General features: G+C 38.5%; 49 protein-coding genes, 3 tRNA genes and 1 pseudogene (1 of these 53 running past the window's edge). 22 read left to right on the forward strand and 31 right to left on the reverse strand.

Annotated features, from left to right (window positions below; translation table 11 throughout):
* Positions 1-18 precede the first annotated feature (18 nt).
* Positions 19-1,212 carry a pyridoxal phosphate-dependent aminotransferase gene (locus GO621_RS12715; protein WP_198170235.1) on the reverse strand — a complete coding sequence of 398 codons (1,194 nt, stop codon included), beginning with the start codon at positions 1,210-1,212 and terminating at the stop codon, positions 19-21.
* A 13-nt stretch (positions 1,213-1,225) separates the two neighbouring features.
* Here GO621_RS12715 and GO621_RS12720 point away from each other — a divergent pair, with 13 nt between their 5' ends.
* From GO621_RS12720 to GO621_RS12735, 4 genes are read left to right on the forward strand one after another with little or no spacing between them, the layout of a single operon-like run.
* On the forward strand, positions 1,226-2,314 hold the full coding sequence (locus GO621_RS12720; protein ID WP_232335652.1) for a cation diffusion facilitator family transporter: 1,089 nt from the start codon (positions 1,226-1,228) through the stop codon (positions 2,312-2,314).
* A 37-nt stretch (positions 2,315-2,351) separates the two neighbouring features.
* Positions 2,352-2,810 (forward strand): NUDIX domain-containing protein, encoded by a 459-nt coding sequence (locus GO621_RS12725; RefSeq protein WP_157567601.1) that lies wholly within the window; start codon positions 2,352-2,354, stop codon positions 2,808-2,810.
* On the forward strand, positions 2,807-4,072 hold the full coding sequence (gene bioA, locus GO621_RS12730) for an adenosylmethionine--8-amino-7-oxononanoate transaminase (protein WP_157567603.1): 1,266 nt from the start codon (positions 2,807-2,809) through the stop codon (positions 4,070-4,072). The genes GO621_RS12725 and bioA overlap by 4 nt, the downstream gene beginning before the upstream one ends.
* A 2-nt stretch (positions 4,073-4,074) precedes the next feature.
* On the forward strand, positions 4,075-4,695 hold the full coding sequence (locus tag GO621_RS12735) for a hypothetical protein (protein WP_157567605.1): 621 nt from the start codon (positions 4,075-4,077) through the stop codon (positions 4,693-4,695).
* Positions 4,696-4,913: 218 nt separating this feature from the next.
* Here the strand turns inward: GO621_RS12735 and bioD are convergent, their stop codons facing one another.
* From bioD to GO621_RS12755, 4 genes are all read right to left on the reverse strand, one after another.
* Positions 4,914-5,489: a dethiobiotin synthase gene (gene bioD, locus GO621_RS12740; RefSeq protein ID WP_157567607.1), complete on the reverse strand. Its 576-nt coding sequence runs from the start codon at positions 5,487-5,489 to the stop codon at positions 4,914-4,916.
* 38 nt (positions 5,490-5,527) lie between these two features.
* Positions 5,528-6,652, reverse strand: coding sequence for an aminotransferase class I/II-fold pyridoxal phosphate-dependent enzyme (locus GO621_RS12745; protein WP_157567609.1), 1,125 nt, complete (start codon positions 6,650-6,652; stop codon positions 5,528-5,530).
* Between the two features lie 68 nt (positions 6,653-6,720).
* Entirely contained in the window at positions 6,721-7,137 is a 417-nt protein-coding gene (locus GO621_RS12750; RefSeq protein WP_157567611.1) for a hypothetical protein, read from the reverse strand.
* A 62-nt stretch (positions 7,138-7,199) separates the two neighbouring features.
* Positions 7,200-7,976: a LexA family transcriptional regulator gene (locus GO621_RS12755; protein WP_157567613.1), complete on the reverse strand. Its 777-nt coding sequence runs from the start codon at positions 7,974-7,976 to the stop codon at positions 7,200-7,202.
* A 65-nt stretch (positions 7,977-8,041) separates the two neighbouring features.
* Here GO621_RS12755 and GO621_RS12760 point away from each other — a divergent pair, with 65 nt between their 5' ends.
* A complete protein-coding gene (locus tag GO621_RS12760) occupies positions 8,042-8,380 on the forward strand; it encodes a GIY-YIG nuclease family protein (protein ID WP_157567615.1) in 339 nt (112 codons plus the stop codon).
* A 43-nt stretch (positions 8,381-8,423) separates the two neighbouring features.
* On the opposite strand, the gene msrB is transcribed toward GO621_RS12760, so the two are convergent.
* Positions 8,424-8,918: a peptide-methionine (R)-S-oxide reductase MsrB gene (gene msrB / locus GO621_RS12765; RefSeq protein ID WP_157567617.1), complete on the reverse strand. Its 495-nt coding sequence runs from the start codon at positions 8,916-8,918 to the stop codon at positions 8,424-8,426.
* Between the two features lie 222 nt (positions 8,919-9,140).
* Between msrB and GO621_RS18860 the strand changes: the two genes are divergently transcribed.
* Positions 9,141-10,349: a DNA cytosine methyltransferase gene (locus GO621_RS18860; protein WP_198170236.1), complete on the forward strand. Its 1,209-nt coding sequence runs from the start codon at positions 9,141-9,143 to the stop codon at positions 10,347-10,349.
* Positions 10,350-11,462: a hypothetical protein gene (locus GO621_RS18865; protein ID WP_198170237.1), complete on the forward strand. Its 1,113-nt coding sequence runs from the start codon at positions 10,350-10,352 to the stop codon at positions 11,460-11,462.
* Between the two features lie 12 nt (positions 11,463-11,474).
* On the opposite strand, the gene GO621_RS12775 is transcribed toward GO621_RS18865, so the two are convergent.
* Positions 11,475-12,065 (reverse strand): hypothetical protein, encoded by a 591-nt coding sequence (locus tag GO621_RS12775; RefSeq protein ID WP_157567619.1) that lies wholly within the window; start codon positions 12,063-12,065, stop codon positions 11,475-11,477.
* A gap of 148 nt (positions 12,066-12,213) precedes the next feature.
* Between GO621_RS12775 and GO621_RS12780 the strand changes: the two genes are divergently transcribed.
* Positions 12,214-14,421 (forward strand): glycoside hydrolase family 3 C-terminal domain-containing protein, encoded by a 2,208-nt coding sequence (locus GO621_RS12780; protein ID WP_157567621.1) that lies wholly within the window; start codon positions 12,214-12,216, stop codon positions 14,419-14,421.
* A 173-nt stretch (positions 14,422-14,594) separates the two neighbouring features.
* On the opposite strand, the gene gmhA is transcribed toward GO621_RS12780, so the two are convergent.
* The 4 genes from gmhA to GO621_RS12800 form a co-directional block, all read right to left on the reverse strand.
* Positions 14,595-15,149: a D-sedoheptulose 7-phosphate isomerase gene (gmhA, locus tag GO621_RS12785; protein ID WP_157567623.1), complete on the reverse strand. Its 555-nt coding sequence runs from the start codon at positions 15,147-15,149 to the stop codon at positions 14,595-14,597.
* Positions 15,150-15,151: 2 nt separating this feature from the next.
* Positions 15,152-16,147, reverse strand: a complete 996-nt coding sequence (gene rfaE1 / locus GO621_RS12790) for a D-glycero-beta-D-manno-heptose-7-phosphate kinase (RefSeq protein ID WP_157567637.1) — start codon at positions 16,145-16,147, stop codon at positions 15,152-15,154.
* 79 nt (positions 16,148-16,226) lie between these two features.
* Positions 16,227-19,034, reverse strand: a complete 2,808-nt coding sequence (locus GO621_RS12795) for a TolB-like translocation protein (protein WP_157567639.1) — start codon at positions 19,032-19,034, stop codon at positions 16,227-16,229.
* An 88-nt stretch (positions 19,035-19,122) separates the two neighbouring features.
* The gene (locus GO621_RS12800) at positions 19,123-20,112 is read right to left on the reverse strand and encodes a virulence RhuM family protein (protein ID WP_157567641.1); all 990 of its coding nucleotides are present in this window, start codon (positions 20,110-20,112) and stop codon (positions 19,123-19,125) included.
* A gap of 630 nt (positions 20,113-20,742) precedes the next feature.
* On the opposite strand from GO621_RS12800, the gene hscA reads away from it, so the two are divergent.
* Positions 20,743-22,587 (forward strand): Fe-S protein assembly chaperone HscA, encoded by a 1,845-nt coding sequence (gene hscA / locus GO621_RS12805; RefSeq protein WP_157567643.1) that lies wholly within the window; start codon positions 20,743-20,745, stop codon positions 22,585-22,587.
* A gap of 69 nt (positions 22,588-22,656) precedes the next feature.
* On the opposite strand, the gene GO621_RS12810 is transcribed toward hscA, so the two are convergent.
* The 6 genes from GO621_RS12810 to GO621_RS12835 all read right to left on the reverse strand — a co-directional run bounded on the left by GO621_RS12810 (position 22,657) and on the right by GO621_RS12835 (position 29,142).
* Positions 22,657-22,962 carry a hypothetical protein gene (locus tag GO621_RS12810; protein WP_157567645.1) on the reverse strand — a complete coding sequence of 102 codons (306 nt, stop codon included), beginning with the start codon at positions 22,960-22,962 and terminating at the stop codon, positions 22,657-22,659.
* Positions 22,963-23,051: 89 nt separating this feature from the next.
* Positions 23,052-23,273 carry a hypothetical protein gene (locus tag GO621_RS12815; RefSeq protein ID WP_157567647.1) on the reverse strand — a complete coding sequence of 74 codons (222 nt, stop codon included), beginning with the start codon at positions 23,271-23,273 and terminating at the stop codon, positions 23,052-23,054.
* A gap of 22 nt (positions 23,274-23,295) precedes the next feature.
* Positions 23,296-23,368, reverse strand: a tRNA-Thr gene (locus GO621_RS12820).
* 161 nt (positions 23,369-23,529) lie between these two features.
* Positions 23,530-24,549 (reverse strand): chemotaxis protein CheB, encoded by a 1,020-nt coding sequence (locus tag GO621_RS12825; RefSeq protein WP_157567649.1) that lies wholly within the window; start codon positions 24,547-24,549, stop codon positions 23,530-23,532.
* Between the two features lie 23 nt (positions 24,550-24,572).
* Positions 24,573-26,159 (reverse strand): PAS domain-containing sensor histidine kinase, encoded by a 1,587-nt coding sequence (locus tag GO621_RS12830; protein ID WP_157567651.1) that lies wholly within the window; start codon positions 26,157-26,159, stop codon positions 24,573-24,575.
* Positions 26,160-26,169: 10 nt separating this feature from the next.
* Positions 26,170-29,142, reverse strand: a complete 2,973-nt coding sequence (locus tag GO621_RS12835) for a CheR family methyltransferase (RefSeq protein WP_157567653.1) — start codon at positions 29,140-29,142, stop codon at positions 26,170-26,172.
* Between the two features lie 42 nt (positions 29,143-29,184).
* On the opposite strand from GO621_RS12835, the gene GO621_RS12840 reads away from it, so the two are divergent.
* A complete protein-coding gene (locus tag GO621_RS12840) occupies positions 29,185-29,394 on the forward strand; it encodes a hypothetical protein (protein ID WP_157567655.1) in 210 nt (69 codons plus the stop codon).
* A 174-nt stretch (positions 29,395-29,568) separates the two neighbouring features.
* On the opposite strand, the gene GO621_RS12845 is transcribed toward GO621_RS12840, so the two are convergent.
* Positions 29,569-30,153 (reverse strand): LOG family protein, encoded by a 585-nt coding sequence (locus GO621_RS12845; protein WP_157567657.1) that lies wholly within the window; start codon positions 30,151-30,153, stop codon positions 29,569-29,571.
* A gap of 154 nt (positions 30,154-30,307) precedes the next feature.
* Positions 30,308-33,238: a TonB-dependent receptor gene (locus GO621_RS12850; RefSeq protein WP_157567659.1), complete on the reverse strand. Its 2,931-nt coding sequence runs from the start codon at positions 33,236-33,238 to the stop codon at positions 30,308-30,310.
* A 376-nt stretch (positions 33,239-33,614) separates the two neighbouring features.
* Between GO621_RS12850 and GO621_RS12855 the strand changes: the two genes are divergently transcribed.
* Together GO621_RS12855 and GO621_RS12860 are read left to right on the forward strand one after the other, a co-directional pair.
* Complete coding sequence (locus tag GO621_RS12855; protein ID WP_157567661.1) at positions 33,615-34,193, forward strand: HD domain-containing protein; 579 nt, start codon at positions 33,615-33,617, stop codon at positions 34,191-34,193.
* Positions 34,194-34,200: 7 nt separating this feature from the next.
* Positions 34,201-35,073, forward strand: coding sequence for a YitT family protein (locus tag GO621_RS12860; RefSeq protein ID WP_157567663.1), 873 nt, complete (start codon positions 34,201-34,203; stop codon positions 35,071-35,073).
* A 48-nt stretch (positions 35,074-35,121) separates the two neighbouring features.
* On the opposite strand, the gene GO621_RS12865 is transcribed toward GO621_RS12860, so the two are convergent.
* The 3 genes from GO621_RS12865 to GO621_RS12875 form a co-directional block, all read right to left on the reverse strand.
* On the reverse strand, positions 35,122-35,547 hold the full coding sequence (locus GO621_RS12865; protein ID WP_157567665.1) for a secondary thiamine-phosphate synthase enzyme YjbQ: 426 nt from the start codon (positions 35,545-35,547) through the stop codon (positions 35,122-35,124).
* Between the two features lie 292 nt (positions 35,548-35,839).
* Positions 35,840-36,124: a hypothetical protein gene (locus GO621_RS12870; protein WP_157567667.1), complete on the reverse strand. Its 285-nt coding sequence runs from the start codon at positions 36,122-36,124 to the stop codon at positions 35,840-35,842.
* Between the two features lie 73 nt (positions 36,125-36,197).
* Positions 36,198-36,908: a DUF2278 family protein gene (locus GO621_RS12875; protein WP_157567669.1), complete on the reverse strand. Its 711-nt coding sequence runs from the start codon at positions 36,906-36,908 to the stop codon at positions 36,198-36,200.
* 282 nt (positions 36,909-37,190) lie between these two features.
* Between GO621_RS12875 and GO621_RS12880 the strand changes: the two are divergent.
* Positions 37,191-38,480 (forward strand): annotated as a pseudogene (locus tag GO621_RS12880) (MFS transporter).
* 685 nt (positions 38,481-39,165) lie between these two features.
* On the opposite strand, the gene GO621_RS12885 reads toward GO621_RS12880, so the two are convergent.
* The 3 genes from GO621_RS12885 to GO621_RS12895 all read right to left on the reverse strand — a co-directional run bounded on the left by GO621_RS12885 (position 39,166) and on the right by GO621_RS12895 (position 39,974).
* Positions 39,166-39,250: transfer RNA gene (locus GO621_RS12885), tRNA-Leu, on the reverse strand.
* 96 nt (positions 39,251-39,346) lie between these two features.
* A tRNA-Gly gene (locus GO621_RS12890) sits at positions 39,347-39,419 on the reverse strand.
* Between the two features lie 69 nt (positions 39,420-39,488).
* Positions 39,489-39,974, reverse strand: coding sequence for a regulatory protein RecX (locus tag GO621_RS12895; RefSeq protein WP_157567671.1), 486 nt, complete (start codon positions 39,972-39,974; stop codon positions 39,489-39,491).
* A gap of 56 nt (positions 39,975-40,030) precedes the next feature.
* Between GO621_RS12895 and GO621_RS12900 the strand changes: the two genes are divergently transcribed.
* The 4 genes from GO621_RS12900 (at position 40,031) to GO621_RS12915 (ending at position 45,869) form a co-directional block, all read left to right on the forward strand.
* The gene (locus GO621_RS12900; RefSeq protein ID WP_157567673.1) at positions 40,031-42,499 is read left to right on the forward strand and encodes a bifunctional UDP-N-acetylmuramoyl-tripeptide:D-alanyl-D-alanine ligase/alanine racemase; all 2,469 of its coding nucleotides are present in this window, start codon (positions 40,031-40,033) and stop codon (positions 42,497-42,499) included.
* A gap of 12 nt (positions 42,500-42,511) precedes the next feature.
* Positions 42,512-43,108, forward strand: coding sequence for a DUF502 domain-containing protein (locus GO621_RS12905; protein ID WP_157567675.1), 597 nt, complete (start codon positions 42,512-42,514; stop codon positions 43,106-43,108).
* An 81-nt stretch (positions 43,109-43,189) separates the two neighbouring features.
* Positions 43,190-45,142, forward strand: coding sequence for a TlpA disulfide reductase family protein (locus GO621_RS12910; protein ID WP_157567677.1), 1,953 nt, complete (start codon positions 43,190-43,192; stop codon positions 45,140-45,142).
* Between the two features lie 124 nt (positions 45,143-45,266).
* A complete protein-coding gene (locus GO621_RS12915) occupies positions 45,267-45,869 on the forward strand; it encodes a TlpA family protein disulfide reductase (RefSeq protein WP_157567679.1) in 603 nt (200 codons plus the stop codon).
* A gap of 82 nt (positions 45,870-45,951) precedes the next feature.
* Here the strand turns inward: GO621_RS12915 and GO621_RS12920 are convergent, their stop codons facing one another.
* The 3 genes from GO621_RS12920 to GO621_RS12930 form a co-directional block, all read right to left on the reverse strand.
* A complete protein-coding gene (locus GO621_RS12920; protein WP_157567890.1) occupies positions 45,952-46,659 on the reverse strand; it encodes an LOG family protein in 708 nt (235 codons plus the stop codon).
* A gap of 28 nt (positions 46,660-46,687) precedes the next feature.
* Positions 46,688-48,172: a sodium:solute symporter gene (locus GO621_RS12925; protein WP_157567681.1), complete on the reverse strand. Its 1,485-nt coding sequence runs from the start codon at positions 48,170-48,172 to the stop codon at positions 46,688-46,690.
* 85 nt (positions 48,173-48,257) lie between these two features.
* A complete protein-coding gene (locus GO621_RS12930; RefSeq protein WP_157567683.1) occupies positions 48,258-48,611 on the reverse strand; it encodes a four helix bundle protein in 354 nt (117 codons plus the stop codon).
* A gap of 122 nt (positions 48,612-48,733) precedes the next feature.
* On the opposite strand from GO621_RS12930, the gene recR reads away from it, so the two are divergent.
* From recR to GO621_RS12945, 3 genes are all read left to right on the forward strand, one after another.
* A complete protein-coding gene (gene recR / locus GO621_RS12935; RefSeq protein WP_157567685.1) occupies positions 48,734-49,348 on the forward strand; it encodes a recombination mediator RecR in 615 nt (204 codons plus the stop codon).
* A 109-nt stretch (positions 49,349-49,457) separates the two neighbouring features.
* A complete protein-coding gene (locus GO621_RS12940; protein WP_157567687.1) occupies positions 49,458-50,273 on the forward strand; it encodes an SDR family oxidoreductase in 816 nt (271 codons plus the stop codon).
* Between the two features lie 129 nt (positions 50,274-50,402).
* Complete coding sequence (locus GO621_RS12945; protein WP_157567689.1) at positions 50,403-51,233, forward strand: MBL fold metallo-hydrolase; 831 nt, start codon at positions 50,403-50,405, stop codon at positions 51,231-51,233.
* A gap of 18 nt (positions 51,234-51,251) precedes the next feature.
* Here the strand turns inward: GO621_RS12945 and GO621_RS12950 are convergent, their stop codons facing one another.
* The 3 genes from GO621_RS12950 to GO621_RS12960 form a co-directional block, all read right to left on the reverse strand.
* A complete protein-coding gene (locus GO621_RS12950; protein WP_157567691.1) occupies positions 51,252-52,187 on the reverse strand; it encodes a cation diffusion facilitator family transporter in 936 nt (311 codons plus the stop codon).
* A 50-nt stretch (positions 52,188-52,237) separates the two neighbouring features.
* A complete protein-coding gene (locus tag GO621_RS12955) occupies positions 52,238-52,657 on the reverse strand; it encodes a Fur family transcriptional regulator (protein WP_157567693.1) in 420 nt (139 codons plus the stop codon).
* 208 nt (positions 52,658-52,865) lie between these two features.
* Positions 52,866-55,061, reverse strand: a complete 2,196-nt coding sequence (locus GO621_RS12960) for a family 1 glycosylhydrolase (protein WP_157567695.1) — start codon at positions 55,059-55,061, stop codon at positions 52,866-52,868.
* Positions 55,062-55,450: 389 nt separating this feature from the next.
* Here GO621_RS12960 and GO621_RS12965 point away from each other — a divergent pair, with 389 nt between their 5' ends.
* Positions 55,451-57,055, forward strand: coding sequence for a carboxylesterase/lipase family protein (locus GO621_RS12965; RefSeq protein WP_157567697.1), 1,605 nt, complete (start codon positions 55,451-55,453; stop codon positions 57,053-57,055).
* Between the two features lie 3 nt (positions 57,056-57,058).
* Positions 57,059-57,671 carry the 5' portion of a polysaccharide deacetylase family protein gene (locus tag GO621_RS12970; protein WP_157567699.1) on the forward strand. Its footprint extends 137 nt past the window's final position, so 613 of the gene's 750 nt are visible here — the first part of the coding sequence; the start codon lies at positions 57,059-57,061; its stop codon lies beyond the right edge, outside the window.

Raw genomic sequence — 57,671 nt, forward strand, 5'->3', positions numbered from 1 at the left:
ATACCGATAAAAGCAGCATCAAATCAATTTTCCCAACGCCTCTTTAATCCGTTTCACAGCTTCCCGTAATTTATCTTCTGCAGCAGCGTAGGAGAGGCGGATACAATTATCATCACCAAAAGAATCTCCGCCAACAACGGCAACATGTGCTTCTTCTAATAAATAAATAGAAAGTTCGGCAGCATCAGCATAAATCTTTCCGTTGTATTGTTTTCCAAAATAAGCGCTTACATCCGGGAAGAAGTAAAACGCACCATCCGGCAAATTCACTTTTAAATTAGGTATTTCTTTCAGCAGATCATAAACAATATCCCGACGTTTTTTAAATTCCACACGCATCTTTTCCACACTTTCCAATCCGCCTTCTAAAGCTGCAACACCAGCTTTTTGGGTGATAGAACAGGTTCCGGAAGTAATTTGTCCCTGTAATTTATCACAAGCGGTAGCAATTTCTTTGTTAGAAGCTGTGTAACCAATGCGCCAGCCTGTCATGGCGTAAGCTTTGGAAAAACCATTGATGATAATTACACGGTCTTTTACCGATTCAAATTGTGCGATAGATTCATGCTTCGGTAAATAGCTGATGTGCTCATAAATCTCATCAGACATGATATAAATTTGAGGATATTTCTCAAACACTTTTACCAAACCAGCCAATTCTTCTTTGCTATAAACACTTCCTGTTGGGTTACAAGGCGAAGAAAACATAAACAACTTGGATTTTGGTGTAATTGCAGTTTCCAATTGTTCCGGCGTAATTTTAAAATCCTGCTCTGCTGTTGCATTTACAAAAACAGGTTCTCCTTCTGCTAATTTCACTACTTCCGAGTAAGAAACCCAGTACGGCGTTGGAATAATTACTTCATCACCCGGATTAACCAAACACAAAACAGCGTTTGCAATAGCTTGTTTGGCTCCGGTAGAAACTACAATTTCTGAAGGATCGTAATCCAGATTATTCTCAGTTTTTAATTTATTTGAAATGGCTTTACGTAAGTCCGGGTAGCCGGCAACTGGTGTGTAATACGTAAAGTTTTTGTCCATTGCTTCTTTTGCAGCAGCTTTTATATGTTCCGGCGTGTGGAAATCCGGTTCGCCAAAACTTAAACTGATTACATCTACGCCTTTTGCAGCCAGTTCGCGGCCTAATTTAGCCATTTTGATGGTTGCAGATTCTGAAAGGTTGTTTATTCTATCGCTTAAAATACTCATACTGATTGGATTATTGGCGGCAAATATAGAAAATAACTTTAAAGCCAATTTCGGCAGGTTATTTATATTTTTGCAGGATAAAAACAGCATTGTGCAACATCAGAAAAGAATTATCCTTTATGCGTTAATTACCGGGGCTATCCTGATGGTTGCCAAGTTTGCTGCATATTTTATTACTGATTCCAACTTCATTTTAACCGATGCTGCCGAAAGTATCGTCAATGTTGTAGCCAGTGCCTTTGCTTTTTTCAGCATCTGGTTTTCTGCCCGTCCGCGCGACATCAACCATCCTTACGGACATGGTAAAGTGGAGTTTTTCTCCGTTTTCCTGGAAGGGGCGCTCATTATGGTTGCGGGCATTATTATTCTGATCAAATCTGTTTACAATATTTTTTATCCACACCAAGTGCAGGAACTGTTAACCGGTGCCATTATTATCGGTATTACTGGTATCATAAACGGTTTGCTTGGTTTTTACATGATTAAGCAGGGAAAAAAGATGCTTTCCATTACCATTGAAGGCGACGGCCGGCATTTAATAACAGATGCGGTAACCAGCGCAGGTTTAGTGCTCGGATTGGTACTTATTCATTTCACTAAAATACTGGCGCTGGATAGTGTTCTTTCTATCGTTGTGGGCCTGTTTATTCTTTATACGGCTTATAAACTGGTGCGTAAATCTGTTGCTGGTTTAATGGACGAAGCCGATTTTTCGATGGTTGATGAAATTCTTAAAATCCTGAACGAAAACCGAAAAGAGGAATGGATCGATATTCATAACCTGCGTGCACAGCGTTATGGAAACGAGCTGCATATCGATTGCCACATGACACTGCCAAATTATTTCGACTTAACCCGCGTACATTACGAAGTTTCTAAAGCTGATGAATACGTAAACAAGTTTGCACATATTAAAACCGAGTTTTTTATTCATGCTGATCCTTGTATACCCCAATGCTGTTACTATTGCCGGATGCCCAATTGCCCCATCCGTTCCCATGAAAAAACAATGGATTACGTTTGGGACATGGAACGTGTAGCGCAAAACAACAAGCATTTTGCAACAGAACCAAGTCCGGTTTTACAAGCCTTAAACACCTGATATTTTTGCTGATGCTTCTTTTACCTGCTTAAAATTTATGCTGAAAAAATATCCTTTTAACGTGCGTGTTTATGGTTTGCTCATTAACGAAAATGAGCAGCTTTTAATCAGCGACGAGCAGGAATACGGCATGCGTTTTTCCAAGTTTCCAGGAGGCGGATTAGAATACGGAGAAGGTTTGATAGACGGATTAAAGCGGGAATTTATAGAAGAATGCAATTTTGAAGTAGAAATTATCAGCCACTTTTACACAACAGATTTTTATTTGAAATCAGCTTTTGATGATACACAAATTATCAGCGTTTATTATCTTGTTAAAAACATTGCTCCCATAAATTTGCCGGTAAAAACAGTACCGTTTGATTTTGATGGCGAAAGTGCAGATGGAATTTTACAGTCTTTCCGCTGGCTTGATCTGAATCAGCTTAAAATAGACGATGTTACTTTTCCGGCCGATCAAAAAGCTGTGGAATTACTTTTAAATACAATAAAATGAATTGGACCGAACGCGATTTAAAAGTTATCTGGCATCCGTACACACAAATGCAAACTGCTGCGCCGCCAATTCCGATTGTTAGAGGAGAAGGCGCACTTTTGTTTGATGATAAGGGAAAAGCTTACTTGGATGCCGTTTCTTCCTGGTGGGTAAATATTCATGGCCACGCGCATCCTTATATTGCCGAAAAAGTTTCCGAACAACTCAAAACTTTAGAACATGTTATTTTTGCAGGTTTCACACATCCAACGGCTATAGAATTAGCGGAAGGCTTACTCTCAATTCTCCCCGAAAACCAGCAGAAAGTTTTTTATTCTGATAATGGTTCTACAGCGGTAGAAGTTGCCCTAAAAATGTGCATGCAATATTGGGGCAACCAGGGCAAACCCCGTACTAAAATCCTGGCTTTTCATAATGCTTACCACGGCGATACTTTTGGCGCTATGTCGGTTAGCGCGCGCAGTGCTTTTACGGCTTCTTTTGATCCGTATTTGTTTGAGGTTGAGTTTATTGATTTGCCAAATGAAGGAAATATAGAAAGTATCAAGCAAAAGCTGTCAGCTATCAGCCCTGAACTCATTTGCTTTATTTTTGAACCATTAGTTCAAGGTTCAGGCGGAATGCTGATGTATGAAGCCAAATATTTAGACGGGTTGATGAAGCATTGCCGCAAGGAAGGTGTTTTGCTGATTGCTGATGAAGTAATGACTGGTTTTGGCCGTACCGGAAAACGTTTTGCAATGGATCATTTGGAGGAAAAACCAGATTTGATGTGTTTCTCCAAAGGATTGACCGGCGGAACAATGCCTTTAGGAATTACCACTTGTACCAACCAAATTTATGATGCTTTTTTATCCGAGGATAAACACAAAACTTTGTTTCACGGCCATTCTTTTACGGCAAATCCAGTTGCTTGTGCGGCTGCTTTAGCCAGTATGGATTTATTTATGGATCCAAAAACGATGACAAACATAGAACGGATTTGCAAACGGCACAAAGAATTTGCCGATAAAAACAGCATCAACCCAAAGCTGAAAGAGGTACGGCAAACCGGAACAATTTTAGCAATGGAATTTAATGTAGAAAGTGGAACGTCTTATTTCAGCAATTTACGCGACCAGCTTTACCAGTTTTTCCTGAGTAAAAACATTATTCTGCGTCCGCTTGGCAATATTATTTATTTTTTAACGCCTTATTGTATCACCGATGAGCAGTTAGGCCAGCTTTATGCTGCTGTTGAAGATGCATTAGAAACCTTTTAATTATGAACACAAACGCTTTATTTTCATCCATAATTGCCAATCCAATTTTACATGCTAAATGGCTGAACACTTTATCTCTGATGGAGAATACCGGCGCACGGAAAATTTCTGCAAGTGAAGATACGGAAACCGTAACCTACATCATTTTAAAGCATGCTGCGGAAGAACATCGCCATGCTTTTTACCTGAAAAAGCAATTGGAAAAGTTAGGTGAAAATTTATGTCCCACTTATGCTGCTGATTATTTATTAGCGCCCCGCGATAGCAGGTTTTATTTAAACCGTTTAGATGTAGAAGTTTGCCGCTACTTAAAAAAAGAATTGCAATTATCAGGGAAAGAACTTCGTTTTGCAGCTTATTTATTGGTTACTTATGCTATTGAAGTTAGGGCTGATGAATTATATCCGGTATATCAGGAAGTTTTAAGTGAAGCAGAAAGCAAGGTAAACGTAAAATCAATTATTCTGGAAGAAGAAGGCCATTTGGAAGAAATGATCAACCAGTTACAACAATTTTCTCCGGAATGGGAAAAACATGCGGTAAAAGCAGTAGAAATTGAGGCAACTTTGTTTAACAATTGGTTGCTAAGTTTAGAAAAAGAAGTTGTTGTTGATGTAAATTAACTAGTTGTCATCTTGATCAAAAGGGAGAGATCTTCTTAAAAGCGGTTTGATCTTACTTATTCAATGAAGATTTCTCCCTTTTGATCGAAATGACAAATTTGTTAATTGATAACCGGAAAAGTAGCAACCCAGGTGCAAAGGTCTGAACGGGTGCCCAGATCAGTTATTCTTGATTTTTTGGTTCTTTTTTATTAGGAAAAAAGAACGCAAAAAAGAAATTAATTTCCCCTCCATTCCAAATATTCATACTTCAACTCAGGATGCTTTTTCTTAATCAACTCTTCAGAATATGCTTCTTTTATGCCATTAAAAACAACACTGTTAATAGGTAAACGTTCATGTTGCAACATTGCAATAGAAAGCAAAGTATGGTTAATGCTTCCCAAATAATTCATCACTACCAAAACAACTTCGGCCTGTAATTGCTTAATTAAATCGATCATAAAAAAAGTATCATTTAACGGAACCATTAATCCGCCAGCACCTTCCACAATTAACCGGTTTTGTGTTTGAGGGAGAATGATTTTTTTCGGATCAATCACAATTCCATCCAGTTCAGCAGATTTATGCGGAGAAAAAGGCTGCGTTAAACGGTAAGCTTCGGGATGAAAAACAGAAGTTTTGTTTTTAACCATACTTCTAACTTTCATGGTATCGGATGCATCCAAGTCGCCGGATTGTATCGGTTTCCAGTAATCAGCCTGCATTGTTTCTACCAGATTTGCAGAAACATACGTTTTACCAACGCCGGTACCGATTCCGGTTACAAATAAAGGTTTTGGAGGAGTGTTCATCGTAAATAGTTCATTGTTGATAGCAAATGGAATCGCGGTTACTGCTCATTTCCATTTATTAAAGCTGCAAGTTTAGTAATCTCTTCAGTAGAATTGTAAGCATGAATGCAAATTCGCAGCCTTTCCATTCCTGCCGGAACAGTCGGACTTAATATCGCCCGTACATCAAATCCGTTTTTTTGAAGATATTCGGCAATTTGTTTGGCATGAGCATTTCCGGGAGCAAGTACAGACTGTATGGCGCTGTTACTTGCAATTAAAGAATTGGCTTGCTTCTTTTGCACCTCTTTTTTAAATAACCCGATCAGTAGTAATAATTGATTTTGTTCTTCTGCCGAATTTTCCAGCAACTGGTAAGCCATTTGAGTAGTTAAAAGCTGATGAAAAGAAGGTGCCGTAGTATAAATAAAAGACCGTGCAAAATTGATGAGGTAATTGCGCAGATTTTTGCTGCCTAAAACAATTGCTCCGTGAGAACCCAAAGCTTTTCCGAAAGTTACCGTTCGCGCAAAAATCTGCTTTTCTAATTGCAGTTGCTGCACCAATCCTTTTCCAAAAACACCAGTTGCATGGGCTTCATCTACAATTAAGTTTGCGTTGTATTTTGCTGTTAGTTGGCTCATTTCTTTTAGCGGAGCTGTATCTCCATCCATCGAATACACACTTTCTACCGCTACATAACAAATGCCTTTTACATTTTTTAACTTTTTTTCCAGATCGTCCAGATCATTATGCTTAAACGAAAAACGGTTGGCATAACTTAATCTTGCGCCATCAATAATACAGGCATGTATCAGTTCATCAGTAATAATAGTATCGCCCTTTTGCGGAAGGCAGGAAAATAAGCCGAGGTTAGCATCATAACCGGAATTAAAAATTAATCCGGCTTCTGCCTGATGAATAGTTGCAATTTGTTGCTCCAGTTCTTCTGTAAAAGCAGTGTTGCCCGATAACAGCCTCGAACCACCGGAGCCATTTAAATAAGCAGGATATTTTTTGATCTCAGCTTGGACCAATGCTTTCAGTTTTTCAGATCGTGCAAAACCTAAGTAATCATTCGAGCAAAAATCAATTAAACCTGATGCTGTTTTTAGCACCCTAAAATTGTCATCCTGTAAGCGTTGTGCTAATTTTTGCTGAATAAACTTTTCTGCCTGGTTCAACTTACTTTAATTTTGCGCTAAAATAAGAAAAGCGGCCCGGGGCCGCTTTTCAGAAATAAAGATAAAAATTATTTTTGAGGTGAAGGAGGGGCACCAGCACCGCCGCCATTACCACCACCACCGCCATTTTGCATTCTGGCACGCATTTGCGCTTGTTGGTCGGCTAACATTTTATCATAAGCAGTAGCCTGATCAGCGGTTAAAACAGCTTTAATTTTTGGGGTAGTCATTTGTCTTACAGACATCATTCCCTGCATCATTGCCTGGCGGTCACCATTGGCAGCAGTTCTAATACTATCCATTTTGGTAGCCTGCATTTGCAAAATGGAAGTAATTTTAGTTGTTTGATCGTCATTTAACTTCAATCGCGTTTGCATTTGTTTTGCCTGATCGGCAGGAGACATTCTTTGTCTGCCACCACCCTGAGCCTTGCTTAAGGAAGTTATGCCTGCTACAAAGCAAAGCATTAACAATAATTTTTTCATAGTTTTTAATTTAGTTTATTGGATAAAGATAGTATCCTCAAGTTTAACTAAAAACATGTAACTTAATTGTTGCCTTGTTGCAATTTGGCAATTGACTTTTGCATTTGTGTCATCATCGAAGTTAAACTTTCCATTGTTGGGTCTGGCGTTGGTTCCGGAAAGTGCATGGAAATATAAGCTTTGGATTTCCAGATTTCCAGAATATCTTCCGGGCTGATTTCGTAAGGTTCGTAAACCGGGTTGTCTGAAACTAATTTCAACTTTTTGTTCGGTTTAAATTTATTGCCGATCCGTTTATAAACCACGCCGTCGTCTTTACTGATAACTACGTAGGTTTCTCCGGATTTAATTTCCGACCAGTTTTCTAAATATTCAGCAACAATAATAGAACCCGGATAAACCGGCAGCATCGAATCCCCAGTGATTTCAAAAGCACGGTAAGTGCCTTGTTTTAACATTGGCAAATGGAACTTGGGCAATTGACTGATAAACTCAGGATCAGCATAGCCATTTAAGTAACCTGCGCTGGCTTTAAAAGGGACCAGTTCAATATTTTGCCTGTCTTGGCTATCAACAGAAACACTTAAAATGCGTACATTGTTAGTTTCTGCCTTTGGTTTCGGCAAATATTTGTCGTTAATGTCTTCGTTAATAAAATCTCCGATTGGGATTTCAAAGAAATTTGCTATTATATTTAGCAATTCGTACTTCGGATCAGCACGGTCTTCTTCGTATGCACCAACTAATGATCTTTTGATATGTAGCTGATCTGCAAACTGTTGCTGCGTTAATCCTTTTTTCTTCCGAAGATATTTAATGTTTGATGAAATTTTTGACATAAAATTTGGTATTGCTAATTATATTAGTACCTTAGTGCGAATAAAATTAGTAATAAATATTAATTATGCAAAATTTAAATGTTCGTTCGGCAACAAAACCAGGAAAAAAAATTATGTATATTATTACTGACCGTAACCGGAACAGTTTACACGTTGGTATGTGTTCTGATCTGGTAAAAACGTTGCAGTTTTACAAGCAAATGCCCAACCTGTTTTTTAACAGTTCTGACCAGTTGAACCGTTTGATTTATTTTGAAGAATTAAACTCGGAAGCAGTTGCTGTAAAGCGTTTTGAAATGGTTAGTTGCTTTACCAGGAGCCAGAAAGAAAAAATGATCCGCTCGGTTAACCCAGATTGGGTTGATTTAACTTTGGGCTTAAAATATGAATCCGCTTTAAATTAATAAAGCGGATTCATATATTTAGGTTGATAAAAGAAGTATGCTGTTATTTCTTGATAAACTTAAACGCAGCTGAATTCATACAATAACGTTTTCCGCCTCTGTTGGCAGGGCCGTCATCAAACACATGGCCTAAATGGAAGCCGGTACTTTTTTCGATCACTTCATCGCGGTCCATACCGTAACTGCTGTCATGCACAATTTCGATTTTACTCATGTCAATCGGTTTAACAAAACTTGGCCAGCCGGTTCCTGATTCAAATTTATCATCCGAAGAAAACAAAGGTTCTCCGGTTGCAGCACTTACGTAAATCCCTTTTTGATGATTGTTGTAATAAGCATTTTGGAAAGGTGGTTCCGTTCCTCGTTGTACCATAATTTCATAAGCTTTCGGCGAAAGTTCTTTTTTCCATTCCGCATCTGTTTTTACAATTTTTCTTTTAGGCTGATTGCTGGCAACCTTATTTTGTCCGTTTATATTCTGACATCCGAAAAAACTAACAGATGCAGCGGTAATTGCAATTAATATTAAGCGTTTCATGGTTATAGGAACGAAATTATGCTGAAAAAAGTTTTGATCCCTTGTTGTTTGAAACAAGTTAAAACTTGATTTGTAACTAAGAATAACCATATTTCTATAGTTATTTGAAAGAATTAAACAGTAATGACAGTATCTATAAATTTTAATTAAATCGTTTCTCATCAAACACAAGTTTAAGCAAAAAAAGCGAACTTGCGACACTTATAAGAATATAGCTCAATAATGGTTAATTACTCTACTGTAAAAGAAAAACTTCAAATTGAAGTAGATAAAACAAATAATAACGATTTGGCTAACTTGACCCATTATTTTCAAAATCATTTGAACGGGATTGCACAACATTACCAACAGCCAGCAATAGATTATTTATACTCATTAAGGGAACACTTAAACATTATGGAAGATTTGCAAATGCAACTTTACTTGCCAATGAGGTTTGATATTCCGTTTCCACCGCCCGAGCCTTATGATTTTACATTTATTGACCTTTTTGCTGGCATTGGTGGTTTTAGAATTCCGTTGCAAGAACTAAAAGGTAAATGCGTTTTTACTTCTGAATTTAATTTTCACGCCCAAAGAGCTTATGAAATTAACTTTGGTGAAGTGCCATTTGGAGACATAACAAAACTTGATTTAAACATTGTTCCAAACCACGATGTACTAACAGCAGGTTTTCCTTGTCAACCTTTTAGTATATCAGGAAAGATGAGGGGATTTGAAGATACAAGGGGTACACTTATTTACAGCGTTTTTCAAATAATTGAAATGCGAAAACCGAAAGTTGTGTTTCTTGAAAACGTAAAACATTTAGTACACCACGACAAAGGAAACACTTTAAGAACTATTATTAAAGACTTAGAATTGTTGGATTATAAAGTTTCGTGGAAAGTATTAAATGCATCTAATTTTGGTGTAGCACAGAATAGGGAGAGGATTGTAATTATCGCCCATCGATCGGATTATTTTGATTTTTCAAAACTGGAAACTAAGCCTAAAACAATATTAAAAGATGTTTTGGATAAAGATGTTGATTTTGAGTATTTAAACGAGCCTTTTACAATTATTAAAGATTTCAAGAAACAGGAATCAGGTTTGGTATTTATAGGTTATCGTAACAAAAAAATTCGTAAAGCTGGTGTAAGACCAGGAACCGAACATTTATCACGGGTTCATAAACAACCTAATAGAATATATTCGACAGAAGGATTGCATCCAGCGCTCCCTTCACAAGAATCTTCAGGACGGTTTTGGATTTTTGATGAAGGAAAAGTAAGGAAATTGACGATTGCGGAGTGTTATAAAATTATGGGTTTTCCAGAAAATTTTATAAAAATTAACAATACATCAGAATTGTATCGACAAATTGGTAATTCTGTTTGTATCCCAATGATCAAAGAGATAGCAAAACAGATTAAAGCCCAACTTTTGTAAATGGCAGCAACGATAAAAGAGTTTTTGAATGAACAATATACCAATGCCATGTTAGCTATTGGTTCAGATGATACAATCAAAAGTGACTTAAACCAAGCAAAACAAGCACTATTAAATACGGTTTTACAATATTCAGAATCTGCAAAAGGTGTACTAACAGTTTTTATTACAAGTGTCGTTTATAAAATACTGCATCCAAAACAAGATATTAGAAATCATCAAGAAGGCATTCAAAATGGGTATTCTGGAAGGACTTTTGACAGTAAAAATATTACGCCTTTTTTAAAACAGTGCAAATTTCCTGCAATGGCAGAGAGTGGTTGGCTCACACGTTCGTTAGAACAAAAAGTACCTTATGATAAAGATTACAAAGGGGCAATTAACCCCAGTGGTTTAAAGGCTGCATTCCTAACTTTGCTTGAAAACATACAAAATGGTGCTAACTGCACAGATTACCTAAGTTATATATTACAAGGGCTTATACTAAAGCGAAATCAACATACAATCGATTTAGCAAAACCAACAACACTTTCTATCAATTCAATTTTAAATGTTTTAGATGTACATTTTCATGCTTCATACAAAGCAGAAGGTGCATCGAGACTTCCTGTTCTAGCATTTTATGCCATTTATGAATGTTTAATAAATGAGGCAAAGCGATTTAAAGGTAAACAACTTTTACCAATTGAAAGCCATACATCAGCAGATGCAAGAAGTGGCAGAATTGGAGACATCGAAATTATTGACGAAAATAACCGTTCTTTTGAAGCAGTAGAGGTTAAGCATGGTATTACAATTTCCCTTCAGCTTGTTTTAGATGCATATTCTAAATTTCAAACTACGGCTGTAAACCGTTATTACATTTTGTCCACTGCCCCAAAAACAAACAAAGAGGAATCCCAAAAAATCGAGAAAGAAATCCAGCGTATTAAAAATGTCCATGGTTGTCAATTAATTGTTAATGGTATAATGCCTTCATTAAAGTATTATTTACGTTTGCTTGACAATAGTTTTGAATTCGTTGATAAATATGTGAACCTTTTAGAAAACGATACAGCATTGAAATTTGAACACAAAGAAAAGTGGAATAAGATTATTAGTGAGCTTAACTAAAGCTACTAAATATTAATCTGTTAACAAGTCTATACAATTCTTCCTCAATAACTTCAAACGATTGTCCAAAGAAGCCAAACTTGTTTTATCATTCAACTTCTGGTACAAGCTTTTAATCAAATTTAAAGTTGTATCGTCGTGGTCGCAAGCTTCGGCTTTTTCCAAATGCGGCAATGCTGTTTTTATCAACCTAAAATATTGTTCCTGGTACTTTTGCTGTTCGGCTGGCTTGGATTGCGATTGATTGATTTTCTCAACCAAAGTATTTGCTGGCAAAAGGTACAAATAACCTAAAGCCCGATGTGCAATGTAATAATCAGGAACAGCAGCAACAACTTTTTCATTATAAATAATGGCTTTATCAGTTTGCTGATGGTCTTCATACAATTTGGCTAAACTTCTGTAAAAATTGGTTTGTGCTTTTTCCGGCAGTTTTTCCGGACTTGCTAAAATGCTGTCTGCTTTTTGCAAGGCAATGTTTGGCTGGTTTTTCCATTGTGCCTCGTTAAAATCCAGGTACAAGTTATACACCTTGGAGTTGTACTGCGCTTTAACCGAAGCAACAGTAAACATCAGCAGGAAAACAAATGCTGTTTTTATCATGGTAAAAAATTGAACGGTTAAATTAAAATTAAAAATAGGTTTTTTGTAAATTGGCTGATACTTCTTTTACGGTATAAAAATTTAGGTTCGTTCAGAAAAAGAAATATATTCGTACATCATTTCTTTTCTTAACTAAGACCTAAATAAAATGAAGAAAAACTTCTTTAACCTGGCAGCAGTTGCTGCTTTTTTACTATTCCTGCTTCCTTCATGGTCCGTAAAAAAGCATTTTCAGTATCAGTTCCAGGACCCGGATCTGCCAATAGAAACGCGTGTAAACGACCTGGTTTCGCATTTAACGTTAGAAGAAAAAGTTTACCAGATGCTAAACGCAGCACCTGCCATTCCGCGCCTATATATTCCTGCTTACAACTGGTGGAACGAGTGTTTGCATGGCGTGGCACGCACCTCTTTTAAAACAACTGTTTATCCGCAGGCTATTGCCATGGCCGCTACTTTTGATGCTAATTCTTTGCACCAAATGGCAGATTATACGGCTGAAGAAGGACGGGCAATTAACAACGAAAGTACACGGACGGGCAAAACAGGTATTTATTTAGGTTTAACTTACTGGACACCAAATATCAATATCTTCCGCGATCCTCGTTGGGGAAGAGGACAAGAAACTTACGGCGAAGACCCTTACTTGACCGGAACTTTGGGAAAAGCATTTGTTTCCGGATTGCAAGGCAACGATCCGAAGTATTTGAAAGCAGCGGCTTGTGCCAAACATTACGCGATACATAGCGGACCAGAACCATCAAGACATGAGTTTGATGTAAACGTAAGCGACCATGATTTGTGGGATACTTATTTACCGGCTTTCCACGAGTTGGTGGTAAATGCAAAAGTGGCCGGTGTAATGTGTGCTTACAATGCTTTTAAAGGCCAGCCTTGCTGCGGCAGTGATATGCTGATGAACAACATTTTACGCAATGAATGGAATTTTAAAGGTTATGTGACTTCGGATTGTGGTGCAATTGATGATTTTTACGAGCATCATAAAACCAGTCCCGATGCAGAAAGCGCTGCTGCAGACGCTGTTTTACATGGAACGGATGTAGAATGCGGAAAGGTAACTTATCATTCCTTAATTCAGGCTGTGCAGGATAAAAAGCTGACTGAAGATCAAATTAATGTTTCTTTAAAAAGATTGTTTACTATTCGCTTTCGTTTGGGTTTGTTCGATCCGGTTGAGCAAGTAAAGTTTGCACAAATTCCGTTAAGTGTTTTAGAAAGCCCTGCCCATCAGGAACATGCTTTGAAAATGGCTCATCAATCTATCGTTTTGTTGAAGAACGAGCAGCAAACACTTCCGCTAAGCAAAAAGCTGAAAAAGATCGCTGTTTTAGGTCCGAATGCCAATGATTCAATTACAGTTCTTGGAAATTATAACGGCCATCCAACTAAATTATCAACGCCTTTACAAGCCATCAAAGAAAAATTAGGCAGCGGAACAGAGGTGCTTTATGACAAAGCAGTCAACTTTACAGCAGCTTTAACAGGGAAAACAGACCTAAAAGCCATTGCCGATCAGGTTAAAGATGCAGATGCAATCGTTTTTGTAGGAGGGATTTCGCCAAAATTAGAAGGTGAGGAAATGAAGGTAAACCAGCCTGGTTTTAATGGCGGCGACCGTACTTCCATCGCTTTGCCCGAAATACAAACGAACTTGTTAAAAGCCCTGAAAGCAACAGGCAAACCGGTAGTTTTTGTAATGATGACCGGCAGCGCTATTGCAACTCCCTGGGAAGCAGAAAATATTCCTGCCATTGTTAACGCCTGGTACGGCGGACAAGCAGCAGGAACTGCCCTAGCAGATGTTTTATTTGGCGATTATAATCCGGCAGGCCGTTTACCGGTTACCTTTTACAAAAGCGATGAAGATTTGCCTTCTTTTACAGATTACTCCATGAACAACCGCACTTACCGTTATTTTAAAGGAAAGCCTTTGTATGCTTTTGGTTACGGACTAAGCTATACCACTTTTAAATACGGAGAAATACAAACCCCAACCCAGGTAGCAGTTGGCAAAAACACGATTGTTAGTGTTAAAGTAACCAATGCCGGAAAAATGGATGGTGAAGAAGTTGTACAGCTTTATTTATCGCATTTAAAATCCAATGCTACTGCGCCAATCCGTGCATTAAAAGGTTTTAAACGGATATTTTTAAAGGCCGGCGAAACCAGAAATGTAAGCTTTACCTTAACGCCGCAAGACTTATCCTTAGTTGATGAACAGGGAAATTCTAAAGAAATCCCCGGAAGTATTATGCTGAATGCAGGTGGAAGCCAGCCGGATGCACAAACACAGGCAAGTAAAAAAACGGTTGGGAAAGTGATGCGGGTGATGTAGGTTTTTTGATTGTAAACGCTAACCAATTATTACTAGGTTGCTCATTTTTATGCGGTAAAAGAAGCATGCTTCTTTTACCGCATAAAAATGTAAATGATAGCAGTATCCGGTTTAAAATGTTTTTAAAGGGCCATGATTTTTAGGTGATAAAAGAAGCATTTGAAAATCAATCTTCAAAACAAATCATCGACAGCTTTACAAAAAATATGACCGATTAAAATATGCATTTCCTGGATGCGGGCGGTAATATCCGAAGGGACAACAATATTCAAATCGCACAAACTATTCATTTTTCCACCGTCACGGCCAGACAGGCCTAATGTTTTACAACCTGCTTTTTTTGCCGATTCCAAGGCTTTGAGTACATTGGCACTGTTGCCGCTGGTAGAAATCCCTAAAAAAAGATCTCCGGGAACAGCTAAAGCTTCTAATTGCCTGCTGAAAACGTTTTCGAAACCGTAATCATTGCTAATTGCAGTTAAGGCAGAGGTATCGGTAGAAAGCGCGATGGCAGCCAAAGGTTTGCGTTCTTTTACAAACCTGCCGGTAAATTCGGCAGCAATATGCTGCGCATCTGATGCACTTCCGCCGTTGCCGGCAATTAACAGTTTGTTTCCTTTTAACACCGTTTCGGTGATTATGGCACAACCATTTTCTATCGGTAAAAGAAGCATTTCGATTACTTTGCTGATCGTTTCCTGATGGCTTTTTAATTCTTCTGCTACCATTTCTAATTGTGGTTATGATGATCGTTTTCCATATCTTCCAAAATTTCCTGAACCGATGTTGTGGCACTTCCAACCCGCCGGATCACAATTGCCGCTGCGTGGTTGGCCAGTTCGCAGGCTTCTTCTACCGAAAAACCAAGCGCAATAAAATAAGCCAAAGTAGCCAGAACGGTATCTCCCGCGCCGGTTACATCAAATACTTCGGTTGCCTTAACGTCTAATAATTGGTAGCTTTCTTTTGTGAGGATAGCAATTCCTTCTTCCGACAAAGTTACCACCAGATAAGCGGCATCCGTTAGTTCAAATAAGGCTGAAGCAGCATTTTTCAATTCCTGTGTACTGCCGATCTTTTCGAATTTTACCGCTTGCGCGAGTTCTTTTTTATTGGGTTTGATGATAAAAGCACCTTTGTATTTGGCAAAATCAAGCCCTTTCGGATCAACCAAAACCTTTTTACCGATGGAATTGCAAGAAGTAATCACCCGCTGACAAAGGGAAGGGGAAAGGACACCTTTGTTATAATCAGAAAAAAGGACAATATCTGCTTCGGCAAGATGAGCGTGGATTTTATGGAACAGTTCGTCTTCCGAAGTTTGACTGATGGGTTCGCTTACTTCACGGTCTATCCGTACAATCTGGTAGCTTCCGGCAATGATCCGTGTTTTGATCGTTGTTGGCCTTTTGCTGTCGATTACAATTCCCGTTGGGTCTGCATTTTCATCTGCCAAAACCGCCAAAAGTTCTTTTCCGGCCTGGTCATCGCCAATTAAACCTGCAACAATCACTTCGGCCCCAAAAGAAATTAAGTTTTGGGCTACGTTTCCTGCCCCACCTAAAGTATTGGATTCTTTGTTCACGTTAACTATCGGAACAGGTGCTTCCGGGGACAACCGGTTGGCATCTCCCCAGATGTACTGGTCGATCATCAGGTCGCCAATAATTAGGATTTTAGGAGGTTTTAAACCAGATGGAAGTGAGCGTATCTTTTGTAGCAGCATGCTGTTTTTATTGGGCGAAAATACAAAACAAGTTTAACTACCTGTTTTATTTAAAAACAATTACCTGCAAATTTGCCTGCTAAAAGAAACTTAAAGGTACAATCAGTTCAAAGCGGTTTGGGCCGTAACTGCCAAACAAGTCCTGATCTATTAAACGCGTATAGCGGAAACCAAAAGTAAAGGGAAGCTCGTTCCATAAGCTGGAATCGAAATAAATTTCGGTACCGGCAGAGCGGAAGTTAGCGGTAAAAGGTTTCCCGTTTGCATAAGTATCAGAAGCGCGGGTATAATCATAAAACACGTTTGCACGGATGCGAAGCAGGTAAAAAAAGCTGGCAAAACCAGCATCGGGATAAGCAACCGGGAAATGATAATTGGCTGCTACCTTGTTCATCCTGCTTAAATTCTCGGCCGTATAACCTCTTGAAAAAGGAAGCTGGTTAGAAAAAAGGCTTAACCCATTAGCGCCATGATGTTGCTGATAAGCGGCGTTGATAACCAAACTGTTGTTTTTAAATAATCCTGGGAAATAAAAATAAGCATTTGCTAAAAATTGGTTGGCGTTATAATAGGATATTGCAGTTTTATAATTTAATGTAACTGTTTGTGCCAAACTTGGATAGATCTGCTGGTAAGCTTTCTGGTTCTGGCTGCTGAAGCGGACTGTATTATCCAGGTAACTGTAAGCTTGCGTACCCAAAGCCGAAAAAGCGCCCGTATAAATACTTTGGTTATACACATAATTACTGCCGAAACTTAAATTACTAAAGGTTCTGCCATTGCTAAAAGTTAATGGAACAGTAAAACCGCCTTGCAATTGCGTCTCGTTCCAATAAACATTGCTTCCGCGGTATAAGGCCCTCCGGTCAAAAGTATAACTTACACCGCCGGATAAATAAGGGAATAAAGCACCATAAACAGCATCAAAACCTATTTCTTTGTAGCCTTCGTTTCGATTATAAGTACCGTAAATTTCGGGTTGAAAAGTATTGAGGATATTTTCGCCAACCAGAGAAAGCGTATAATCAGGATCGCTGAAAGAAGGTTCCAGGCTATGAAAGTTAAACAAATGCGAAAGGCCGGTATATTTTTTAACCGGAAAAGTATGGCCCGGAACAGAAGCCAGCAAATCTGCATTGTTTTTTTCCAGGTTACTGATGTTTAAATCTGATAAAGGTGATGCCAGTTCTGTTTCTAAAACCGGCTGAAAATCGATCTCGTTTTTCCCGATCTGGTGCAGTTGATAACCGGCTGACGTAAAACTGCTGTATAAAATCTGGCGACTGCTTACGGTTGCTTCATAATTCCCAATTTCCGAATTTAAAGCTTTGTTTTTAAGCTGATACAAATTTTTACCCGGTAAAAGAAGCATGTATAACTGGTCGTTTTTCTCCGCAGAAGCCGTAAAAAAAACAGAGTCTTTTCTGATGGTTGGAAAGCCGACCACCCTGAAACTATAAGGTGTTAAACTCCCGACATGGCCGGTTGCAAGGTTAATTTCAGCTAAACTCATCATGCCTTTTGCATTTCTGACAGCAGCAATAACGGCTTCATTATTTAGAAACCTGGGATAAGTATAAACAAGCTTTTGCGGATTGGGTACAATTTGAAGCACTTTTCCGCTCCCAACATCGATCAAATGCAATTCACTTTTCCCTTGCGGGGATTGCAGTACGGCCACGATCGTTTTTCCATCTTCACTCAAATCCGGAGAAAAGTATTTGCTTCTTTTAGTAATGCTTTTTTGTGTTCCCGTTGCAACATCCAATAATTGCAAACTGCTGTAATCTTTGTACGCCCAGCGGATATCCGGCCGGTAAGCCGCATAAACAATTTTTCCGTTTTTGTAAGAGAATTGGTTGTCTAAAGAATTATCGCGTGTTCTGATTACCTTCTCTTTTGCGCCAGTTTTCAATATAAATTGATGTACTTTGCTGTACGAAGTTTTTACATAGATAAAAGAAGTATCGTTAACAAAAGCCGGAAATTCTTCGTCGGCTGCAAAATGCTTTGGCCCCTGCTGTTTTTTGTCTTCTGCGGAGAACTCGTTCTTAAAATAATTTAAAGCCTGCGTCCTGAACTGCAGATAACTTACGCTGGAGTAAGTTTTTACTGCTCCGCGGAAAGTTTTTTTTACAGCCGCTGCATCGTGTGTTACTTTTTTCCAGAAATCATCTCCGTATTTTTCCCGTCCGTAAGCAACCAGCATGTAACCCAAAGGATAATGATTGGGAACGAAATCCTGGTAAGAGCCGTTGCGCAGTTTCATCCAGCTATAATTCTTATCTGCCGACCAAAGCGCACGGTAACCATTATAGTAAAAAGGCAAGCGGCCGCGGCCTTGTTTGCTTGTTAAAGTTTCGTTAAAAACTGCATCGCCTTCGTAAAACCAGTTGGGTACGGTTAAGGTGCTTAATACTGCTTGTCCGCCTTCACCAAAAATGGCATGAAAAACTTTAGTTAAACCAACATCAAAATTATTGTATTGCTGCACATGGCGGTATTCGTGGATGGCCAATTGGTCTGTCCAACGCAAACTTCCCAACTCGAAACTGTTCTGGTCCGGTGTTAAATAATATTCGCTGCGAAAAGGGGCAAGGCCGACGTAACCGTTAGAAACTGTGGTTTGATTTTGAAGGACAATGTTGATCTTTTTCTGCCTGAAACCGATTGTAGGTGCAATATCACGGTTCATGTAAGTAATGATATTGGCTACGCGGCTTGCAGAAGAATCTAATCCTTTCGGAAAAATAACACGAAAAGTTGGCGTATTAATTTGCTGCCATTTAATGGAAGGCGGATTTCCACCGAACTCTTGCGCATGTAATCGGCATAAAAAAAAGGTTGATAAAAACAGTAGGACAGCAAACCTGGATGGGGCAGACATTAGATGTGGATTAATTTTGCGGACGGAAATTAATCATTTATTTATCTTTCTGCTAACCGTTTATTTTGTAATGCTAAACCTATCGCCGTTATTTCTTCTTTTGGGTTGATAACTTTTTTACCGCTTGATCTAACTCGTCTGTTTGGGCAGTATCCAATTGCTTTTGGTACTTTTCAAATTCTTTAAAAGCAAATTCTTCTGCCTGCCAGTGGCTTACTTTACCGGTATGTTCTAAAATTTCACGGTCATTTAGAGTAAGAAAGCCATGCAATTTTGCAAGCCAGTCTTTCATATACATCGGTTTGCGTTGCAATGCCTGTAACTCTGCAAATTCAAGATATTGACTGATGATGCGGTTGAGTTGGTTCAGCTCGTCTTCGTTCAAATAATTCTTGGCAACTATTACATCCTGCTTTTTAATCTGGCTGCCAGGAAAATTAGTTAAGCCCATATTTTGTTTACTTGCGTTGGCCCTTTGCACAATTAGTTCTGCTGCCGTATGTGTATGTATGGCCCAGTGAAATTTATTCTGGATGGTTGCAAAAAAATCCCTGGTAAGGTCATGGTTTGCATCGTAATCCATACTTGTGGCATAAATATCACAAACTTTGCGATAGAAAACTTTTTCGCTGCTGCGGATGTCACGGATACGGGAAAGAAGCTCATCAAAGTAATTATTTCTTGCTTCTTTCAACCGTTCATCATCCAGCACAAAACCTTTGATAATGTATTCCTTTAAACGTTTTGTAGCCCAAATTCGGAAATGAGTGCCGATATGAGATTTAACCCGGTAGCCGACCGATATGATCACATCAAGGTTGTAAAACTGAGTAGCGCGTTTTACCTTTCTTGATCCTTCTAATTGAACTGTCAAGTAATCCTTGACAGTTGAATTTTCATCCAATTCCCCTTCAGTAAAAATATTCCTGATATGCAGGCTGATGTTTTGCTTGGTGGTTTGAAACAGTTCTGCCATTTGGTTTTGGCTAAGCCAAACCGTTTCATTCTCTATCCTTACTTCAACCTGGGTATTGCCTGATGAGGACTGGTAGATCAATATTTCACCTTTTTGTTCCATTTGCTCGGGTTATAAGTTCTGATTAGGCGGAGGCCAGATCTCTCCAAAATTTTGTGCATAAAAACAGCACCCAAAAAAGGTTGATAAAAACAGCAGGGCTGCAAGCTGGATTTGGGCAGACATTCTAAAGATTTTAGCGGAGGTAAAATAAACAATTTATTTATTTTCACGCAGTTGGTGCCTTTAAAAGTTTGTTTTATAGATGAATGTTTGAAAGGTTCTATTGTATAGAATACATCCTAAGAGAAATGTCCAAGTTTTCTTTAAACTTTGATTTAACGTTCTTTTCCGCACCAGGGCGATGACTTTGCCGGTGGCCAAATTGCCAACTGATACAGCGCCAGAAAGGTAGCCACACAGGCGCGCAGGGCTGAATGCCGCCCGGAGGCGATCCGGCATTCTTGATTTTTGGTTCTTTTGATCAAGCAAAAGAACGTACAAAGAAAAAAACAAGTCAGTACAACACAAACTTTAAGATCGGGCTTTCGCCCTTTTATTGTTCTTTTTTCCCTAATGAAAAAGAACGAATAAAAAAACCGCTTCTTCCCCAATCAAAGTAAACATGCTCTCCAAACCCCTTCTACACTATCATGACACGCCATTAACCAAAACTCCTAACTTTGCAGCATCATGGCTAAAGTTTCAATTAATTTAACAACCGGTTCTATACAAAAGGAAGAAATAATCGTTGGTATCGACCTCGGTACAACCAATTCGCTGGTGGCTTTTATCAATCCTGATAAAAATCCGCAGGTGATAAACGATATGGGAAAAGGTTTTTTGGTGCCTTCTGTGATCCATTTTGGCCCGTCTGGCGAAATTACGGTTGGAAATGAAGCCAGGGATTATTTGATCAGCGATCCGCAGAACACTATTTTCTCGGTTAAAAGGTTATTGGGCCGTTCTTACAAAGATGTTGCTGATTACCAGAACTTCTTTTCGTACAAAATTATAGACGACGATACCGAAAGTTTAGTAAAAATTAAAGTCGGCGATGCTTTTTATACGCCGGTAGAACTGTCGGGCCTGATCCTGAAAGAACTGAAAGAACGGGCAGAACATGCCCTAAAAACACCGGTAAACCGGGCAGTAATTACCGTTCCTGCTTATTTTAATGATTCGCAACGTCAGGCTACGCGCGATGCCGGAAAGTTAGCGGGTTTAGATGTGTTGCGGATTGTAAACGAGCCAACAGCTGCAAGCCTGGCTTACGGCATTGGTTTAAACCCGGATGAAACCAAAACCATTGCTGTTTATGATTTAGGCGGCGGAACTTTTGATGTTTCCATCCTGCAAATCCAAAACGGCATTTTTGAAGTTCTGGCAACCCATGGCAATACTTTTTTAGGCGGAGATGATTTTGACCGTTTAATTGTAAATTACTGGATCGAAAAAAATAACCTGCAAAACAAATTGGATGTGCCGCAACAAGAATTGAGGCTAAAAGCTGAAGAAGCTAAAAAAGCTTTCGCAAACCAAATTTTGTTCAATGAAAAAGTAGGGGATATTTGGTGTACCATTGACCGTCAAACTTTCGAATCGCTCATTTTACCAAAAGTAGAAGAAACGATTCAAAGCTGTCGCAACGCGTTAAAAGATGCCGGACTGGAAGTTAACCAAATAGATGAAGTGGTAATGGTTGGCGGATCAACGCGGACAGCATTGGTTAAAAAAATGGTTTCCGAATTTTTTAACCGACCGGTTCATGATGAAGTAAACCCGGATGAAGTTGTTGCTTTAGGCGCAGCTATCCAGGCTGATATTTTGGCCGGAAACCGTACCGATATTTTATTGCTGGATGTTACACCGCTTTCTTTAGGAATTGAAACGATGGGCGGTTTGATGGACGTGATCATTCCTCGCAACGCAAAAATCCCTACAAAAGCGGGAAGGCAATACACAACTTCAATTGACGGACAAGTGAACATGAAAATTGCTGTTTACCAGGGCGAGCGCGATCTGGTAAAAGAAAACCGGAAATTAGCCGAATTTGATCTGAAAGGAATCCCTTCCATGCCGGCCGGTTTCCCCAAAGTGGATATTAACTTTTTACTGAATGCTGATGGCATTTTAACCATTCAGGCTGTGGAACAACGCTCCGGTGTAAAACAGGAAGTGGAAGTTAAACCGGCCTACGGTTTAACGGATGCAGAAGTGGAGCAAATGCTGATGGACAGTATTACACATGCCCAGGAAGATGTAAAACAACGCATGCTGATCGAAGCCAGGACAGAAGGCGAACAAATGGTTTATACTGCCGAGCGTTTTGTAGAAAAAAATGTAGCTTATTTAGCAGCAACAGAAATTACAGCTACTTTAAAATTGGTTGCAGAACTGAAAGAATCGCTTACTTTAGGCGATAAGGACCTGATCCTGAAAAAGATCGATGCTTTAAACGAATTTACGCGCCCTTTTGCAGAACGGTTAATGGACCAGGCAATCAGCGTTGCAATGAAAGGCAAAAGTGTAGAGTAGGCCATGCTTCTTTTACCAGCATAAAAAAGGCACCAAGCAGTGCCTTTTTTATGTTAAACCAGTTGCAGCTTATTCTTCGTTTCCGGCAGCTTCCCTGATTGCTTTTTCTTCTTTTAGTTGTTCAACATTATTTGTATCGTGGAATTTGTCGGTATTTCCGGCAAAATATTCTAAAATACCAGCAATGGCATCCAGGTTATCAGAAATGCGCTGGTGCATATCAGGTAATTCTGTATCCAGCCTTTTATCTCCCAGATCCATATTGTCAACTTCAATTTTTCCTAATTTTTGAATAATTGCCTGTTGGCTGTTTCTCAAATCTTCCAGCTCGTGAACGATCTTTTCCATTGCGGCAAATTTTTTCAGCGTATCCATAATGCTTCTTTTAGCAACGAAATTTATGTTTCGTGTATTGATGCAACGCATCTTGGCCTGTAAAGTTTTAAAAGAAAAACAGTAATTGTTTACAACATGTGACTTTCTATGCCATCTTCTATTGCCTGCATGGTCTCCATGTTTAAAGGCCCGCCGCCTAACTGGTAGCAATGGCCGTGCTGGTCGAACCTGATCCGGGTTTGATATTTTCCGTCAAAATAGGTTTCAAAATCATCGCCTTTCGGCTCAATCCGGCAATGTACTTTTTCACCGAGGTGGTGAATGTAAAATTCAAACGGTTCTGTTTCCATTATTGGTTTTATAATTGTGATGAGCCGACGACGGGAATCGAACCTGCGACCTTTGCTTTACGAAAGCACTGCTCTACCAGCTGAGCTACGTCGGCTTTGTTATTAAAATTTGTGAAATATCATGCCTAACATGTTCAGCATCTTATTAGAAAAGATTTTCTTTATGAGAATTCCTGAAACAATTTCAATGTTGCTACAAACAAGTTCCGGACAACATTAACAATACTTCTTTTACCGATACAAATTTAACTTTTGTTTATTCAAATCCATTATTTGATCCGGTTTTTATACTCAGCGAAACCAAAAGCATTTTTAATCTTTCCAGATGGATGTTTATATCTTCCGCCTGTTCTAATTTTTCGGCTTTAAGGCCTTCGTGGTTTAACTCTTCCAGGTGCTTTGCTGCTGCTTGTAACAGGTTTTTTCTTTCTTCCATCCTTCGGATGGTTATCCATAAAGAATCTTCCAACGCTTCAGATTGTTTATCCAGAAGCAATTGCTCCGTATATGCATGGCCGGTAAAACAACGGTAGCGGAGCAGCGAATCTTTCCTGTTGATTAAAAATAAAGTACCACCGCAATCCGGGCAGGTGTAGTTGCTTTGTGTACCAATTTTTTTCAAACTATCTATACTGCTGTTCATCTTTTCGGTAATTTCATCCTCAATCCTGATATCATCAGGAACAATAGTTTCAGGGTTAACAGGTTGTGAGTTCATATCATCCAGTATATATCCAATATCAGAAACAGGTACTCTGTAATCAACTTCTACATGGTTTAAAACACTTTTTGGCATGTCAGAAAACTCTGCTTCATCCGGTTCCTGTACAATGCAAGTGCCGCCACATCTTTTAATGGCAATCATTCCGGATGTGCCGTCATCAAGCAAACCTGTTAAAATAATTCCTGTTACTTTAGAATTGTAATTTGCTGCTGCCGATCGAAAAAGTACATCAATAGATGGCCGCCAACGGTTTTCGTGCGGGCCTTTGATCATCCGTATAATTCCACGCTTTAAAAGCATGTGAAAATTCGGTTTAGCTATATAAACATGTTTGCCTTGTATAGCTTCTCCGTCTTCCGGAATCCGGCATACAAATGAAGTTTGTTTTTGTAAATGTTGTACTAAAATGTTTCCGGTAGAGTGGGACGATACATGTAATACAACAAATATGGCGGCATCCATACTTTCTGGAGTATTTTTTAACATTTGACTGAGGGCTTGTAAGCCACCGGCCGATGTGCCAACTACAATTACTGATTTAATCTGATCCATGATAATTATACTACCAGTTTTATTTAAACTTTAAGGCTGATATGAACTATTGTACCTTTTTTCGGCTCAGATGTTATATAGATTGTTCCTTTATAAAGTCCCAAACGATTTTTAATACTGCTTAAACCTATTCCTTTGGGTGTTTCTGTACTATTATTATCGGGTTTAAAACCAATTCCATTATCAGAAACGGTAATCCCAATTGTTTTATTTTTTTTTACAACTTCAATAATGATTTTACTTGCAGAAGCATGTTTAATACCATTATTAATTAATTCCTGGATAATACGGAAAATATTAAGCTGTAACTGAAAATCTGCATCCTTGTTTATGTTGCAAACTTTGGTAACTACCAAAAGCTGCTCATTTGATAAACGAAGCGCCAAATCCTCTAAAGTGGCAGCCAGTCCAAAGTCTGTTAATATGGAAGGTGCCAGTTCAAAAGAAACATTCCTGATATCCTTAATGCTTTGGTTAAGTAATTGATTAATATGTTCAAATAATGGCATTACATCCGTATTGTTTACCTGGCCAATACTCATTTTTATAGCATACAACATTTGGGCAATACCATTGTGCAATACTTCGCTTATCCTTCTTTTTTCGTTTTCTTCGGCTTGTAACCCGGCTGCCAAAATCATCTGTTGCTGCTCTTCTTTAATATGTGCCGCTTCAAGCTCTAAAATTGTTTTTTCACTGATGTCTGTAAAAGTGCCGATAAAGCGCTTTTTATCTTCCTGGTCTGTTATAATTTGTGCCCTTGCCTGGATGTAACGAACGTTTCCTTCTGGTATTTGGGTACGGAACTTAATATTAAATTCTATTTCCTGTGTTATTGTTTTCCGGATGTGGTCATCCACGTTTTTACGGTCTGTAGGATGGATGTTGCCAAGCAAAGTATCATATTTTCCATCAAAACTGTTGGGGTTAAAGCCAAAAAGCGAACAGCAAAAATTATCGAGGTAAATTTCTCCGCTTACAATATCAATTTCCCATATTCCGGTTAAAGAAGCATCCAGTGCAATCTCCAGCCTCTTTTTTGCTTCCTTTAATTCGAGATCGGCCTGTTGCTTTCCGGTAAAATCGGTTACAGTTAAGTAGCAGATAGGGCCTGTTGCCGTATGCAAAGCTATTCCTTCTATTTGTACGTTAAAAACCCGGTTTTGTGTATTAATCAGCCTGATCTGGCAGCTCTGTGCCTGCGTAATTAAATGTAAATACCTGAAATATTTGTAAAAAATATCTCTATCATCTTTATGCACATGCAATAATAAAGGCTTTCCAACCAGCTTGTTTTTATCATCCTGAAGCAATTGTAAACCTGCGAAATTAACATCCTGAATGATACCGGATTTAGTGGTAACAAAGTACCCTATTGGTGCAAGTTCAAATAAATTTGTAAATTTTAAACGTTGTTGTTCCAGTTCCTGCGAAGCAACCTGCAATTCATCATTTTGCATTTCAAGCTCCAACTGGTGTACCTGCAACTCGTGAAAAACCTTTTTAACTTCAATGGTTTCCAAATCACCAATACTGTTTTTATCGGTTGTTAACAGGTTTTCTGCCCTTCGCCTTAATGTTTCAAGCAATTTACTTTTATCGTTGTTCATGGCTTCAAAATTACCTGCGCGCTTTCTCTTCAATAACAATCATGACCAGCAATGTTTCAGCAGTATCTTTATTAACAGAGGGCATGCTGGTAATGGTTAAATGTTTTTTGCCGATTGCAGGAAAATCATGTTCTAATTCCATCACCGCTTTTTCTTGCGGTAAATTTTTGACGGGCTTATCCAGCTTTGTAGTTTTCCAGAACTCATGCAAAACAACCGGAAAAGGAACTCCTTTTAAGTGCTGTTCTTCCAGAAGAAAAAAGTTTTTAAAAGCCTGGTTTACGGTAATTATTTCCTGTTTTTGGTTTAGCAAAAGGGCAGGGGAAGACATTATGTTTACGAGGGATTGGGCATATTCAATCATCGTACCCACTTTTTTCTGCAATACTTTTAAAGAAGTAATATTGGTGAAAGTGAGCACTACACCGTTAATAAAATTATCAAGCGTGCGGTAAGGCATAATACGCAGGTTATACCATTCTCCTTTTCGGGTCCTGATTTCTACTTCTTTTGATACCAGGGTCTCAATTACCTGAAGTATATGAGCTTTAAAATCAGGAAGGTCAAAATTAAATACAATATCGGTGATCGAACGGCCGATATCAGAAGCAATAACGTTAAACAAAGCTTTTGCCGTTGGTGTAAAACGCAAAATCATGAGGCGGTTATCCAAAAAAACGGTACTGATTTCTGTACTGTCCAGCAGGTTTTTCATGTCATTGTTCAACCGCGTCAGCTCTTCGGTTTTAAACTGAAATGAAGTGTTAATGGTCATTAGCTCTTCGTTGAGCGATTGCATTTCTTCCTTCGTGGTCAACGATTCTTCGTTGGTACTTTGCAGTTCCTCATTGGTGCTTTGCAGCTCTTCGTTGGTAGATTTTAGTTCTTCCAGCGAAGTTTCCATCTGCTCAATAGTGCTGTGCAATTGCTGCTTGGTGTATTCCAGTTCTTTTTCCAGCTCATTTGCCAAAGCATTGGTTTCTGGTTTAGCCGTTTTTTTTGTTTTTAAAGCCGATGCTGTTTTTACCATACCTTTATCTTCAAGGATAATTAAGGTGAGGCCGTCAAACGTGGCATCGTTCATCTGGCTGACTTTAATATTTACCAGCCTGGTATGGTTATCTTCTTTAATTTTAATATCGTTTACGGTAATTGTATTTTTTTGGATCCGCGCCTGATGGATTGCATTCCGAAGGACATATTTCAGCCCTTCTTTAACCATTTCATAAACATTGGTTGCTGCTTCGCCAGAATTCAACTCCAAAAACTTTCCGGTTTTGCCGTTAATGTATAAAATATCTCCTTTTTCGTTCACCAGTAAAGAAACAGGCGTGTAAGTATCCAGCAAAAATTTATTAAAACTATCTGCCAGTGTTTTTTTCTTAACTGTTACTGTTTCTTCCTTTGGATTAGTGGAGGTTTGTTTGGCAACATTAAACGGAAAATCAATTGTTTTAACTGAATTGGAAGGATTTTCACGCCGTTCAAATATTTTCCATTTCGGATCTACCGGGGCAAACATATCTGTAAAACCACCAATGGTTTCTGCAGGGCCAAGCATTAAAATACGCTGTGGGTTTAATGAGTAATGAAAAATAGGAATGATTTTTTTCTGCAAGTCTGTATTCAGGTAAATCATCACATTCCGGCACGTTAATAAATCCAAACGGGTAAAAGGGGCATCCTTAATAATGTTATGGTGTGCAAATACAATCATTTCCCGCAATTCTTTTTTTACCTGGTAACTGTCGCCTTTCTTACTAAAAAACTGCTCTATCCTTTCAGGAGAAACATCAGCAACAATATTACTTTTATACAGGCCGGTACGTGCTATTTTTATAGCTTCCATATCCAAGTCAGTCGCAAAAATCTGGATTCTTGGCAGCCGCTTAACTTTTATTGTATGAAAGCATTCCATTAATATCATTGCAATAGAATAAGCTTCTTCGCCTGTTGAGCAAGCCGTTACCCAAACCCTTACCGGTTCGGTATCAGTTTTATAATGCAAAATAGGGTAAAGTTTTTCTTTAAGTGATTCAAAAGCCTGGCTGTCCCTGAAAAATTTAGTTACACCGATAAGCAGTTCAGTAAAAAGCACATCAATTTCAGATGGGTTTTCCCTCAAAAAGTTAATGTAATGAGAATAATCCGGCAATTGGTGGTAAGCGATCCGGCGGTCAATACGGCGGGTAATAGTGCTTTTTTTATAGTGGGAAAAATCATGTCCGGTATGGCCGCGCAACACCATCAGTATTTTCTGGATAGAATTTGTGTCCCTGATTTCTGATTTTATTTGTTCAACCGGTTCTTCATCTAATGCCGGATGATTAAGGTATTGGATCAGTTTTATCGGCATTTCTTCGGGCGACAAAACATAATCTGCCAGATTTGTACCGATAGAAGCTTTGGGCATACTATCAAATTGTGCTGTTTCCGGGTCTTGCACCATCGCCATGCCTAATTTTTCCTTAATAATCCTTACGCCGGTTTCACCATCAGAACCCATACCGGAAAAGATAATGGCAACGGCTTTGTTCCATTGGTCTTCTGCCAGGCTTTGCAAAAAATAATCAATAGGCAGGCGCAGGCCAAGCCCTTTTGTTGGTACAAAAAGCAGTAGTTTGCGGTTATGTATGCCCATGTCTTTATTGGGCGGGATAATATAAACATGGTTAGGCTGAACCAAAATGCCGTCTTCTGCCTGTTGTACCGGCATGGGTGAAAAAGACTGGATCAGTTCGGCAACGTTACCAGAATGATTGGCATCGAGGTGTAAAATGATAACGAAAGCAATACCACTATCGGCAGGCATGTGTGTAAAAAATTTTTCATAAGCTTGAAAGGAGCCGGCAGAGCCGCCTATGGCCACAATAGGAAAAGGTTTTTGCCGGTGCAGCTTTAAAGGTGTAACGTTTTTTTTGTCTTCTGATATTTCAAGATCAGCCCTGTTTGGTTCGGCCGGAATTTCTTTAGCGTTTTCCATTAAAAATGTAGAATAAAATTTAATAAAATATGAGGGTTTGCCTTGGATGCAAATAAAGGTAAAACATTTATTAGGATGATGCCGAACAACAAAAGGGCAAATAGAAAAGGAGTAAAATATATTTTAAATAATACTTACTGCCCGGGAGTAATCTTAACTACCAAAGTTATTTATAAATATGGGAAAAGGAAAAAAGTTTCTTCTGAAAAAAAAGAACTATTAACTGTTAAACAAGTAAATTTTGAAACTTAATGCTTTTTGTAACGTATAAAACAATAATTCTCTCTCAGATTAGGTTTATAATTGGTTAAAGCATCTTAAACTCCCCGTTTAAGATGCTTTTTAATGTTTGAAATGTTTTAACAAGCAGCAACCAGGAAAATGTGATCTTCCGTAAAATTACAATGCTTCTTTTAGCATACTTTTTTAGGTAAGGTTTTGATCTTTAAACCAAACTTCGTCCGGCAAAGTATTAAAGTTTTGCATCAGTTTAACTAATTCCCCCGGCTTGCTGCTGCTTAAAACCAAGTTACGGTTTGTAGGTTTCAAAAAACGGTTTTCTACCATTACATCCATTTGTTTTAGCAAAAAATCGTAAAAACCGTTTATATTTAGTAAGCCAATAGGCTTGTTGTGTAAACCTAATTGCAGCCAAGTCAATACTTCAAAAAACTCTTCCAATGTTCCGAAACCACCAGGCAGAGTAATGATGCCGTCGCACAATTCGTTCATCAATTGCTTCCTTTGGTGCATGTTTTCTACAACATGCATTTCGGTTAAGCCTTTGTGGCCAACTTCTTTGTCCATTAAAAATGTAGGGATAACACCAATTGCTTTTCCGCCGCGTTGTAAAACAGCATCTGCAATTAATCCCATTACGCCAACTTTCCCTCCGCCAAAAATTAAGGAAATGTTTTGGTTTACCATAATTTCTGCCAGTTGACCAATTGCAGTTTTCAGTTGTTCATCACCATTAAAATTTGCTCCGCAGAAAACACAAATAGATTTCATTTTTCTAAAGTCGTGATTGTGTTTTAAAGGAAAGAATTTTTAACAAAAAAGCGCCGTCATTCTGTAAAAAGGAGATATCTATTTTAAAAAAGATTTCTCTTTTCGAGCGAAATGACAGCGCTGATGCTGTTTTTATACCGGTAAAAACAGTATGCTATTTTTCCAGCAAGCCATCTAAAGTAATGGCCAGATAATACAAGCCGCCAATGGTTGGGCCGCCGGCATATTGAATGTACCGCCGGTCTAACAAATCTGTTGCACCTAATTTAAAGTTGGCTTTATATTGAGGAACACGCAAACTTACTTGTGCATCAAAAGTATGGATTGCCGGAACATTACCAGTTACCAGCGGACTTTCCCACAAAAAGCCCTGCTGCCATTTGTAAATCACATTAAAACCTAAATTTTTAACAATTTCGCGATTGCCAAAAGAAAGATTGGTAGAAAGAATTGGTGTGTTAAAACCGGTTACAAAAATATCATCGGTTTTATTAGCTACCAGTTTGTTAAAGCTGATGTTGCCTGCCAAACTAAATTTCTGATAAAAGTTGTACGTAACGCCTAAAGCCGAACCATAATTATGATAATCGTTCTTGGCATTGGTGTAAACGCGGTAACGGTCTTGTCCGGCACTTGCGGCTGTTGTTGTAGTTGCTGCTGCCGGATCGCGGTTACGGTCCAGCATGGCCAAAACTGCTGCATCAGTTCCAACGGTTGTTGCTTTTGGTACATAAACTTGTACCTGGCCTAAAAAGCCGTTGTAAATGTTGGAGTAGGCATCCCAGTCAATTACTACTTTATTATCCAGCACTACGCTTTTGTAACCAACTTCAAAAGAGTTTATTTTTTCCGGGCGGGCTTTTGGCAAATCTGCAACCTGTAATAAATTTCGGTTGGCTAAAGCTGCTGCATCTGTGTTTCCGGCTGCTGCTACGGCATTATTAAAGTTGATCACAGAGGTTTGCGTGTAGCTGTTCTCTAAATATCCCAAACCCTGATCGATAAAAGATAAACTGCCTACTCTTTTTACGCGTCCATTATTTACGTAAGACAAAGCTTCAAACAAAGAAGGGAAACGGTAACCTTGCTGAAAAGTAACCCGAAAATTATGATTATCAACCGGAGAATAAACGGCAGCAATACGTGGCGTAACTTTAGGATCATAATACGGGTTGTAATCAAACCTTAAAGAACCTACCAGCTTTAATTTTTCATCAAAAAAAGCCTTTGTTCCCTGTGCAAAAGCACCTACTTTTTTATAATATACATCGTTGCCAAAGCTGCCATCAGGAAGCTGTTTGTTTCTATCGGCAATAGGGCGGGAAAAATCAACAAAGTTATTTCCATCCGGAATAATCTGGTATAAACGGGCATCGGCACCAATTAATAAATCGAATATTTTTACCGTTTTTGATAAGTCCCATTGGCCTTCCACATGGTACATCCGGCTTTTTTGAACTAAAGCTGCACCGCCTGTAGCGGGTGCATCCGGAATTAAACTCGATTTAATATCCCAGTTATTGATACCAATAATGGTATTTTTAAGATCATTAAAAGCTTGTGTTCCCGGTACAACACGGCTTGCATCAGCAGCAGCACGTGCCATATTGTTTGCAGTTGCCAAATCAACGCCATTGTTTAATTGTGCTACTAAGGCTGTTTTATATTTTGCAGCCCAAACGCTGTTACTGCCGCCGCTATACAAATCTAAATTATCGGCAAGTGGTTTAACATTGTAAGAGTTACCGGTATTTTCCAAAGAGATGTAACTTAAGATTTTAAAGTTTTTGCCTTTCACTTCCAACTTGTGGTTTTGTACAATTACGCCATCCAACCTAATTTTATTACCACGCTGGAATGTTCCGTCCATATCACCAATGCGGTAACTATAAGTAATTTCGGTATGTTCGTTTGGTTTAAAATGCAATTCGGCATCAGCTTTAATGTTTTTAACTTCCGGGTCCACCAAATCTTTTTCGTAGTAACCGGTACGGGCAACACGCAAGGTTTGGTTGGCTTTACCATTAATGGTTAAGCCACTTATAGAAACCAGGTTACTTCCTGCAAGGGCATCATCGCCATAACGGTTCCAGGCATCATAAGCAGTGTTGTTAGCACCGTTCAATTGCGGAAAAGCCGGATTGGCGCTCGGTAAATAATTCGGGTTTTGGTCTTGCTGTGAATTAGAGATCCAGTCGATACCGTGCATATAACTTCCGTTGATTTTAAAAGCCCATTTGTGGTTAAAAGCTTTAGCGTAACGAACCGCAGTTTCGGTTAAAACACTTGGCGAATGGTCAATTCCATCTACGTGGTTAACACCTGTACGCTGATAAACGCTTAGACCCTGATAAGCAAAAGGGTTTTTAGTGATCAAGTTGGCCATACCATTAATAGCGTTCATGCCATACAAAGCAGAAGCTGCGCCGGGCGTAATTTCCACACTTGCAATATCCAGTTCTGTTGGGCCAATTGCATTTCCAAGCGGAACGCCTAAAGTTGCTGCCTGCATATCCACGCCATCAACCATCTGCATAAAACGGAAGTTGTTCGGGATATTAAAACCGCGCGTATTGGGTACTTTAAAAGTTAAGCTGGAAGTAGTCATTTGCACACCTTTTACGTTTTCTAAAGCATCGTAAAAGCTTGGGGCAGGAGAGTTGCGGATGGCGCGGATATCCAGTTTCTCAATAGCAACCGGCGAACGCATAATCCTTTCTTCCTGCCGGGAAGCGGTTACCACTACTTCGTTTACAATCATAGATTGGGTAACCAGTTGTATATTTAGCTGGCTTCCCGGTTTGTTCACCACAAATTCCTGCGGCTTAAAACCAATGCTTGAAAACACCAGGTGCAAAGGAAATTTTGCATTGGTGGCAATAGAAAACCTGCCTTGCGTATCAGAAATAGTTCCGGCAGTGCTGCCTGTAATTTTAACAGAAACACCAGGAAGCGTTTGTCCGTTATCATCTTTTACAATTCCGCTTAACAAGTAATTGCCATTTATTTGGGCGAAAGACAGGAAGGGGGGCAGCAGTAAAATAAAAAGTAAACGGATTTTTAAATTGGATGTAGAAATTTCCATGAATTAAATTAATTGAATTTGGGTTGATCATAAATTGCTTGAGATGGTAGAAGGTGTTGTTTGCTTCAACAACAACAAGGCAGGCATTCACATAAAAAGAGGTGGTAAAAGAAGTAGTACATAAACTCTATAAAATAAGTAGGCTAAGATATGGTTTGAATAATATTTACACAAGTTGTTTATCAAAAAAAATTATTGCTTTTGGAGAAGGACTATCAGTTTTAAAACCACAATTTTTAGGCGGTAAAAGAAGTATCCAACTTTGTAGTTTGAAGGTTTGAACCAATAATTCCTTCGAAAATTAAATCAATCCTGTTTCATTCATTTTACAAAACAAAACATATTAATATCTTAGCATTCTAATTATGAGTAGAATATGCAGTTTGAAAACGCGGGTAAATTTATTTTAAACAAGCTAAGTAAAGAGTTGCCCAAGCGTTTATCTTACCATAGCGTAGAACATATTCTGGATGTTTGTGACGCAGCAAAATTAATCGGGGAACAGGAAAAAATTTCTGACGAGGAAATGAAACTGCTGCTTACTGCTGCCTGGTACCATGATTCCGGCTTTTTAAAAGGAGCGAAAGACCACGAAGAAGAATCTTGCCGGATTGCCAAAGAAAACCTGCCACGATTTGATTATCCGCCTGAAAAAATTGAAAGAATATGCGGAATGATTATGGCGACAAAAATACCGCAATCGCCCAAAAACCATCTGGAAGAAATTTTAGCCGATGCCGACTTGGATTATTTAGGCCGTGATGATTTTTTTAGTATTGGCGATAAACTGTTTAACGAACTTTCTATCTTCGGCTTCATCAGTACCGAGGATGAATGGAACCGTTTGCAAGTTAGATTTTTAGAAAGCCATCACTATTTTACAGAAACGGCTATCAAACTCAGAAAAAATAAAAAAGAAGAACATTTAGCGCTTGTTAAATCAAAAATAAGATAACCCTTTCATGAAAAGTATCCCATTTTCACACACCGTAAGAGATACTTTATCTACTATCGCCGGTATTTTATTTTGCGGTTTTGCTTTAAAAAGCTTTTTGATCCCGAACCAGTTTTTTGATGGTGGCGTAACTGGTATTTCCCTGCTCATCCATGAACTCTATCATGTTAATATCGCTTATGTAATTGTACTCGCTAATTTGCCGCTTATTATTATGGGCGCTTATCAGGTTAACCGCACTTTTGCTTTACGTACGCTTGCGGCTGTTATTGGCCTTGGGCTTTGCCTGGCTTTTATCAATTATCCGCCGGTTACTTCCGATAAATTGCTGGTTTCTATTTTTGGCGGTGTTTTTATGGGGATTGGCGTTGGTTTGGCCATTCGCGGCGGTTGTGCCTTGGATGGGATAGAAGTGCTTGCCTTATACACCAACCGCCGGATAAGTTTTACCATCAGCGAGATTATATTAGGGATCAACATTATCATCTTCCTGATTGCTGCCATTGAGCTGGGTTTGCCAACGGCTTTGTATTCGATTTTAACTTATTACACGGCTTCTAAAACCATTAGTTTTGTGATAGAAGGTTTGGAGGAATATACTGGTGTGACCATTATTTCCGGAGAAAGCCAGCCTATTAAAGAAAAATTAGTGATGGAATTAGGCCGTGGCATAACGATTTATAAGGGCGAACGCGGCTTCTTAAAAAACAGTTTTGACATCAGCCAGGATTGTGATATTGTTTTTACCGTAGTTACCCGTTTAGAAGTGAGGCGGTTAAGAAACATGGTGCATGCCATCGACCCGAAAGCTTTTATATTTACCAGCACCATTAAAGAAGCAGCAGGCGGCGTGCTCAAAAGAAGGGTAAGAGAACATTAAATTTATTGCTGTAACTATTGTCAATGCTGTTTTTATCGGCTAAAAATCTTATTCTCCCCAGGCCGTAATTACTAAGTTTCTTCTTCCGCCGTAATTCCGGTGCTCGCATAAATAAATGCCTTGCCAAGTTCCTAAAGCTAACCTTCCATTGCGGATTGGAATTGTTACCGAACTTCCTAACATTGCTGCTTTTAAATGTGCAGGCATATCGTCTGATCCTTCATCATTGTGCGAATAATTGGGATCATCTTCCGGAACCGCTTTATTAAAATACATCTCAAAATCTTTTCTTACAGTTGGGTCTGCATTTTCATTAATGCTTAAAGAAGCGGATGTATGCTGAATAAAAACCTGAAAAATACCAGTTTTAATCTCAGCAATTTGAGGCAATGCGTTTATGATTTCGGAAGTAACGAGGTGGAAACCTCTTTTTCTTTCTCTAAGTTGCAGCATTTGCTGGTATATTTTAAACATAGCTAAATTTTTAGGTGATAAAAGAAGTATCAGTTATCCCTATAAAATAAAAAACTTTTTTTGTGGGATTGCAAGTTGGTAAACAAGAATATCGATCAGGAAATTAAATAAGTATTTGCTTTAAACTTACTTGTTAAATTACGAATGCTTCTTTTATCACACAAATTTTAAATACTTTATCTTGTAAACTAAAAGACAAAAGCCTTGCAAATTTTTGGGTGATAAAAGAAGCATTGTACTTCAACTTGTAATTACATTGCACTTTTACAAGTTACAATTTTGGACAAAACTGCTATTTTTTTCTTTCAACAAACTTGTGAAACGTGCTTATTTCACCGTCTGCTTTTTTATCCTGATATAATAAATCAAGGTTATTTTTATCAAAGTTCTTAAAAAAATCTTCCCAGCTAATTTCTTCAAACCGATCGTCAGCATCGCTGTGTTTAGGAAAATGTATCCTGATTACGCCGCTGTCTTCCTCTTTACCGGTATTTTTAATTTTAGACGGAACACCTTCGCGTTCTTCGGCCCATTTCTGTATTTTCTTATGGTCGTGGGTGGTGGCTGATGTACTCATGGTTTTGTTTTTTTGTTTCAACTAACAAAACCATTTACCTGTTTGTTTTTTCGGCTTAAAAATTCACCTCCAACTAAACCGGGTTCCCGTTAGCATCTGTGTGGATGCTTTGATTTTGAAACCTGAAAAACATGGCCACCCATTTATTAGTATTTTTAAAGTAGATAAAAAGAGCACCGTCCTGTTTACTTCCGTTGTTTTTTTTCTCATTTCCGGTATCGCCCTGGTTCATGTGTATATCGTGAACGCCTACCGAAGGATTTGGGCTGAAATAAAAACGGTTATCAGGCCTGCTTCCTGCAAGTGCATCATTCCATCCCGAACCAAAAGCAAAAACTTCTGCATTCGGGTTGTTTTTTGCCTGTTGCACCCAGGGGTCAATGTCGCCGTTTAGATTTTCGCCTGCCGAATTATCACTTTTTGGTTTCACCACTTTCATTAAATTTAAAGGAAAAAGAGGCGGGTTAAAATGTACATAATCTAAACAAATGGAAGGCAGCATGGCAGCTTTAAGGGTAAAACCCTGCTTGCATTTCAATATGCTGTTAATAACAGGATGTTTATAATTTTCATCCTTGTAATACATCACCATCCTGTCGGTATCTAATACCGTATTGCCATCGGGCGCGTAAGCAATACTTTGACCGGCAAACTTAGAATAAACGTCTACAGCTATGCGGTATGGCTGATCTGCCTGAACAATAATCTGGTAATGATCTGTACCAGAATTATAAGGAATGGCATCGGTTATTTTTCCCCGTAAAACTCCGTAATTGACTGGCATAAAGTTTTTTTAGTAAAAGTAAGTGTCTTTTTTAATTCCAAAGTAATGCTTTTACAAAATGTAGTGTTTAACATATTTTTTTGGTTATAAACCTTTATGTATTATTAGAAGTGCAGTTTTATATCAAAAGGTTGAAACAAAAATTGCACCAGGTGTGTACACAAAAAATCCAGTTTCAACTTATCCGAAAACATAGCTTTAACCTGTTTCTTAAACCACCTACATCTTCCAATTGAATTTCAATTGTTCTAATATTTAATTTAAAAGTTGTTAATTGCCCTTATGCCACAACAAGCCTTTCCAGTAATTACCGCCGACCGCATTAAATCTATTATTGGTGGTTCTTTAGGTAATTTGGTAGAGTGGTACGATTGGTATGTTTACTCTGCTTTCTCTTTATATTTCGCGGGGTCTTTTTTTCCGAAAGGTGATCAACTTGCACAGCTATTAAATACGTCGGGCATATTTGCCATCGGCTTTTTAATGCGTCCTGTCGGAGGCTGGTTAATGGGAACTTATGCCGATAAAAAAGGCCGCAAAAAAGCCCTTACCTTATCGGTGATGTTAATGAGTATGGGTTCGCTTCTGATTGCTATTGTTCCAAGTTACGGGCAAATCGGTATTGCTGCCCCGATTGTTTTGGTACTTGCCCGAATGGTACAAGGCCTAAGTGTGGGAGGCGAATATGGTACCAGTGCGACTTATTTAAGTGAGATGGCTACCAAAAATCACCGTGGGTTTTACTCCAGCTTTCAGTATGTAACGTTAATTATGGGACAGTTAATTGCCCTGGCTGTATTGATAGCTTTGCAGCATGTTTTTTTAAACGAGCAGCAATTGCACGACTGAGGCTGGCGCATTCCATTTGGTATTGGTGCAGTACTTGCCATAACCGTAATGTATTTAAGGCGTAATTTGCAGGAATCTGTAACCTTTAATGATGAAAAAACACTGTCTGCAACACGGGGAAGCTTAAAGGAACTGGCCCAACACTCTAAAGCAGTTTTTACGGTAATAGGCTTAACCATTGGCGGAACTGTGGCTTTTTATACTTTCACTACCTATATGCAAAAGTTTTTGGTAAACACTTCCGGGTTTAGCAATGCTACTGCTACCTTAATATCTATACTCACCCTGGTTGTTTTTATGTTGGTACAACCCCTGTTTGGTTATCTGTCAGACAGGCTTGGCCGTAAACCTTTGCTAATAGCCTTTGGGGCATTCGGTACTTTGTTTACCGTTCCAATTTTATCAGGGCTTAGCCATACCAAAAGCTTTGAAACTGTTTTTTTATTAATTATGATAGCCCTGGTTATAACCAGCGGCTATACATCCATCAATGCAGTAGTCAAGGCCGAGCTTTTTCCGGCAAATATCCGGGCGCTTGGGGTTGGCTTTCCTTATGCTATTGCTGTATCAATTTTTGGAGGATCGGCAGAATATATAGCACTTCAATTTAAAAATAACGGACATCAGGGATGGTTTTATTGGTATGCAACAACCTGCATATTCATATCATTAGTAATGTACCTGTCCATGAGCGATACCAAGAAGCATTCCAAGATTGATTAAAAGTTCTTATCTTAAACAACAGTTAGCTAAATAAAATTTAATCATAAACGACCAGTAGCAGAAGGGTAAAAAAACCGAAACCCAAGTAAGATAGATGACAATGATTAAACGAATACTTGCTATGCTACCCTATAAATGCCAAAGCCAGCTGCTAATCCCATAGCAGTAAAGTAAAACCACAAACATACCCGTAAGTTTACTACTCACTTATCAATACCGGAAATAATTAGTAGTAAATCTAATTTTTCCAGAGAAGTTGATCAGCTATTTTTATATAGCCAATAAACAGTAGTAAACACAAGTATGCAGTGACTGCTTAGATATTTGATAGATTTAGCCTAATATCAATCATCATGAAAAAAAGAAGAAACTTTATACGCCGAACTGCACCAGCAGGCACACTGTTTCCGGGATTAATAATGGTTTTAGTTTTAAAGCTTTCGGCACTTCCCCGTTACTTCTGCATTAACTGATGCGCCTACGGAAACAGGCCACTCAAAACATGTATGGAGAGGGGACGTTTTGACTAAAAGGGCAACTAATTTGAAATATCGTTAAAATGAGATGAGACTGGAAAGAATATCGAACCAAGCGGCTGATTGAAGTGGCCCTTATTATTATAACAGTAACTTAAGACAAAAAAAAGACGGGAAAGACTGTGATTTACCATGTCTTTCCCATGCAGTACCTGGGGCGGGAATCGAACCCGCACTCCTTTAACGGGAACAGGATTTTAAGTCCTGCGTGTCTACCAGTTCCACCACCCAGGCAGGTGATTAACCATATTAGCTTCAAACTAAAAGTCCTCTCTAAAAAAAGTCCCTCTCTTTTGGAGAGGGATTTAGGGTTAGGCTTGTTAGGCTAAGAGCGAAAGACGAGGTTCGAACTCGCGACCTCAACCTTGGCAAGGTTGCGCTCTACCAACTGAGCTACTTTCGCATTGCGGTTGCAAATATATACAGATTCAAAAAATCCGCAAGGGTTTCGCAACATATTTTTTCAAGTTTTTTATAAGTCGTTGGCTTTCAAAACTTCAGCTACCAAATCTCCTTCATAACCTTTGCCAAAAGCATACTGTTTTAGCTGATAGCTTCGTTTATAAGCATCTTTTTCTTTCAGCAAAGCGTCCTTTTTCTCCAAAATCCCTTTCAACTTCAATAAATAATCATCCAAATCTATTTGCTTCAAAGCTTTTTTAATTAAGCCTTCGGGTACTCTTTTCAGTTTTAGCGCTTGGTTAATCTTAATTTTCCCCCAACCTTTCTGCCGGAACTTTCCCAAAGCATAAGCATTTGCAAAACGTTCTTCGCTTAAAAAGTTATTGCTGATGAGTTCAGAAATAATATTTTCAGCATCGCGCTGGTGCAAACCCCAGCTATATAGTTTCTCGCGCACTTCCTGCTGGGCGCGTTCCTGGTAAACGCAATATTTCTCCGCTTTTTGCTGTGCTGTTTTGGGGTCGGGTATTTTAGGTTTTCGGTCTTCAGATTCCATCTGCCCAAAAATCGTTAAAATTCTTCTATTGACAGAAATATCTTCAAATTCGCAGCATGCCCGGCAAGTACTCTTTAACAGCAATAAGCGAAATTTTAGGTGCTAAAAGAAGCATCGCCCGCGAAGTAACCATCGAACATTTACTAACGGACAGTCGGCGCATTACTAACGCCAGCAAATCCTTGTTTTTTGCTTTGGAAGGTAACCGTAACGGACACGATTTTATCCCCGAATTATACGCTGCCTGTGTTTTTAGTTTTGTAGTGAAGGAAGATTATCAAATTCCACCTGAACTCGGCAATGCTAATTTTTTGCTGGTAAAAGAAGTATTGCCTGCTTTGCAACAATTGGCGGCATATCATCGCAGCAAGTTCAATTTGGAAGTAATTGCGGTAACTGGCAGCAACGGAAAAACAGTGGTAAAAGAATGGCTGTACCAATTGCTTTCACCGGATAAAAATGTGGTCCGAAGCCCTAAAAGTTACAACTCGCAAACAGGTGTTCCGCTTTCTTTATGGCAGATTGATGCACAAAATGAAATCGGCATTTTTGAAGCTGGCATTTCTTTGCCCGGAGAAATGGAACGTTTGGAAGCAATGATTAAACCAACAATTGGTGTGTTTACACATTTCGCTGCCGCCCATGATGAAGGTTTTAGTAGCCGTAAACAAAAGCTTGGCGAAAAATTAAAGTTGTTCAAAAACGTGCATTTACTGGTTTACAACCAGGACCAGGCACCGGAAGAAATTTCTGAGCAACTAAACGTTTTAAAATCGTTTACCATCAGCAGAAAATCAGAACAGGCCGATCTTTTTGTTTTTGATTGGAAAACGATATCAGGAAAAACTAAGTTTCAGGCCCTTTATCAGCAAAAAGAATTGAATTGCTGCATTCCGTTTACTGACGAAGCTTCTATAGAAAACGCCTTGCTTTGCTGGGGAACAATGCTTGCTTTAGGCGCAGATACAGCAACTGTAAGCCAGCGAATGGAAACGCTGAATGCCGTAAGTATGCGACTGGAATTAAAAAATGGTACGCACAATTGTTCCATTATTGATGATTCTTACAACTCTGATATTAACTCACTTGAAATTGCTTTAAACTTTTTAGAGCGGCAAAAACAGCATCCGAAGAAAACTTTAATTCTGTCGGACATTTACCAGTCGGGCTTAAAAAGCAGTGAGCTTTACAAGCAGGTTGCTGATTTGATCAAGCAAAATAAAATAGATAAACTAATTGGTGTAGGAAAGGAGATTTCAGAAAACCAAACTTTTTTCCAAACGCCGGAAAAGCAGTTTTTTGAAGATACGGATAGTTTATTAAAGCAGTTGCCTGCACTTCAATTTAAAGATGAAACCATTCTGTTAAAAGGATCGCGCAACTTTGAGTTTGAACGGATCAGCCGGGTTTTATCTCAAAAAACGCACGAAACAATTTTGGAAATTAATTTAAACGCGCTTCAACACAACCTCAACTATTATAAATCTATTTTAAAACCGGGCGTAAAATTAATGGCAATGGTAAAAGCCTTTTCTTACGGAAGCGGAAGTTTTGAAATTGCCGGAATTTTACAATTTAACACGGTTGACTTCCTGGCGGTTGCTTATGTTGATGAAGGCGTTGCGTTACGAAATGCAGGAATTACGTTACCGATAATGGTTTTAAACCCGGAAGTAACGGCATTTGAAGAACTAACTAAGTATCAGTTAGAACCGGAAATTTACAGCTTTAATTTGCTTGAAAAACTTGCTGTTTTTATCAACGAAAAATCGATTAGTTCTTTTCCTGTCCATCTAAAAATTGATACCGGTATGCACCGTTTGGGTTTTGAGTTTTACGAAGTGGCGCAATTGTGCCAGTTGCTCAAAAACAATCCGCAATTAAAAGTAAAATCGGTATTTTCGCATTTAGCTGCCAGTGGTTCGGCCGAGCATGATGATTTTACATTTCAGCAGTTTAATACTTTTAAAAAGGTATGCAGCCAACTGGAAAAAGCGCTGGGTTATACTTTTATCAAACATATTTCTAATACTTCTGCTATCAGCCGATGGCCCGAAATGCAGTTGGATATGGTTCGTTTGGGTATTGGTTTGTACGGAATTGATACGGCTATCGATCAGGAAAATAATTTTTTACAACCGGTTGCTACTTTAAAAACCAGTATTTCTCAGCTTAAAAAAGTAAAAGCCGGAGAAACAATAGGCTATGGCCGGAACGACATGCTGGAAAAAGACGGCAAAATTGCAACAGTAAGAATTGGTTATGCCGATGGTTACCTTCGTGTTTTTGGCAACGGTAACGGAAAAATGCTGATCAATGGCAAATATGCACCAACAATCGGCCATGTTTCTATGGATATGTGTATGCTGGATGTAAGCGATATTGAAGTGCAGGAAGATGACGAAGTAATTGTTTTTAATGAGGAACTTCGGATAGAAACGCTTGCCGCGCAGGCAGGGACAATTCCTTATGAAATCCTAACCAACATTTCGCAGCGGGTAAAAAGAGTATATTATTACGAGTAAGCAACAAGGAAGATGAACCGTATTTTCAGGGCGTTAATTAATTATTTTATTAAAGGAGTGCTGATTGTAGTGCCTATTGGCGCTGCTATTTTCCTGATTGTATGGATTTTTACTTCCATTGATAAATCGCTCAATCTCAGCGACCTGATCATTACCGATCCTAAAACGGGAAAGCCTGTTTACATTCCTGGCTTGGGTATCCTGACTATTATTGTGGTGATTATGCTGGCCGGCGTAATTGTTACCAACCTGATTACCGAACCTATTTACAATTGGTTTTCGCGCTTATTTCACCGTTTGCCTTTGTTTAATTTTGTATATACTTCTGTAAAAGATTTAACGGAAGCTTTTGTAGGAGAGGAGAAAAAATTTAACGAACCAGTTTTGGTTACGATGGACGAATTTGGGTTAAAACGGATTGGATTTGTAACCCATAAAGATTTAAATGTTATTGGTTTGCCGGAAGATGTAGCGGTTTACTTTCCGTTTTCTTATTCTTTTACGGGGCAGTTGGTGATTGTTCCGGCCAGCCGTGTTAAACCAATTGATAAAAGTGCGGCAGATATGATGAAGTTTGTGGTTTCTGGCGGTGTAAGCCATTTGGAGTAAATTTTTTATCGGTAAAAGAAGCATCAGTTTCTTTTTTTTAATTGCTGTACATTTTCTATATTTCCTAAAAAATTAGTTGAAATGAAAAATCTGTTGTCAATCATAGCATTACTCGGAATTTTAACGCTGCAAACTGCTTTTTCGCAACCAAATACTCATTTAAAACTATCTGAAACTTATCCTTCTATCGGTAAAAAAATTACGGTTACTTATAATCCAACAGGAACAGTTTTACAAGATAAAAGCAACCTGAATGCTGCTGTTTATTTTTTCGACAATAAAGATTATCCCGTAGCAGATATCGACCTAAAACCAAAGGGGAAATTGTTAAAAGGTGATTTTATCGTTCCAAATACAGCAAAAGCTTTTTTTATAAAAATCAGCAAAGATGAATTTGTAGACGATAATCAGGAAAAAGGTTATTTATACATGGTTTACAAAGATAAAAAACCTGTTTCCGGTGCTTATGCTTCTAAAGCATTTGTATTGTTTACTGGTATCGGACAGGATTTTGCCAAAATCAAAACGGATAAAAACGAAGCGTTCTTGCTATACAGTAAAGAATTTCAGCTTTATCCTGAGATTAAAAATGAATACAAAGCAGATTATTACTCTCTTTTGGGCATGAGTACAAATCCTGAATTCGCAAATTCTCTTAATAAGGAATTAAACTCGTTAATAAAAAGTGATCAGGAAAAAGATTTACTTTTAGCAATTACTCTTCTTAATATAATTAACAAAAAGCCAACTGCCGATTCATTAACTTCAATAATTAAATCAAAGTATCCTAATGGCGAATTTACAAGCAAGGAATTGGCTACTGCTTTTAACAATGAGAAAGATTTGGTTAAAAAGGAAGCTTTATATTATGACTATATAAAGAAATTTCCCGAAAGCACAACCGAAAAGAAAACAGTTCAGGATAACTTTCGAATGCAATTAGCAGGAACATATTTGCGACAAGGAAAGATAGATGATTATAAGCGTTGGGAAAATCAGATAAAAGACAAATCCAATTTAGCTTCAGGTTTAAACAACGTTGCCTCTGGCTGGGTTGAAAACGGAAAGCATTTAGAGGAGGCAGCAACAATATCTAAACAATCTTTAGATTTAACAAAACAACAAATTATTAATCCTGGTCAGAAAGCATTAAGATCACCAAAGATGTTGAAACAAGATTATGAATTTTCTTATGACACGTACGCTGACACGTACGCCTTCATCTTATTCAAACAAAACAAATTTAAAGAAGCGTTAAGCTACGAGCAGCCCGTTTATGAAAAATCAAAAGGAAACGATGCTGACGTTGATGAGCATTTCGCACTGATTTTAAAAGCAGCAGGAGAAGAACAAAAGGCAAAACAGGTAATAGAAACGGCCATCAAAAACGGTAAAAGCTCTGAAAGTATGAATGCTGATTTAAAGGCAATGTACATAAAAGCAAAAGGTTCTGATACCGGTTACGATCAGTATTTTGCTTCCTTAAAAAATGCTGCTGCAAATGCAGCCAGAGAAAAACTTGCTAAAGAGATGATAAATAAACCCGCACCTGTTTTTGCGTTAAAAGATTTTGATGGCAATACTGTTTCGTTAGCCAGTTTAAAAGGCAAAGTTGTGGTAATTGATTTTTGGGCAACCTGGTGCGGTCCGTGCAAAGCATCTTTTCCCGGGATGCAATTAGCGGTAAATAAATACAAAGACAATCCAAACGTGGAGTTTTTATTTATTGATACCTGGGAAAACAGCGATGGTTATTTACCAGGCGTTAAAAAGTTTATTGCTGATAAGCATTACACTTTTAATGTTTTAATGGATGAGAAAGGAGATGATAACCGCCAATCAAAAGTAGTTAGTGCTTTTGGTGTAGATGGCATTCCAACCAAATTTGTATTGGATAAAAACGGAAACATCCGCTTTAAAAAAGTAGGTTTTGAAGGAACGGCAGAAAGTATAAAAGATGAAGTTTCTTCCATGATTGAACTTGTATCTGAAGCGGATTTAACTAAACCAGAAAAAGTAAGCATGCTTAAATAAAGTACAATTTCATGCTGATAAAAGAAGCAAAGCATAAAAAGCATAAAATAATATTGCTTCTTTTATCAACACAATTTTAACTATATTCAACTTTAATTAATTCTTTAAAAAACAAACGAATAGCATGAAACAATATCTTAAGTCGGTTGCAGTTGCAGCGCTTTTGTTAAGCGGGTTAAACGGACACTCGCAAAGTACAACTCCTGCGCCGAAATTTGAATACATTACCAATCAACCGGCACCTGCATTCGCTTTAGAAGATATGAACGGAAAAACGGTTTCGTTAGCCGACTGTAAGGGAAAGGTAGTTGTAGTTGATTTCTGGGCTACCTGGTGTGGGCCTTGTAAAGCCTCGTTTCCTGGCATGCAGCAGGCAGTAAACCGTTACAAAGATGATAAGGATGTGGTTTTTCTTTTTGTCGATACACGCGAGAAAACTGAAAACTATAAACAATTAGTACGTGATTTTATCGCTAAAAACAATTATACTTTTAATGTATTATTTGATCAACGTTTTGCTGACGGAACAAAAAGTAAGCTTTATACAGATTACAAGATCGTTGGTATTCCAACAAAGTTTATTATTGATCGTGATGGAATTGTTCGTTTTGAAAAAATAGGTTTTATGCCAGGCGAAAGTGCTGAAGCGCTGGCTGATAATGTAGCTGGTATGGTAGAACAAGCTAAAAAACCAGCGGTTCCCGGCGCTACTGCTAAAGCAAAGTAGTGTAGATTAAATTGTATTTACAAAAAAGCGTCATTGCGTTAACTTGCAATGACGCTTTTTGTAAACAGATTACAAACTATTCTTAAAAGTTCGGTTTCAAAACATACTTGTTATAGAACCTGAAAATATGTTCCACCGCTTCATCGGCAGTATCTACTACACGATATAGGTTCAAATCATCCGGACTGATATTTTTTTCCTGGCCTAACATTTTTTCTTCGATCCATTCAAACAAACCTTTCCAGTAATCCACACCCACAAAAACAATGGGAAAACGGGCAATTTTACCAGTTTGGATTAAAGTAATAGCTTCAAAAGATTCATCCATCGTTCCAAAACCGCCGGGCAATACAATAAAGCCTTGCGAATATTTCATGAACATCACTTTTCGGATAAAGAAATAATCAAACTCCAGTAATTTATCGCGGTCGATGTATTTGTTATGAAACTGTTCAAATGGCAGTTCAATATTCAGTCCTACCGATTTTCCTCCGGCTTCGTAAGCGCCTTTGTTGGCAGCTTCCATAACGCCTGGGCCGCCACCGGAAATAACGCCGTAACCAGCTTCACTTAATAACCGGGCACATTCTTCGGCTAATTGATAGTATGGATTTTCGTTATGTGTACGGGCAGAGCCAAAGATGGAAACACAAGGCCCAATTTTGGCCAGTTTTTCAAATCCATCTACAAACTCGGCCATAATTTTAAAAATCTGCCACGAATCTGTTACCTTGATTTCGTGCCAGTTGCGGTTTTCAAAAGCGTGTCTTATTTTTTCGTCGCTTGTCATAATATCACTCAAAATACAAAAATTTAAATTAAACGGTTGGCATAAGGCTTTTACGGCGTGAAGTTATCATCAGCCCGAAAAAAGTAATTAAACCGTTTACAATGATCAATTCATTATCAAAAACGTAGCCACCTAATAAATTTTTAGATGAAGTACTTAAAAAATAGCATACCAGCGGGCTAACCAGGCAAATAAACGGAACCAGCTTATCATTCACCTGCTGCTGCTTTACAAAAAGTCCGAAGCTGTATAAACCCAAAAGCGGTCCGTAAGTATAACTGGCAACTTTAAATATAGCACTTACAACGGCATCATTATTAATGCTATTAAAAATTATGATGGTTAAAAACAGCAATACCGAAAAACCAATATGTACCCAGTGGCGTACGTTAACCATTTTTGCACTGTTAGTGTTTTGTTTTTTATTGAAGTTGAGGAAATCAATGCAAAAAGAAGTAGTTAATGCCGTTAAGGCCGAATCTGTTGTGGCAAAAGTAGCAGCCGTTAAACCCAGCATAAACACAATAGCAGGTAAAACGCCTAAATAATTTAAAGCGATGGTTGGATACAAATAATCGGTTTTGGTTACGCTGATGCTGTTTTTAGCAGCATAAATATAGAGTAACGCGCCCACGCTTAAAAAGAAAATATTGATGAGCACGAAGACGGCTGTAAAGCTGAACATGTTTTTTTGTGCTTCGCCGATGTTTTTACAGCTCAGGTTTTTTTGCATTAAATCCTGGTCCAAACCCGTCATGGCAACAGTAATAAACAATCCGCCTAAAAACTGTTTGCTGAAATGGAGTTTGCTGGACAGGAGATCATTCCAGAAAAAGATTTTAGAATAACTACTGTTTTTGATGGTTTCGGCTGCTTCAAAAACATTTAAATGCAAACTTCGGCAAATAAAAAAGATGGATAAAAACACCGAACTCACCAGAAAAAGTGTTTGCAAACTGTCTGTAATAATGATGGTTTTTAATCCGCCTTTAAAGGTATAACTCCAGATCAGCAATAAACAAATCATAACGGTTACGGCAAACGGAACATGGTAACTATCGAAAATGAATTTTTGTAAAACGATCACCACAAGATATAATCGGAAAGAAGAACCAATGGTACGGCTAATCAGGAAAATACCAGCAGCCGTTTTATAACTCCAGGTGCCTAAAGCAGTTTCAATGTAACTGTAAATAGAAGTAAGTTTAAGCCGGTAATAAAGCGGCAGCAAAACCGTAGCAATGATTATAAAACCGGCAGCATTACCTAAAACAAACTGAAAATAAGCAAACTGATCGCCGGAAGGCGCACCCACTTTTCCCGGAACGGAAATAAAAGTAACGCCGCTTAAAGCTGTACCAATCATGCCGAAAGCAACCAGATACCATTTTGAATTTCGGTTGGCCACAAAAAAAGTATCGTTATCAGACGAATTGCGCGACGTAAGCCAGGAAATCAGGATCAGCACCAAAAAATATCCGATAATAAAAGCAAGTAAAATTCCAGGAGCCATGAGTTAGTTGATGGTTTTGGGTTGATGGTTCATAGTAAGAAGTTGATGGCAATTGGTTTATTGTTCATAGAGGATATATTAGTGATTAATCTAAGGATTTTTTCATGTTGGTAATCATTTTTACCAACACATCGTGTTCCTCGTAAAGCGTTTTAAATTGTATTTCATCAATATAACTTCTTCTTTTTGCAATAAACAAACAGCTTACCACTTCTATGGCAGAACGTAAAGAATAATTCAAAAATAATTTAAAAGAGGCTTTAGTTTGTCCGGTTGATCCTTCGGCAATGTTTAATACTACCGAATCTGATGCTCTTTTCATTTGCGAAGAAAGTACAAAAAGTTCATCTTTTGGTAAGGTTTTACTAAACAGAAAAACAGCCTCGTTCAAATCCATTGCCTTTTTCCAAATGTTCAATTCTTCAAAACGAAACGCCATATTGATCGTAATTAATTCAAAAAAATAAATGTAATAACATATTCGGATTATCTGCTTTATCCATGAACTATTACCCATGATCCATTCCCTATAAACCATCAACTTTTTCTTATTTTCGCACCATGAACTTTTCTTCCAAGCTACTGGAAACCGCCGTAGCCGAATTTGCAAAACTTCCCGGAATCGGACAAAAAACTGCGCTTCGTTTGGTGCTGCATTTATTGGACGAGGACAAAGAGGAAGTGGAGCGTTTTAGCCATGCCATTAGTAAGTTGCGCAATGAAGTTCAGTTTTGCGAGGCCTGTCATAACATTTCCGATCAGGCAGTTTGCGAAATCTGTGCTTCTCCACGCCGTAACCATCAGTTAATCTGTTTGGTAGAAGATACGCGCGATGTAATGGCGATAGAAAACACCAGCCAGTACAACGGCTTGTACCACGTTTTAGGCGGATTAATTTCGCCGATGGATGGCGTTGGGCCTTCTGACCTCAATATTGATTCTTTAATTGAACGGATAAAAAATACCGAAGTAACCGAAGTGATTTTTGCCGTAAGTGCAACGATGGAAGGCGATACCACTATTTTTTACCTCAACAAAAAACTAAAAGATTTTCCGCTTAAAATTTCTACCATTGCCCGCGGAATCGCTTTTGGCGGCGAACTGGAATATGTGGATGAAATTACGTTAGGCCGCTCTATTGCAACACGAGTTTTGTATGAAAGTTCGATTAAATAGTGATGCTTCTTTTATCGGCATAAAAATCGCGTTGTCATTTCTCCTTTCAATCAAAATGACAAAAAGCATAAACTTATAAGCACATAACATTCAATATAAACATTTTTACATGAGTTTTAAAGGAAAAACAGTTGTAATAACAGGCGCTTCATCCGGCATTGGCGAAGCTTTGGCAAACGAAATGGCTTCCCGCGGGGCAAACCTTGTTTTAGGCGCAAGGCAGTTTGTTACTTTATGTGAGATTGCCCAAAACCTCGAAAAAAAATATGGCATAAAAGCAGTAGCAGTTCAATGCGATGTAAGCAAAGAAGAAGATTGTAAAGCTTTAATTCATCAGGCTATTCATACTTTTAAAAGTATCGATATTTTGATAAATAATGCTGGTATTTCCATGCGCGCTTTGTTTAAGGATTTGGATCTGGTGGTTTTGAAAAACCTCATGGACGTAAACTTCTGGGGCACCGTTTACTGCACCAAGTATGCAATGGAAGAATTGTTAAAATCAAAAGGAAGCATTGTTGGCATTTCTTCGATTGCGGGTTTTAAAGGTTTGCCTGGCAGAACGGGTTACTCGGCTTCCAAATTTGCGATGAACGGTTTTTTAGATAGTTTACGGGTAGAAAATTTAAAAACTGGTTTGCATGTGATGACTGCTTGTCCGGGATTTACCGCTTCCAACATCCGAAGTACTGCTTTATCAAAAGACGGAACGGCGCATGGCGAAACTTCTATGGAAGAAGAAAAAATGATGACAGCCGCAGAAGTTGCCAGAATTATTGCAGATGGAATAGAAAAACGTGAACGTGTTTTGGTGATGACTGGTCAGGGAAAATTAACAGTTTTGTTAAGTAAATTTATTCCAAAATTTGTAGATAAAAAGGTTTATGAACTGTTTAGCAAAGAGAAAAATCCGTTGCTGCGTTAATGTAACTTAATAACTGATGCTTCTTTTATCGATAAAAAATTAGTGCTAAAAGAAAAAAAATATAAAAGTTAAATTTTAGGTTGCTAAAAGAAGTAGTAAAATCAGCTAAAAACATGTTACTTTGCTTTCATGTCTTTGTTCATCGCTTCATTAAATTCGGGAAGTAACGGTAACTGCTATTACATTGGTAATGAGGAAGAAGCGGTATTAATAGATGCCGGAATGTCATGCTTAGAGACCGAAAAACGGATGAAACGGTTGGCTTTACCAATGAGCAGAGTAAAGGCAATTTTTATTTCGCATGAGCATTCGGACCATATACGCGGATTAGAAGTGCTTTCTAAAAAATATAAATTGCCTGTTTATATTACCCCGCTTACGCAACATTTTGGTAATTTGCAACTGGAACAACCAAAACCTTTTCAGGCTTTTGAACCTGTTGCAATTGGAAACTTATCTGTCAAAGCTTTTCCAAAAAATCACGACGCTTGCGAACCACATAGTTTTGTTGTTTCATGTAACGGAATTAATGTTGGTGTTTTTACTGATATTGGTTCTGTTTGTCAGCAACTTATCCTTCATTTTAAACATTGCAATGCTGTTTTTATGGAGGCAAATTATGATGATGAAATGCTGATGAAGGGACGTTATCCATATCATCTAAAACAACGGATCCGTGGAGGTAAAGGGCATTTATCTAATGCTCAAGCTTTGGAAGTTTTTAACGTTCATCGTCCGCCTTTTTTAAGCCATCTGTTATTATCGCATTTATCAAAAGATAATAATTGTCCGGAACTGGTACAAAAACTGTTTAACGAACACGCAAACGGAACAGAAATTATCGTGGCTTCGCGTTATTCAGAAACTGCAATTTATCACATTAATGGTTTGTTTCGTACTAATTTGAAGCAAAAAAGGGTAGAGGTTGCAAGGGAACAAATGCAATTATCTTTGTTTTAAGGATTTATTTGCAGGAAATCAATCGCAAAGGGTAGTATTGCAACCATCGTTTTCCCGTTCTGTTTCCAGGGTACTGTGTTGTATTTTTTGGTGTTCAAAATTGTGTTTCAGTTGGTGCTTGATCTTATTTTCTTCGGCAACCTGCACCTGATCTTCCAAAACCAAATGCGCAGTTAAAGCATTTTCTGTGGTACTGATTGCCCAAACATGGATGTGGTGCAAATCCTTAACCCCCGGGATCTTTATCGCCATCTTCCGCAGGTCCTCAATGTCAATATCATCCGGTACGCCATCAACAGATAAGCGAAAACTTTCTTTAAGCAGGTTCCAGGTACTCGAAATCAAGATCAAAACAATAGCAATACTTAGAACACTGTCCAACCAAAACCAGTGCGTATAATAAATAATAACACCGCCTACAACCAGGCCAAAAGAAACAAGCGCATCGAACATTAAATGTAGGTAGGCACTTTTAATATTCATGTCTTTGTCTTTATCGCGCAAAAACATCAGGGCACTAATGGCATTAATAAAAATACCGATGCCGGCAACAATAGCAATCGTCAATCCGGGTAAAGGTTCCGGGTGGATCAAACGTAAAACTGCTTCGTAAGCAATGGCGCCGATAGACAACAACAGAACAACTGAATTGAACAAAGCAACCAGAACGGAAGTTTTACGGTAGCCATAAGTATATTGGTTAGTGGATTTAACTTTTAACAAGCGGAAAGCAAGCAGCGAAAGTCCTAATCCGGCTACATCTGCCAGGTTATGCCCGGCATCCGAAAGGAGTGAAACCGAGTGGATATAAAGCCCGGCTATGGCTTCAACAATTACAAAAATAAAATTCATGGAAATACCAACGATAAAAGCAGTATTTACATGGGTTAAAGGTTGGGCATGATGGTGGTGTGAATGATCATGCCCGGCATGATCATGGGAATGGGCGTGCATAGCAATTTTTACTGCAAAATAACACACTTAAACAATGCAATGCAATTGCATTAATGCGGACATTTATTGCAAACGCCTTTAACCACCAGGTTTAATTCTGCCGAGCTAAAACCTGCCGGAAGGGAAATAGCCGGAATTTTAGAGTTAGGAAGGCAAAAGGTTTCTTTACACACGGTGCAATAAAAATGAACATGCAGGTCATGGTGTTTGTTGGCATCGCATTCTTCCAAACACAGTGCGTATTTTGGAGAGCCCGTACCATCATCAATTGCGTGCGCCAGTCCGTTTTCTTCAAACGTTTTTAAAGTACGGTAAATGGTAATGCGGTCGGCCGTTTCAAGTCCTTTCTCAATATCGCTCAAACTGATGGCAGAGTTTTGTTTCAAAAGAAGGTCAAGCACCAATAAGCGCATGCTTGTTGGGTTGATATTTTTACCAATCAGCTTTTGCTCTGTTTCTGCAGTTATCATTTTAATGCAAAGTAAAAAGTTTACTTAACAATATCCAAAGCAAGAATTGTTAAATCAGTTTCCATGCTTCTTTTACCAGCATAAAATCTTTGGGGTTTTATATTTTTTGCAGGTTAATCCCAATGTAGATTTTATGCTGATAAAAGAAGCATTTTAAAAAAGCTACCGGTTTCGGATAGCTTTTTTAAAAGTTAAAGCAATGCTTCTTTTACACGGCAATTTTTTCGGGCAGGTAAACGTAATCGATCACATCCAGATAATGCCGCAATGCGCTTTCAAATACTGGTAATTTAACGCCTTTTTCGCTTTGTAAAGCTGTATTCAGCGGCCTTTTTGCTTTTTGATGTAGTTTTGCTGCCGGTACGCCTTTTATCAATCCGGTATTAAAGCCGGCAAGTTCTGCTATTTTACGGGCAAAATCAGCATAAGTAGTTTGTCCCTGATTGGTAACATGGACAATGCCGCATTCATTGTCTAACAATAAATTAAGGCTTTGATGAACCAGGTCTGGAATATAAGTAGGCGAAAAAGAAACATCATTTGCTGCCGTAACCAAATGGCCTTCTTTTAACCGCGAAAGAATGGCAGCTACAAAGCCGGAAGTTTCCCAGCAACTAAAGCAGCTTCCAATACGGATAATTAATGCCTGCGGGTTTTGTTCGGTTATACTTGCTTCGGCTTTTGCTTTACTTTGTCCGTAAACATTAACCGGATTTACCAAATCACTTTCTAAATAAGAAGAGGTTTTGCTGCCGTCAAACACAAACCCCGAAGAAAAAGTAAGCATTTTAACAGAATATTTTTTACAAACTTCTGCCAAAAGAGAAGGCAGTTTAAAATTCAGTTCAAAACATTCGTCTGGTTTTTGTTCTGCCTGATCTATTTCTGCAAATTCTTCTGTGTTAATAATTGCCCAGGGATTTAATTCCTCGATAATCTGTTCTATTGGTTCCGGGTTATCCAGGTTTAGTTCGCTGCCATCAAGCCACAGGTGATGGATATTCCTTTCCTCACAAATTTTACTAAAGCCAGTACCCAGCATTCCTGATTTTCCTATAATGAGCACAGGCTGGCATTTAGGTAAAGGTTTACGGCGTTTAATGTTGAAAACACGATGGTCGGGATAAATAATTCTTTTTTCCTGTTTCCACCAGCCTGCTGTTTCCAGTACCGGATGATAATAGACCTGATGTTTAGCTAAAACCTGTATCATCCTTGACATTGCTGTTGGGCGTGGTTTGCCGGAATTTAGGTTAAAAACGCCCGACTCGTAATCTCCCCAAGGTTTAGTTACCAGCATATTCCAACCGTAAGTACCGAATATGGCCCATGCTGTAAGTGCACGAATATCTACGCCTTCTTCTTTTAAATGATTAAGATTTTCCCACATCTCGTTAAACCACCGCATCTGTTCTTCCCGGGTACAATGCAAATGGCATTCGGTTATGGCAATAGGTAAACCAAGCCTTTCCCAGGCTTCGCGAAGCAAAACCAGCGGTCCGGTTTCATCAGGATAAGGAACACGTACTACTTCTACATCAGCATATTGATGCCTGCCATTGCCGCCATGTACATGCTGCGGATACTTTTGCAGGCCTTCGTCTAAATAACGCTCAGAAGTAATGTAATAATTGAAGCCGGCAACATGTGGTTTGCAGTTGTTTTCGAGGAAGTAGGAAAGCTCGTGTTCTTTGATGCCAACGCCTAATAAAAATCCCCACATCTGCTTTTCTGGTGTTAGCGTTCCAGTTATCAGTTCGTAAGAAAGCCAGCGGCGCTCGTTTTCAAAATCAGCCTGATATTTTAACAAAGGTGTGCTGTATACTTTTCCAATATCTTCTGTTTGTATCAGTTTAGCTTCCGGATTAATTTCGCGGATAGCCTTCATGGCCATTACCGTTGCTTTGCATTCGCTTAAAAGTATCCTGTAAAAAGAATATGCGTTGTTTTCATGGGGATACCAATGGCCATATAAACCACAGAACCTGGCAGTAGTTAAAGGCTCGTTAACAGGCGTGTAATATTCGAGCCAGGGAAACCTTTTGGCAACCAGCTTGGCGTACGCTGCAACGCCTTCTTCAAAACTACCGTCAAAAAAATTAACATGTTTTGGACCGCTGCCGTGGTGCACTAAACCAGCTATCGGTTCTACTTTTAGTTCTTTTAACCTAAGCAGGTTTTTTTCTGCAAAAGCCCAGTTTATTTCCTGGTCTTTTTCAGGCTGATGCTTTTCCCATAAAATAGGATAACGCAGCATTTTAATACCTAAAGATGCAATCAGGTCTATATCATCTTCACGGTTGTAATGGCCGGAAAATTCTGACTGGTCAATGTAATTATTTCCTACACGATTAATTGTACCTTCGATTCCGCCCCAAATTTCAATTGGTTTTTGTGTAAACATATCCCTTTTTTATTATGTGTTGAAATTGATACACTCATTATTTAACTCTGCGGATGGCTTTTGGTTTTTAAAAAAGGCTTTTGTGGATAATTGCTTAACCCTCGGTTTAAATTTATATTTAAAAAACTTCGCATCAGTTCCGGGTAAAGCATGCTTCTTTTACCGGTAAAAAATAGGTGTTTGTTTTCGTATTTTTTAAAAAAGGAACAGAAAGGTTGCTTCTTTTATAGTGCTAAAAGAAGTATTAAGGATATTTTTTTACCGGTAAAATTATGGCATTGTCCTTATTAATCCGGTTAAATCCTGCTTTCTTAGCACAACTTCCTGTTTAATTAAAAATTCTATCTACAGAAAATCTTTATATTGCGTGTAATTATTAAACCTGTAACATGAAACTTATTTATCTACTGCTGGCAGTTGTTCAGCTTGCTCCTGTCATATCTTTTGCACAAACCAATTCATCCAAAGCCAATCCTGCTCAGGTAAAAACAGTGAACGGCATTTTAGAGGGGACTACGGAAGTTTCCGGCATCCGCAGCTTTAAAGGTATTCCGTTTGCCAAACCTCCTGTAGGCAATTTGAGATGGCGAGAACCGCAACCGGCAGAAAACTGGAACGGCGTACGAAAAGCCGATCGGTTTGGTAATAATGCCATGCAAAAAAGGATTTTTAGCGATATGATTTTTCGTTCAGCAGGAATGAGCGAGGATTGCCTTTACTTAAATGTTTGGACACCTGCTAAATCCTCAACAGAAAAACTCCCGGTTTTAGTTTACTTTTTTGGGGGAGGTTTTGTAGCAGGAGATGGCTCTGAAGCCCGTTACGACGGAGAAAGTATGGCTAAAAAAGGCATTGTAACACTAACGGTTAATTATCGGTTAGGCGTTTTTGGTTTTTTGGCGCACCCGGAGTTGACTAAAGAATCTCCGAACCATGCTTCCGGAAATTACGGTTTAATGGACCAGAACGCAGCTTTACGCTGGGTGCAGCAAAACATCGCTGCTTTTGGCGGCGATCCTAAACGCGTAACTATTGCCGGTGAATCTGCAGGTTCTATATCCGTATTTGCGCAAATGGCTTCGCCTTTATCTAAAAATTTAATTTCCGGCGCTATTGGCGAAAGCGGTGCCATGATCAATCCAACCGCTGCTCCGGTTAGTTTAGCAGAAGGCGAAAAAAGAGGGATTGCTTTTGCTGAAAAAGCTAATGCTACTTCTTTAGCGGCTTTACGTGCTATGTCTGCTAATGATTTGCTTGATGCGGCTTCCAAACCTGATGCTTTTAAAACCGGCGCTACGGTTGATGGTTACTTTTTACCCAAATTACCGGTAGCAATATTTGCAGCAGGCGAACAAGCACATGTTCCATTATTGGCCGGATGGAATTCGACAGAAGTAGGCTACCAATCTTTAATGGGCAACGATGCACCGACACCGGAAAATTATTCAAGTAAAATAAAGCAGCTTTTTCCGGAACATGTTGATGAAGTTTTAAAATTGTATCCTGCCAAAACAGAAGATGAAGTAATTCGATCTGCCACGGCTTTGGCCAGCGATCGTTTTATTGTTTACAGCACCTGGAAATGGCTCGATCTGCATAGTAAAACCAGTGGCAAACCAACTTACCGATATATATTCTCCAAACCAAAGCCTCCAGTAGTAAATGCACCTGAAAATACAAGTCCCGGTTCAACTGTTAAACCCGCGGTAATGACAGGAGCGCCCCATGCTTTTGAAATTGAATATGCTATGGGAAACTTAGCAACAAACAAGGTTTATGCCTGGACACCGGAAGACTATAAAATATCAGCAACCATGCTGCAATACTTTGCTGATTTTGTAAAAACCGGAAATCCAAATGGTGCAGGTTTGCCTAAATGGAATTCTATCAGTGGCAACAATGTATCTTATATGAATATTGGCATTCAAACCAAACAGGAAAAAGAGCAAAACCGTGGACGGTATTTATTTTTAGATCAAGTTTACAGCAAATAACAAATGAATGCTTTTTCCTTTAATTCTGTTAAATATAATTTTTGGCCTCTATATGAAGCTATTAAATTATATTATCCTATAGGTATTCCGCATGATAGTTCTTTGTATATTAATTATCCGGGGATAAAAAACCTTACGGCTGTTATCATAGAAAATATCCATAACAGTGATAATTATAATCGTAACTGGGTTTCGTTTCAAAAAGAAATCAGCCAAAAATTTAATATAGAAGTTATAGGAACAACTTATGGACAAGCCCCAAGTTTTAGTTGCGATTTAATTATAGAAAACTTTGAACACAATCAATTAAAAAGAACAAAGAAATTGAGTTTAGCTGTTAGCCTTGCAGGTAAGTTTTTTACAATTTATGGTGTTGATGAAACCATTATTACAGATAAAAATGAGGATAATTTCGATTCTGATTTTCATGCTATCAACGCTTTAGCTGTGTCTCCATACAAAGAGTTTGAACTTGTTTTTAAAGATTTAAAAAGCATGGTCGAAGCAAAATTTACAAGTTACAAATTTGTTCCTTTCGCTATAAATTCAATGTTTATTAAAGGTTTGCAAGTGCGTTATCTGTTTAAGGAGGAATGCACAATTTACAATGCTTTAT

This window comes from Mucilaginibacter arboris (genome assembly GCF_009754915.1).
Taxonomy (GTDB): Bacteria; Bacteroidota; Bacteroidia; order Sphingobacteriales; family Sphingobacteriaceae; genus Mucilaginibacter_A; species Mucilaginibacter_A arboris.

What these genes read in the sequence shown, in the direction of transcription:
- GO621_RS12715 (WP_198170235.1), bottom strand. Translation starts at nt 1,212, where the DNA reads ATGAGTATTTTAAGCGATAGAATAAACAACCTTTCAGAATCTGCAACC.
- GO621_RS12725 (WP_157567601.1), top strand. Translation starts at nt 2,352, where the DNA reads ATGCTGAAAAAATATCCTTTTAACGTGCGTGTTTATGGTTTGCTCATT.
- bioA (WP_157567603.1), top strand. Translation starts at nt 2,807, where the DNA reads ATGAATTGGACCGAACGCGATTTAAAAGTTATCTGGCATCCGTACACA.
- GO621_RS12735 (WP_157567605.1), top strand. Translation starts at nt 4,075, where the DNA reads ATGAACACAAACGCTTTATTTTCATCCATAATTGCCAATCCAATTTTA.
- bioD (WP_157567607.1), bottom strand. Translation starts at nt 5,489, where the DNA reads ATGAACACTCCTCCAAAACCTTTATTTGTAACCGGAATCGGTACCGGC.
- GO621_RS12750 (WP_157567611.1), bottom strand. Translation starts at nt 7,137, where the DNA reads ATGAAAAAATTATTGTTAATGCTTTGCTTTGTAGCAGGCATAACTTCC.
- GO621_RS12755 (WP_157567613.1), bottom strand. Translation starts at nt 7,976, where the DNA reads ATGTCAAAAATTTCATCAAACATTAAATATCTTCGGAAGAAAAAAGGA.
- GO621_RS12760 (WP_157567615.1), top strand. Translation starts at nt 8,042, where the DNA reads ATGCAAAATTTAAATGTTCGTTCGGCAACAAAACCAGGAAAAAAAATT.
- msrB (WP_157567617.1), bottom strand. Translation starts at nt 8,918, where the DNA reads ATGAAACGCTTAATATTAATTGCAATTACCGCTGCATCTGTTAGTTTT.
- GO621_RS18860 (WP_198170236.1), top strand. Translation starts at nt 9,141, where the DNA reads ATGGTTAATTACTCTACTGTAAAAGAAAAACTTCAAATTGAAGTAGAT.
- GO621_RS18865 (WP_198170237.1), top strand. Translation starts at nt 10,350, where the DNA reads ATGGCAGCAACGATAAAAGAGTTTTTGAATGAACAATATACCAATGCC.
- GO621_RS12775 (WP_157567619.1), bottom strand. Translation starts at nt 12,065, where the DNA reads ATGATAAAAACAGCATTTGTTTTCCTGCTGATGTTTACTGTTGCTTCG.
- GO621_RS12780 (WP_157567621.1), top strand. Translation starts at nt 12,214, where the DNA reads ATGAAGAAAAACTTCTTTAACCTGGCAGCAGTTGCTGCTTTTTTACTA.
- gmhA (WP_157567623.1), bottom strand. Translation starts at nt 15,149, where the DNA reads ATGGTAGCAGAAGAATTAAAAAGCCATCAGGAAACGATCAGCAAAGTA.
- rfaE1 (WP_157567637.1), bottom strand. Translation starts at nt 16,147, where the DNA reads ATGCTGCTACAAAAGATACGCTCACTTCCATCTGGTTTAAAACCTCCT.
- GO621_RS12795 (WP_157567639.1), bottom strand. Translation starts at nt 19,034, where the DNA reads ATGTCTGCCCCATCCAGGTTTGCTGTCCTACTGTTTTTATCAACCTTT.
- GO621_RS12800 (WP_157567641.1), bottom strand. Translation starts at nt 20,112, where the DNA reads ATGGAACAAAAAGGTGAAATATTGATCTACCAGTCCTCATCAGGCAAT.
- hscA (WP_157567643.1), top strand. Translation starts at nt 20,743, where the DNA reads ATGGCTAAAGTTTCAATTAATTTAACAACCGGTTCTATACAAAAGGAA.
- GO621_RS12810 (WP_157567645.1), bottom strand. Translation starts at nt 22,962, where the DNA reads ATGGATACGCTGAAAAAATTTGCCGCAATGGAAAAGATCGTTCACGAG.
- GO621_RS12815 (WP_157567647.1), bottom strand. Translation starts at nt 23,273, where the DNA reads ATGGAAACAGAACCGTTTGAATTTTACATTCACCACCTCGGTGAAAAA.
- GO621_RS12825 (WP_157567649.1), bottom strand. Translation starts at nt 24,549, where the DNA reads ATGGATCAGATTAAATCAGTAATTGTAGTTGGCACATCGGCCGGTGGC.
- GO621_RS12830 (WP_157567651.1), bottom strand. Translation starts at nt 26,159, where the DNA reads ATGAACAACGATAAAAGTAAATTGCTTGAAACATTAAGGCGAAGGGCA.
- GO621_RS12835 (WP_157567653.1), bottom strand. Translation starts at nt 29,142, where the DNA reads ATGGAAAACGCTAAAGAAATTCCGGCCGAACCAAACAGGGCTGATCTT.
- GO621_RS12845 (WP_157567657.1), bottom strand. Translation starts at nt 30,153, where the DNA reads ATGAAATCTATTTGTGTTTTCTGCGGAGCAAATTTTAATGGTGATGAA.
- GO621_RS12850 (WP_157567659.1), bottom strand. Translation starts at nt 33,238, where the DNA reads ATGGAAATTTCTACATCCAATTTAAAAATCCGTTTACTTTTTATTTTA.
- GO621_RS12855 (WP_157567661.1), top strand. Translation starts at nt 33,615, where the DNA reads ATGCAGTTTGAAAACGCGGGTAAATTTATTTTAAACAAGCTAAGTAAA.
- GO621_RS12860 (WP_157567663.1), top strand. Translation starts at nt 34,201, where the DNA reads ATGAAAAGTATCCCATTTTCACACACCGTAAGAGATACTTTATCTACT.
- GO621_RS12865 (WP_157567665.1), bottom strand. Translation starts at nt 35,547, where the DNA reads ATGTTTAAAATATACCAGCAAATGCTGCAACTTAGAGAAAGAAAAAGA.
- GO621_RS12870 (WP_157567667.1), bottom strand. Translation starts at nt 36,124, where the DNA reads ATGAGTACATCAGCCACCACCCACGACCATAAGAAAATACAGAAATGG.
- GO621_RS12875 (WP_157567669.1), bottom strand. Translation starts at nt 36,908, where the DNA reads ATGCCAGTCAATTACGGAGTTTTACGGGGAAAAATAACCGATGCCATT.
- GO621_RS12895 (WP_157567671.1), bottom strand. Translation starts at nt 39,974, where the DNA reads ATGGAATCTGAAGACCGAAAACCTAAAATACCCGACCCCAAAACAGCA.
- GO621_RS12900 (WP_157567673.1), top strand. Translation starts at nt 40,031, where the DNA reads ATGCCCGGCAAGTACTCTTTAACAGCAATAAGCGAAATTTTAGGTGCT.
- GO621_RS12905 (WP_157567675.1), top strand. Translation starts at nt 42,512, where the DNA reads ATGAACCGTATTTTCAGGGCGTTAATTAATTATTTTATTAAAGGAGTG.
- GO621_RS12910 (WP_157567677.1), top strand. Translation starts at nt 43,190, where the DNA reads ATGAAAAATCTGTTGTCAATCATAGCATTACTCGGAATTTTAACGCTG.
- GO621_RS12915 (WP_157567679.1), top strand. Translation starts at nt 45,267, where the DNA reads ATGAAACAATATCTTAAGTCGGTTGCAGTTGCAGCGCTTTTGTTAAGC.
- GO621_RS12920 (WP_157567890.1), bottom strand. Translation starts at nt 46,659, where the DNA reads ATGACAAGCGACGAAAAAATAAGACACGCTTTTGAAAACCGCAACTGG.
- GO621_RS12925 (WP_157567681.1), bottom strand. Translation starts at nt 48,172, where the DNA reads ATGGCTCCTGGAATTTTACTTGCTTTTATTATCGGATATTTTTTGGTG.
- GO621_RS12930 (WP_157567683.1), bottom strand. Translation starts at nt 48,611, where the DNA reads ATGGCGTTTCGTTTTGAAGAATTGAACATTTGGAAAAAGGCAATGGAT.
- recR (WP_157567685.1), top strand. Translation starts at nt 48,734, where the DNA reads ATGAACTTTTCTTCCAAGCTACTGGAAACCGCCGTAGCCGAATTTGCA.
- GO621_RS12940 (WP_157567687.1), top strand. Translation starts at nt 49,458, where the DNA reads ATGAGTTTTAAAGGAAAAACAGTTGTAATAACAGGCGCTTCATCCGGC.
- GO621_RS12945 (WP_157567689.1), top strand. Translation starts at nt 50,403, where the DNA reads ATGTCTTTGTTCATCGCTTCATTAAATTCGGGAAGTAACGGTAACTGC.
- GO621_RS12950 (WP_157567691.1), bottom strand. Translation starts at nt 52,187, where the DNA reads ATGCACGCCCATTCCCATGATCATGCCGGGCATGATCATTCACACCAC.
- GO621_RS12955 (WP_157567693.1), bottom strand. Translation starts at nt 52,657, where the DNA reads ATGATAACTGCAGAAACAGAGCAAAAGCTGATTGGTAAAAATATCAAC.
- GO621_RS12960 (WP_157567695.1), bottom strand. Translation starts at nt 55,061, where the DNA reads ATGTTTACACAAAAACCAATTGAAATTTGGGGCGGAATCGAAGGTACA.
- GO621_RS12965 (WP_157567697.1), top strand. Translation starts at nt 55,451, where the DNA reads ATGAAACTTATTTATCTACTGCTGGCAGTTGTTCAGCTTGCTCCTGTC.